Annotated in this window: 53 protein-coding genes and 3 tRNA genes (2 of these 56 running past the window's edge); 20 read left to right on the forward strand and 36 right to left on the reverse strand. The window is 69.0% G+C overall.

The window, feature by feature from the left end; genetic code table 11:
- Positions 1-918 carry the 5' portion of a CoA-acylating methylmalonate-semialdehyde dehydrogenase gene (locus tag AC1DNG_RS04070; protein WP_476856194.1) on the reverse strand. Its footprint begins 582 nt before the window's first position, so only the first 918 of its 1,500 coding nucleotides appear in the window; it begins with the start codon at positions 916-918; its stop codon lies beyond the left edge, outside the window.
- Between the two features lie 131 nt (positions 919-1,049).
- Here AC1DNG_RS04070 and AC1DNG_RS04075 point away from each other — a divergent pair, with 131 nt between their 5' ends.
- Together AC1DNG_RS04075 and AC1DNG_RS04080 are read left to right on the forward strand one after the other, a co-directional pair.
- On the forward strand, positions 1,050-1,856 hold the full coding sequence (locus tag AC1DNG_RS04075; protein ID WP_476859440.1) for an exodeoxyribonuclease III: 807 nt from the start codon (positions 1,050-1,052) through the stop codon (positions 1,854-1,856).
- Between the two features lie 31 nt (positions 1,857-1,887).
- Positions 1,888-2,799, forward strand: a complete 912-nt coding sequence (locus AC1DNG_RS04080; RefSeq protein WP_476851804.1) for a DUF8083 family protein — start codon at positions 1,888-1,890, stop codon at positions 2,797-2,799.
- 16 nt (positions 2,800-2,815) lie between these two features.
- On the opposite strand, the gene AC1DNG_RS04085 is transcribed toward AC1DNG_RS04080, so the two are convergent.
- From AC1DNG_RS04085 to AC1DNG_RS04150, 14 genes are all read right to left on the reverse strand, one after another.
- Positions 2,816-3,883 (reverse strand): LacI family DNA-binding transcriptional regulator, encoded by a 1,068-nt coding sequence (locus AC1DNG_RS04085; RefSeq protein WP_476851805.1) that lies wholly within the window; start codon positions 3,881-3,883, stop codon positions 2,816-2,818.
- Between the two features lie 130 nt (positions 3,884-4,013).
- A complete protein-coding gene (locus tag AC1DNG_RS04090; RefSeq protein ID WP_079552393.1) occupies positions 4,014-4,268 on the reverse strand; it encodes a hypothetical protein in 255 nt (84 codons plus the stop codon).
- Between the two features lie 10 nt (positions 4,269-4,278).
- A complete protein-coding gene (locus AC1DNG_RS04095; protein ID WP_223914586.1) occupies positions 4,279-5,178 on the reverse strand; it encodes a carbohydrate ABC transporter permease in 900 nt (299 codons plus the stop codon).
- A complete protein-coding gene (locus AC1DNG_RS04100) occupies positions 5,175-6,212 on the reverse strand; it encodes a carbohydrate ABC transporter permease (protein WP_026266860.1) in 1,038 nt (345 codons plus the stop codon). Before AC1DNG_RS04100 ends, AC1DNG_RS04095 begins: the two co-directional genes overlap by 4 nt.
- 7 nt (positions 6,213-6,219) lie before the next feature.
- A complete protein-coding gene (locus AC1DNG_RS04105; protein ID WP_028277787.1) occupies positions 6,220-7,503 on the reverse strand; it encodes an ABC transporter substrate-binding protein in 1,284 nt (427 codons plus the stop codon).
- A 148-nt stretch (positions 7,504-7,651) separates the two neighbouring features.
- On the reverse strand, positions 7,652-8,263 hold the full coding sequence (locus AC1DNG_RS04110) for a hypothetical protein (RefSeq protein WP_476859443.1): 612 nt from the start codon (positions 8,261-8,263) through the stop codon (positions 7,652-7,654).
- Complete coding sequence (locus AC1DNG_RS04115) at positions 8,260-8,919, reverse strand: hypothetical protein (protein ID WP_476886697.1); 660 nt, start codon at positions 8,917-8,919, stop codon at positions 8,260-8,262. The genes AC1DNG_RS04110 and AC1DNG_RS04115 overlap by 4 nt, the downstream gene beginning before the upstream one ends.
- On the reverse strand, positions 8,916-9,299 hold the full coding sequence (locus AC1DNG_RS04120; protein ID WP_476851809.1) for a hypothetical protein: 384 nt from the start codon (positions 9,297-9,299) through the stop codon (positions 8,916-8,918). The genes AC1DNG_RS04115 and AC1DNG_RS04120 overlap by 4 nt, the downstream gene beginning before the upstream one ends.
- On the reverse strand, positions 9,296-9,487 hold the full coding sequence (locus AC1DNG_RS04125; RefSeq protein WP_223914590.1) for a hypothetical protein: 192 nt from the start codon (positions 9,485-9,487) through the stop codon (positions 9,296-9,298). The genes AC1DNG_RS04120 and AC1DNG_RS04125 overlap by 4 nt, the downstream gene beginning before the upstream one ends.
- Entirely contained in the window at positions 9,484-10,005 is a 522-nt protein-coding gene (locus tag AC1DNG_RS04130; RefSeq protein ID WP_230012588.1) for an Asp23/Gls24 family envelope stress response protein, read from the reverse strand. Before AC1DNG_RS04130 ends, AC1DNG_RS04125 begins: the two co-directional genes overlap by 4 nt.
- A 196-nt stretch (positions 10,006-10,201) precedes the next feature.
- Positions 10,202-10,675, reverse strand: coding sequence for a hypothetical protein (locus AC1DNG_RS04135; protein WP_476886698.1), 474 nt, complete (start codon positions 10,673-10,675; stop codon positions 10,202-10,204).
- Between the two features lie 223 nt (positions 10,676-10,898).
- Positions 10,899-10,974 (reverse strand) — tRNA-Phe (locus AC1DNG_RS04140).
- A 48-nt stretch (positions 10,975-11,022) separates the two neighbouring features.
- A tRNA-Asp gene (locus tag AC1DNG_RS04145) sits at positions 11,023-11,096 on the reverse strand.
- Between the two features lie 105 nt (positions 11,097-11,201).
- Positions 11,202-11,274, reverse strand: a tRNA-Glu gene (locus tag AC1DNG_RS04150).
- Positions 11,275-11,474: 200 nt separating this feature from the next.
- Here AC1DNG_RS04150 and AC1DNG_RS04155 point away from each other — a divergent pair.
- The gene (locus tag AC1DNG_RS04155) at positions 11,475-12,494 is read left to right on the forward strand and encodes a PHP domain-containing protein (protein ID WP_476886699.1); all 1,020 of its coding nucleotides are present in this window, start codon (positions 11,475-11,477) and stop codon (positions 12,492-12,494) included.
- Between the two features lie 87 nt (positions 12,495-12,581).
- Here the strand turns inward: AC1DNG_RS04155 and AC1DNG_RS04160 are convergent, their stop codons facing one another.
- Together AC1DNG_RS04160 and AC1DNG_RS04165 are read right to left on the reverse strand one after the other, a co-directional pair.
- The gene (locus tag AC1DNG_RS04160; RefSeq protein WP_476886700.1) at positions 12,582-13,127 is read right to left on the reverse strand and encodes a methyltransferase family protein; all 546 of its coding nucleotides are present in this window, start codon (positions 13,125-13,127) and stop codon (positions 12,582-12,584) included.
- Between the two features lie 146 nt (positions 13,128-13,273).
- Positions 13,274-13,876, reverse strand: coding sequence for a LysE/ArgO family amino acid transporter (locus AC1DNG_RS04165; protein ID WP_476886701.1), 603 nt, complete (start codon positions 13,874-13,876; stop codon positions 13,274-13,276).
- Positions 13,877-13,944: 68 nt separating this feature from the next.
- On the opposite strand from AC1DNG_RS04165, the gene AC1DNG_RS04170 reads away from it, so the two are divergent.
- The 5 genes from AC1DNG_RS04170 to AC1DNG_RS04190 all read left to right on the forward strand — a co-directional run bounded on the left by AC1DNG_RS04170 (position 13,945) and on the right by AC1DNG_RS04190 (position 18,982).
- Positions 13,945-14,826, forward strand: a complete 882-nt coding sequence (locus AC1DNG_RS04170) for an ArgP/LysG family DNA-binding transcriptional regulator (protein WP_476886702.1) — start codon at positions 13,945-13,947, stop codon at positions 14,824-14,826.
- 86 nt (positions 14,827-14,912) lie between these two features.
- On the forward strand, positions 14,913-15,893 hold the full coding sequence (locus tag AC1DNG_RS04175) for a DMT family transporter (RefSeq protein WP_476859450.1): 981 nt from the start codon (positions 14,913-14,915) through the stop codon (positions 15,891-15,893).
- 9 nt (positions 15,894-15,902) lie between these two features.
- Positions 15,903-16,364, forward strand: a complete 462-nt coding sequence (locus AC1DNG_RS04180; protein ID WP_476886703.1) for a metallopeptidase family protein — start codon at positions 15,903-15,905, stop codon at positions 16,362-16,364.
- A gap of 10 nt (positions 16,365-16,374) precedes the next feature.
- On the forward strand, positions 16,375-17,295 hold the full coding sequence (locus AC1DNG_RS04185; protein WP_476849824.1) for a cation diffusion facilitator family transporter: 921 nt from the start codon (positions 16,375-16,377) through the stop codon (positions 17,293-17,295).
- Positions 17,296-17,485: 190 nt separating this feature from the next.
- On the forward strand, positions 17,486-18,982 hold the full coding sequence (locus tag AC1DNG_RS04190; protein ID WP_476886704.1) for a C40 family peptidase: 1,497 nt from the start codon (positions 17,486-17,488) through the stop codon (positions 18,980-18,982).
- A gap of 9 nt (positions 18,983-18,991) precedes the next feature.
- Here AC1DNG_RS04190 and AC1DNG_RS04195 read toward each other — a convergent pair whose 3' ends face one another.
- The 6 genes from AC1DNG_RS04195 to AC1DNG_RS04220 form a co-directional block, all read right to left on the reverse strand.
- Positions 18,992-19,804 carry an ABC transporter permease gene (locus tag AC1DNG_RS04195; protein WP_476886797.1) on the reverse strand — a complete coding sequence of 271 codons (813 nt, stop codon included), beginning with the start codon at positions 19,802-19,804 and terminating at the stop codon, positions 18,992-18,994.
- A 124-nt stretch (positions 19,805-19,928) separates the two neighbouring features.
- Positions 19,929-20,984, reverse strand: a complete 1,056-nt coding sequence (locus AC1DNG_RS04200) for an ABC transporter ATP-binding protein (protein ID WP_476886705.1) — start codon at positions 20,982-20,984, stop codon at positions 19,929-19,931.
- 58 nt (positions 20,985-21,042) lie between these two features.
- The gene (locus AC1DNG_RS04205) at positions 21,043-22,131 is read right to left on the reverse strand and encodes a LolA family protein (RefSeq protein WP_476886706.1); all 1,089 of its coding nucleotides are present in this window, start codon (positions 22,129-22,131) and stop codon (positions 21,043-21,045) included.
- 109 nt (positions 22,132-22,240) lie between these two features.
- Positions 22,241-23,029, reverse strand: a complete 789-nt coding sequence (locus AC1DNG_RS04210; RefSeq protein ID WP_476873270.1) for a hypothetical protein — start codon at positions 23,027-23,029, stop codon at positions 22,241-22,243.
- 92 nt (positions 23,030-23,121) lie between these two features.
- Complete coding sequence (locus tag AC1DNG_RS04215; protein ID WP_476886707.1) at positions 23,122-25,854, reverse strand: PEP/pyruvate-binding domain-containing protein; 2,733 nt, start codon at positions 25,852-25,854, stop codon at positions 23,122-23,124.
- A gap of 43 nt (positions 25,855-25,897) precedes the next feature.
- Complete coding sequence (locus AC1DNG_RS04220) at positions 25,898-26,935, reverse strand: universal stress protein (protein ID WP_230009431.1); 1,038 nt, start codon at positions 26,933-26,935, stop codon at positions 25,898-25,900.
- A 472-nt stretch (positions 26,936-27,407) separates the two neighbouring features.
- On the opposite strand from AC1DNG_RS04220, the gene AC1DNG_RS04225 reads away from it, so the two are divergent.
- Complete coding sequence (locus tag AC1DNG_RS04225; RefSeq protein ID WP_043436212.1) at positions 27,408-28,037, forward strand: NAD(P)/FAD-dependent oxidoreductase; 630 nt, start codon at positions 27,408-27,410, stop codon at positions 28,035-28,037.
- A 40-nt stretch (positions 28,038-28,077) separates the two neighbouring features.
- Here the strand turns inward: AC1DNG_RS04225 and AC1DNG_RS04230 are convergent, their stop codons facing one another.
- Positions 28,078-28,671: a copper resistance CopC family protein gene (locus tag AC1DNG_RS04230; protein WP_476886708.1), complete on the reverse strand. Its 594-nt coding sequence runs from the start codon at positions 28,669-28,671 to the stop codon at positions 28,078-28,080.
- 121 nt (positions 28,672-28,792) lie between these two features.
- On the opposite strand from AC1DNG_RS04230, the gene AC1DNG_RS04235 reads away from it, so the two are divergent.
- The gene (locus AC1DNG_RS04235) at positions 28,793-30,235 is read left to right on the forward strand and encodes an NCS2 family permease (protein ID WP_476886798.1); all 1,443 of its coding nucleotides are present in this window, start codon (positions 28,793-28,795) and stop codon (positions 30,233-30,235) included.
- Between the two features lie 160 nt (positions 30,236-30,395).
- Positions 30,396-31,355 carry a formimidoylglutamase gene (gene hutG, locus AC1DNG_RS04240; protein ID WP_476886709.1) on the forward strand — a complete coding sequence of 320 codons (960 nt, stop codon included), beginning with the start codon at positions 30,396-30,398 and terminating at the stop codon, positions 31,353-31,355.
- On the opposite strand, the gene AC1DNG_RS04245 is transcribed toward hutG, so the two are convergent.
- Positions 31,336-31,956 carry a TetR/AcrR family transcriptional regulator gene (locus tag AC1DNG_RS04245; protein WP_476886710.1) on the reverse strand — a complete coding sequence of 207 codons (621 nt, stop codon included), beginning with the start codon at positions 31,954-31,956 and terminating at the stop codon, positions 31,336-31,338. The two genes, hutG and AC1DNG_RS04245, sit on opposite strands and share 20 nt — an antisense overlap.
- Positions 31,957-32,026: 70 nt before the next feature.
- Here AC1DNG_RS04245 and AC1DNG_RS04250 point away from each other — a divergent pair, with 70 nt between their 5' ends.
- Positions 32,027-32,551, forward strand: coding sequence for a cupin domain-containing protein (locus AC1DNG_RS04250; RefSeq protein ID WP_476849833.1), 525 nt, complete (start codon positions 32,027-32,029; stop codon positions 32,549-32,551).
- Positions 32,552-32,637: 86 nt separating this feature from the next.
- Here the strand turns inward: AC1DNG_RS04250 and AC1DNG_RS04255 are convergent, their stop codons facing one another.
- The 4 genes from AC1DNG_RS04255 to AC1DNG_RS04270 all read right to left on the reverse strand — a co-directional run bounded on the left by AC1DNG_RS04255 (position 32,638) and on the right by AC1DNG_RS04270 (position 37,504).
- Positions 32,638-32,874, reverse strand: a complete 237-nt coding sequence (locus tag AC1DNG_RS04255; RefSeq protein ID WP_018774814.1) for a hypothetical protein — start codon at positions 32,872-32,874, stop codon at positions 32,638-32,640.
- 152 nt (positions 32,875-33,026) lie between these two features.
- The gene (gene hutH / locus AC1DNG_RS04260) at positions 33,027-34,619 is read right to left on the reverse strand and encodes a histidine ammonia-lyase (protein WP_476856174.1); all 1,593 of its coding nucleotides are present in this window, start codon (positions 34,617-34,619) and stop codon (positions 33,027-33,029) included.
- 9 nt (positions 34,620-34,628) lie between these two features.
- Complete coding sequence (gene hutU / locus AC1DNG_RS04265) at positions 34,629-36,326, reverse strand: urocanate hydratase (protein ID WP_476849835.1); 1,698 nt, start codon at positions 36,324-36,326, stop codon at positions 34,629-34,631.
- A 257-nt stretch (positions 36,327-36,583) separates the two neighbouring features.
- Positions 36,584-37,504: an IclR family transcriptional regulator gene (locus AC1DNG_RS04270; protein WP_476849836.1), complete on the reverse strand. Its 921-nt coding sequence runs from the start codon at positions 37,502-37,504 to the stop codon at positions 36,584-36,586.
- A 269-nt stretch (positions 37,505-37,773) separates the two neighbouring features.
- Here AC1DNG_RS04270 and AC1DNG_RS04275 point away from each other — a divergent pair, with 269 nt between their 5' ends.
- Positions 37,774-38,691 (forward strand): SDR family oxidoreductase, encoded by a 918-nt coding sequence (locus AC1DNG_RS04275; RefSeq protein WP_476886711.1) that lies wholly within the window; start codon positions 37,774-37,776, stop codon positions 38,689-38,691.
- 57 nt (positions 38,692-38,748) lie between these two features.
- Positions 38,749-39,189 (forward strand): protein-tyrosine phosphatase family protein, encoded by a 441-nt coding sequence (locus AC1DNG_RS04280; protein ID WP_230007227.1) that lies wholly within the window; start codon positions 38,749-38,751, stop codon positions 39,187-39,189.
- Between the two features lie 45 nt (positions 39,190-39,234).
- On the opposite strand, the gene AC1DNG_RS04285 is transcribed toward AC1DNG_RS04280, so the two are convergent.
- Positions 39,235-40,206, reverse strand: a complete 972-nt coding sequence (locus AC1DNG_RS04285) for an NAD(P)-dependent alcohol dehydrogenase (protein ID WP_476859461.1) — start codon at positions 40,204-40,206, stop codon at positions 39,235-39,237.
- Between the two features lie 267 nt (positions 40,207-40,473).
- Between AC1DNG_RS04285 and AC1DNG_RS04290 the strand changes: the two genes are divergently transcribed.
- Positions 40,474-41,970: an amino acid permease gene (locus AC1DNG_RS04290; protein WP_476886712.1), complete on the forward strand. Its 1,497-nt coding sequence runs from the start codon at positions 40,474-40,476 to the stop codon at positions 41,968-41,970.
- 64 nt (positions 41,971-42,034) lie between these two features.
- The gene (locus AC1DNG_RS04295) at positions 42,035-42,670 is read left to right on the forward strand and encodes a LysE family translocator (RefSeq protein ID WP_476873273.1); all 636 of its coding nucleotides are present in this window, start codon (positions 42,035-42,037) and stop codon (positions 42,668-42,670) included.
- A 112-nt stretch (positions 42,671-42,782) separates the two neighbouring features.
- On the opposite strand, the gene AC1DNG_RS04300 is transcribed toward AC1DNG_RS04295, so the two are convergent.
- Positions 42,783-43,532 carry a 3-hydroxybutyrate dehydrogenase gene (locus AC1DNG_RS04300; protein WP_223914617.1) on the reverse strand — a complete coding sequence of 250 codons (750 nt, stop codon included), beginning with the start codon at positions 43,530-43,532 and terminating at the stop codon, positions 42,783-42,785.
- Positions 43,533-43,610: 78 nt separating this feature from the next.
- The gene (locus AC1DNG_RS04305; RefSeq protein ID WP_223914618.1) at positions 43,611-44,993 is read right to left on the reverse strand and encodes an MFS transporter; all 1,383 of its coding nucleotides are present in this window, start codon (positions 44,991-44,993) and stop codon (positions 43,611-43,613) included.
- Between the two features lie 131 nt (positions 44,994-45,124).
- Between AC1DNG_RS04305 and AC1DNG_RS04310 the strand changes: the two genes are divergently transcribed.
- Positions 45,125-46,042 (forward strand): LysR family transcriptional regulator, encoded by a 918-nt coding sequence (locus AC1DNG_RS04310; protein WP_028277129.1) that lies wholly within the window; start codon positions 45,125-45,127, stop codon positions 46,040-46,042.
- A gap of 42 nt (positions 46,043-46,084) precedes the next feature.
- Here AC1DNG_RS04310 and AC1DNG_RS04315 read toward each other — a convergent pair whose 3' ends face one another.
- Positions 46,085-47,080 (reverse strand): spermidine synthase, encoded by a 996-nt coding sequence (locus AC1DNG_RS04315; RefSeq protein WP_476886713.1) that lies wholly within the window; start codon positions 47,078-47,080, stop codon positions 46,085-46,087.
- Between the two features lie 177 nt (positions 47,081-47,257).
- Here AC1DNG_RS04315 and AC1DNG_RS04320 point away from each other — a divergent pair, with 177 nt between their 5' ends.
- Together AC1DNG_RS04320 and AC1DNG_RS04325 are read left to right on the forward strand one after the other, a co-directional pair.
- Complete coding sequence (locus AC1DNG_RS04320) at positions 47,258-48,169, forward strand: universal stress protein (protein ID WP_476886714.1); 912 nt, start codon at positions 47,258-47,260, stop codon at positions 48,167-48,169.
- A gap of 55 nt (positions 48,170-48,224) precedes the next feature.
- Entirely contained in the window at positions 48,225-49,232 is a 1,008-nt protein-coding gene (locus AC1DNG_RS04325; RefSeq protein ID WP_476849842.1) for a zinc-dependent alcohol dehydrogenase family protein, read from the forward strand.
- Between the two features lie 56 nt (positions 49,233-49,288).
- Here AC1DNG_RS04325 and AC1DNG_RS04330 read toward each other — a convergent pair whose 3' ends face one another.
- From AC1DNG_RS04330 to AC1DNG_RS04340, 3 genes are all read right to left on the reverse strand, one after another.
- Positions 49,289-52,486: an HAD family hydrolase gene (locus AC1DNG_RS04330; protein WP_476886715.1), complete on the reverse strand. Its 3,198-nt coding sequence runs from the start codon at positions 52,484-52,486 to the stop codon at positions 49,289-49,291.
- Between the two features lie 53 nt (positions 52,487-52,539).
- Complete coding sequence (locus AC1DNG_RS04335) at positions 52,540-53,505, reverse strand: polysaccharide deacetylase family protein (RefSeq protein WP_476886716.1); 966 nt, start codon at positions 53,503-53,505, stop codon at positions 52,540-52,542.
- A gap of 63 nt (positions 53,506-53,568) precedes the next feature.
- On the reverse strand, positions 53,569-54,660 hold the full coding sequence (locus AC1DNG_RS04340) for an SDR family oxidoreductase (protein ID WP_476886717.1): 1,092 nt from the start codon (positions 54,658-54,660) through the stop codon (positions 53,569-53,571).
- Between the two features lie 214 nt (positions 54,661-54,874).
- Between AC1DNG_RS04340 and AC1DNG_RS04345 the strand changes: the two genes are divergently transcribed.
- On the forward strand, positions 54,875-55,908 hold the 5' portion of the coding sequence (locus AC1DNG_RS04345) for a heavy metal translocating P-type ATPase (protein ID WP_476873278.1). 886 nt of this gene lie beyond the right edge of the window; 1,034 of the gene's 1,920 nt are visible here — the first part of the coding sequence; the start codon lies at positions 54,875-54,877; the stop codon falls past the right edge of the window.

Here is a 55,908-nt window from a genome sequence, read left to right on the forward strand (position 1 = left end):
CCGCTCCTGCAGCTTCTCCACGAGGACGTCCGCGGTCTTCTGGCCCACCGGAACGGCCACCGAAATCGCCATGCAGCGCTCGCCCGCGGAGCCGAAGCCTGCCCCGATCAGGGCGTCCGCGGCCATGTCCAGGTCCGCGTCGGGCATGATCACCATGTGGTTCTTGGCGCCGCCGAAGCACTGCGCGCGCTTGCCGTTCGCCGCGGCGGTGGCGTAGATGTACTGGGCAATGGGCGTGGAGCCGACGAACCCGATGGCCTGGACCCGGGGATCCTCCAGCAGCGCGTCCACCGCTTCCTTGTCCCCGTTGACGACGTTGAAGACGCCATCGGGGAGGCCCGCTTCGGTGAAGAGCTCGGCCAGCCGCAGCGGCACGGAGGGATCCCGTTCGGAGGGCTTGAGGATAAAGGCGTTGCCGGCGGCGAGCGCCGGCCCGGACTTCCACAGCGGGATCATGGCCGGGAAGTTGAACGGCGTGATGCCGGCTACGACGCCGAGGGGCTGGCGCATCGAGTGCACGTCGACGCCGGTTCCGGCGTTGTCCGAGAACTCGCCCTTGAGCAGGTGCGGGGCGCCGGCGGCGAACTCGACCACTTCGATGCCGCGCTGGATGTCGCCCTTGGCGTCCGGGAAGGTCTTGCCGTGCTCGGAGGACAGCAGGGTGGCGAGTTCGTCCATGTGCTCGTTGACCAGGTCCACGAACTTGAGCAGGATCCGGCCGCGGCGCTGCGGATTCATCGCGGCCCATTCCACCTGCCCCTTTTCGGCGCTGGCGATGACGTTGCGCACCTCCTCGGTGCTGGCCAGCGGCAGCCGGGCCTGGACCTCGCCGGTGCAGGGATCATAGACGTCGCTGAACCGGCCGGAGGTTCCCTCAACCCGCTGCCCGTCAATGTAATGGGATAGTTCTCGAACCATGACCGAATGCTCCTTTGCATGTGACCTAGATCATCTCTGCAGCCGAATATACTCGGACTTCCTACTAATTTCCAGAGGACGGAGCCGGCCGGCGGCTTCGTCCGGGGGCCAAGTTCGGTAAGTTAGGGACTGTGAAGATTGCTACCTGGAATGTGAACTCGCTCCGTGCCCGCGCCGACCGTGTGGAGTCCTGGCTTCAGCGCACGGACTGCGACGTCCTGGCCATCCAGGAAACCAAATGCAAGGACGAGAACTTCCCCTGGGAGCTCTTCGAGAACATGGGCTACGAGGTGGCGCACTTCGGCCTGAGCCAGTGGAACGGCGTCGCGATCGCCTCCCGGGTGGGACTCGACGACGTCGAACGCACCTTCCTGGACCAGCCCGTGTTCGGCAAGAGCGGCAAGGACGCCGTGCAGGAGGCCCGCGCCATCGGCGCCACGTGCGGCGGCGTCCGGGTCTGGAGCCTCTATGTCCCGAACGGCCGCGCCCTCGACGATGAGCACATGCCCTACAAGCTCAACTGGCTGGACATCCTGAAAAACCACGCCGGCACCTGGGTCAAGGAGGACCCCGAGGCGCAGATTGCGCTGATGGGCGACTTCAATATCGCCCCCCTGGATGATGACGTCTGGGACATCGACTACTTCCGCTCCGGAGGCCTCACCCACGTCAGTGAACCTGAGCGGGCCGCCTTCCATGCCTTCGAGGAGGCCGGCTTCCAGGATGTCGTCCGCCCGCACACCCCGGGGCCCGGCGTCTACACCTACTGGGATTACACGCAGCTCCGCTTCCCGAAAAAGGAGGGCATGCGGATCGACTTCATCCTCGCCTCCCCGGCCCTGGCGGCACGGGTCACCGGTGCGATGATCGACCGCGAGGAGCGCAAGGGCAAGGGCGCCTCGGACCATGCCCCGGTGATTGCGGAACTGGCGGACTAATGGCTGCCGGCCAGGGAAGCGTCGTGATCCAATGACGGGGAGCATCTACCACGGACAGTCCGGGCTGCCGTTCTCTTCCGCGCTCCGGATCTACGAGCCCCTCGAGGCGTTCCCCGAACAGCAACGGAAGACCCTGGAGGCCGCCGGCGCCGGCCAGGCGTCCCGCGCGGCTGTGGAGAACGCTGAGCTCCTGGCGTCCCTGGGCCGCATCACCCGGCCCGACGGGGATCCGTTTCCCACCGGCCGGACCGATCTGGTGCGCGTTGTCGCGGCCCCGGCCAGGCGGGCCCCGTCCGGCGCAGCGCACGACGCCGCCACGTCCGGGACTGCGGCTGCCCCGCAGCCCGACCGGTTGCTGTACTGCCCCAGCCAGCTGGTCCTCCGCGCCGGGCTGGCCGCCAATGCCCTGATGGAAGGCATCCACGGGCCCCTGGCCCAGCTGCTGATCCCGGAAGAACAGCGGGACAAACACCAGGAACGCATTGATGAGGTGCGCGCCCACGATGGCCTGAGCCGGGTCCACACCAGGGCGTCCACGTGGGGCATTCCGTTCAGCTGGTTCTGCCTTTTCCAGGAATCGGATCCCACCGACGTCGTCGAAGCCGACGGCCACATTGTGACGGTCCGCATCCGCGCCGGCATCAGCAACGCGCTGGAGCGGGTGAGCTATGCGGTGGCGCACCTGGCCCTCGCCGCGCCCGATCTCGACATGCTTGAGGACCTGACCCAGTTAACGGAATGGCTTGAGCTCTTCCACCCGGACTCGGCGGTGGAACTCGACTACGGCGGGGTGGCAGACAAGGTCTATCCGGATGATTCGCCGCTGGACGTACGCCTCGGCATCGAGTGCCTGGCGGAGGGGGACATGACCGGCGCCGCCGCGGCCTACCGCCGGCTGGCCTCGCGTTGGGTGCCGATCCGCCAGCTGGCCCGCGCGTCCTAGCGCGGCCCGAACTCCGCTAGCTGAGCCGCGCGGACTGGCGCAGCGGCGGCGCCGTCGTCGTCCGGATAATCAGCCGGTGCGGCGCCACAGCGGACTGCACGGAGCCGGAAATGCCGTCAAGCTCGTCCAGCAGCATTTTGGTGCCGAGTTCGGCCTGCTGGTCCGGGCGCTGCCCGACTGTGGTCAGGCCCATGGCCTCGGCGAAGTCGTGGTCGTCGATGCCGATGACCGAGAGGTCCTCCGGGACGCGCACACCGGCTTTGTTGGCCTCGAAGATGACGCCCATGGCCATCTCATCGGAGGCGCAGAAGATTGCTGTGGGCTTGGCACCGCCGGTGGCCCAGAGGCGGCGGAATGCCTCCTGACCGCTGCGGACGGTGAAGTCCCCCCAGAGGTCCCATTCGGCCCGGACGGGCAGCCGCGACTCGCCCATGATGTCGTGGAAAGCCTGGATCCGGACCCTGGGGACGTCGAAGTTGAGGTCGGTTTCGTCGTCGCCGTGCAGGAGCGCGATGTCCGTGTGGCCCAGCCCGATCAGGTGGCGCACTGCGGTGGCGGCCGCGGCGTAGTCGTCGATGCCGATGTAGGGGCACTCCTCGACGTGGCCTCCCACCACCACCAGCGGGATGTCGATTTTCTGGAGATGCTCGATTTCCTCGTGGGTGAGCGCCATGCAGAGGACCAGCAGGGCGTCGATCTGCTTGTAGACCATGGTCTTGCTGAAGAGCCGCTCACGGTGGCTGCCGTGGCCGCCGAGGTTGAAGAGGGAAAGGTTGTACTGCCGGGAGTGGAGTTCCCGGTCGGCTCCCTCGATGGCCTTGGAGAAGAACCAGCGGCTGACGAACGGGGCCAGGACGCCGATGGTTTTGGTCCGGCCCGTCGCCAGGCCGGACGCCGAGGACGACGCGACGTAGCCCAAGGATTCGGCGATGCCGAGGATCTTCTCGCGGGTTGCCGGGGAAACACGGGGCAGTCCCCGGACGGCACGGGATACGGTGGCCGTTGACACGCCCGCAGCGGCGGCGACATCCTCAATGCTGACGCCCGAGTGGCCTCCGCGCTGCGCCCGTTCCGTCCGTGCCACCTGTGCCCCCTAATTAACGGTCCGTGGAAGCCTGGCGGCTGCCCGCAGACGTGTTGCGTCCGCCTCCCCCCGGCGGCTGAATAATCCTGCCCGGCTGCTGCCCGGCTCCTGCCCGGCTGCTGTCCCCCTGCTAGGAGTGCCGGCTGGCCGTCCGGCGCGGCAAACGCCGGCGCAGCCGGATCATCCCGTAGAGGGCCAGCAACATGGCGAGCAGACCCAGGGCCCAGAAGAGGGCTGGCTGGGCGGTCACTTCCATCCAGACAGTGACCACCAGCAGCACCACGGCCCAAAAGCCGAGGAACCCGATGATGATGTCGAAGTCCTCGCCGGAGCGAACCTTTCGACGCGTCGCCGGCACGTGACCCTGGTTCTGCTCGTCAGTCATCACGCCTCAGTCACTTAACCGCGCCGGCCGTGAGGCCCGCGACAATCTTACGCTGGAACACCAGCACCAGGATGACCAAGGGAATGGTCACAATAGTGCCCGCAGCCATGATGGCGGTGTACGGAATCTGGTTCGGCTGCGCACCGGCGAAGCTCGCAATGGCCACGGTGACCGGCTGCGTTGCGTCGGACGAAAGCTGGCTGGCGATCAGGAATTCATTCCACGATGAGATGAAGGCCAGGATGGCGGTTGTGAAGATGGCCGGTGCGGCCAGCGGCATGATGACCTTCCGGAAGGCCTGTCCCTGCGTGCAGCCGTCCACCCGGGCCGATTCCTCGAGCTCCCACGGCATCTCCCGGAAGAAGGAGGTCATGGTGTAGACCGTCAGCGGCAGCACGAACGAGATGTTCGGGATGATCAGGGCCTGGTAGGTGCCCATCCAGCCGATGTTCGTGAAGAGCTGGAACAGCGGGGTGATGAGGGCGACGCCGGGGAACATGGAAGCGCCCAGGATGAAGCCCAGCACAAGGTACTTGAACTTGAAGTTCAAGCGGGCCAGTGCGTAGGCGGCAAACACGCCGATCACCAGCGACACCAGGGTGACGACGGTGCCGATGAACAAGCTGTTCAGCAGTGCCTGGCCAAAGTGGTTGCCGAAGGACGTGTCGAACGCCGTCTTGAAGTTGTCCAGCGTGATGTGAGTCGGCAGGATCGAGGTGTCGTAGGTGTAGCCGACGTCGCGGAACGCCGTCACCACCATCCAGTAGGCCGGAGCCAGGCACCAGAAGAGGATCACGACCGCACTGATGTAGGTCCGGCTCTGGGCCCACTTCTCGCGGTTCTGCGCGGCCTTCCGCCCCCGGTCCTGCTCTGCGCGCAGCTCGGTTGCGGCGCTCGTCGCGGCGGTCATTTCTTCCCCTTACCTGCGCCGGTCTGCTGCTCCACCACGTTCGCTCCGAGGAAGCGCACGAAGATGAAAGCCACCAGAAAGATGATGATGAACGTGATGGTGGACAAAGCCGCCGCCGCGTTGAAGCCCTGCCTGATCTGGTTGATCACCAGGATGGAGAGCGTGGTGGTGTTGTTCGCTCCGCCGGTCAGGATGTACGGGAGGTCGAACATGCGCAGCGCGTCCAGGGTGCGGAACAGGATGGCCACCATGAGCGCCGGTTTCACCAGCGGCAGGGTGATCATCCGGAACCGCTGCCAGGCTGAGGCGCCGTCGACCTTGGCCGCCTCGTACACTTCCGCGGGAATCATCTGCAGGCCGGCAAGAATCAACAGCGCCATGAACGGCGTGGTCTTCCAGACGTCCGCGATGATCACGGCCCACCTGGCCGGCCATTCGCTGCCGGTCCATAGGACGGTGGTGTTGAAGAGCTTGTTGCCGATGCCTTCGAAGGCGAAGATGAACAGCCACAGCTTGGCCGTCACGGCGGTGGGGATGGCCCACGGCACCAGGACGGCTGCACGGACCAGGCTGCGGCCCTTGAAGGCCCGTGCCATGATGACGGCCATCCAGAAGCCGAGCACGGTCTCCAGTGCCACCGTCACGATGGTGAAGAAGAACGTGGTGCCGGTGGCGGACCAGAACTGCGCGCCGAGGGTTCCCGGCGGGCAGTCAACGGTTCCGCCGGACGGTGCCGGGCATTGCTGGAAAATCCAGTTGTAGTAGTTCGAGAAGCCGGCCGGGCCACCCTCAACGAAGAGACCCGTAGCGGGGTCCAGACCGGCATCCTTCTGGAATGACATCACAATGGCGGTGATGATCGGATACACGATCACTACCGACAATGCGAGGATGGTCGGCGCCAGCAGCCAAGCTGCCCAGCGCCCCTGCGTCGCGATGCGGTTGTCCTCCCCAACACCCTTGGGTGCGTGGTGGATCGGTGCCCCGCCCGACGCCGGTGCCTTGACCGACGTCGGGCCTACTTCAGTTGCCATGATGGACCTACTGTCCCGCGCTAGCGGACTCGATGGACTTCTGCATGTCGGACAGGGCCGCGTCTACAGTCTTCTCGCCCTTGATGGCCGAGTACGCGTTTTCCTGGATGGCCTTGGTGACGGCCGGGTAGAACGGGGTGACCGGGCGCGGCACGGCGTTCTCGATCGAGGTCTTCAGGACCGGCAGGTACGGCAGCTTGGCGACGAGCTCCTTGTCGTCGTAGAGCTTGCCGAGCACCGGTGCGAGCGAACCCTGCGTGGCGAAGAACTTCTGGGTCTCTTCGGTGGTGAGGAACTTCAGGAAGTCCACCGCGGTGGCCTTGTTCTTGGAGTAGACGCTGATCGCGGCGCTGTGGCCGCCGAGGGACGAGGCGCCCGGACCGGTCTTGCCGGGGAGTGCGGTCATGCCCAGGACGTCCTTGACCTTGGAGGAGCCTTCGGTGGTGGCCAGGTTGTAGACGTAGGGCCAGTTGCGCAGGAACAGCAGCTTGCCGTCCTGGAATGCCTGGCGGCTTTCCTCTTCCTGGAACGTGATGGCTTCCTTCGGGATCGAGCCGTCTGCGTAGGCCTTGGTCAGGTTGGCCATGCCGGCCTTTGCCTCCGCGGTGAGCAGGTTGGGCTTGCCGTTCTCGTCCAGCACGGCTCCGCCGGCGGAGTTGATTGCCTCGGAGGCGTTGACGGTCAGCCCCTCATACTTCTTGAACTGGCCGGAGTAGCAGCCGATGTTGTTGGTCTTGGCGATGGAGCACATGCTCATCATCTCGTCCCAGGTCTTCGGGGGCGTGGGGACCAGGTCCTTGCGGTAGTACAGGATGCCGCCGTCGGATGATTCCGGTGCCGCGTACAGCGTGCCCTTGTAGGAAGCGGCATCAACGGTCGGCTTCAGCATGGCCGAGGTGTCCAGCGCCATCTTGTCCTTGAGCGGCTGCAGCCAGCCCTTGGCGGCGAATTCGGCGGTCCAGACGACGTCGACGCTCGCGACGTCGTAGCCGGGGTCCTTGGCCTGGAAGTGCTGGACGAGGTCGTCGTGCTGCTGGTCGGCCTGGTCGGTCTGCTCCTTGAAGGTGACCTTTTCGTTCGGGTGGGCGGCGTTCCACTTGTCGATCAGCGGGCGGACCACGTTGCTGTTGTCCTTGCCCTGAACGTAAGTAATGGGGCCGCGCCCGTCCAGGCCCTGCGAGGCGGCGTCGCTGCCGCTGGTAGTGCCGCCACCTCCGCCGCCACACGCCGAAAGGGTGATAGCCAAAATGCCTGCCGTGGCGACGGGAAGTAGGAAATTGCGGGTTTTCATACTGGAGTGCTCCTCGCTGAGTACCGGTGAAAAACGGCCGTACTGATGGTGTGCCGACCATCACAGTAATCAACAGGCAGTCCGGAATGCAAGCGTTTACATGAAACCTTTATGCAAAGGAGATTCCGTGGCCCGCCGGCCGGCCACCTCAGCGGACCCGCTCGGAACGGCCGAACCGCGACCGCGCGCCGGATCCGATGTGGATCAGCACCGGGGTGCGTTTGCCGATCACCGCGTCGAGCGCCTCTACCAGGGCGGAAACTTCGGCGGCGAGCCGGTGCGGGGCGACGCCCTGGCGCGGTTCCACCCGGATCTTGAGGGCCGGCTCCCCGCTGATCTTGTAGGCGGCGACCGTGACGCCGGCCAGGTCGGGCCGGTCCGCCAGCGCCGCGCGGAGCGTCTGCTCCGCCACGCCGCCGCTGATTCCGACGTTGCCGGGCACTTCACCCGGGTCCTCCTCTGCCACGAGCAGGCTGGTCCGGCCCGTACCCTGTTGGGCAATCCAGGCGATCATCAGGCCAATCACCACCAGCAGCGCCACGCAGATGGCAAGCCACAGCCAGCTCCCCTGGCGGCGGGGGAATTGCGTCCGTTCGAACAAATCGAGCCAGAAGCTCAGGACGCCGCCGGCCCACTCATGCCACCACACGCCCACGGCCGGGACGCTTGCAAGCAGTATCAGGAGGACGCCGATGGCGAGGAGCAGGATGCCAAGGATGCCAATCAGTACGCGGTTCAGCGCCCGGGGGGTGTTGTTCATGCCCCCACCACCCCGGCTGTGGATACCTGGATCCGCACGTCCGGCATCGGCCAGGGGCCCATTTCCTCCACTTCCCGGCGCACAGCCTCCAGGACGGCGTCCGGGCGCAGCGGCACACCGGAGGTCGGCCGGACGTTGACCGTGATCCGGTTCCGCGACACGACCACCATCACCTGTTCCTTGGCCACGTTGGCGGCCAGCCGGGCCCGGCGCGCCAGGGCAGCGGCGATCACCTCATCGTCCACCACGACGGCGGCCCGGCGGTCCGGGAGCAGGTGGCGTGCCCGCCGGCCGGGCAGCACGGCATTGAGGAAGAAGAACAATCCGGCCATCGCGATCACAGCGCCCGTGACGCCGAGCAGAAGCGGCGGGATTCCCGCCGGGAGCGCGACTACCCGCTCGGCCGCGGTCTGCGGATCCACGAGCCACGGCGGTTGCCCGATCGCACGGACCCCGGTCTCAAGCAGCGCATAGCCGAACACGGCCATGACCAGACCGGCCGCGATCACGGACACAACAGCGCGCGATGTGTGCGTCTCCCGTTTCACTATCCGGCCCATGCCCGCGGCGCCGGAACCCAACGGCGCGCTCCCCTGCACCGCATCGGCGTCGTGCCCGGCGGAGTCGATCCCGGCGTTCTGGGTGTCCTGGCTCAATGTACCCGGCCTCCCCCGCGCACGGCGGCCCCGCTGATGCGGATGTCCACCCGGCTCAGCTGCGCTCCGGTCAGTTCCGTCACGCGGCGCAGAATCTCGGCCTTGGCTGCGACGGCACGCTCCCAGATGGAACCGCCGAATCCGGCGACGCGGCCGGGGTCCCGGACCACAGCGGTGAGATTCGGGACCGCGACGGGCATGACAAGCGACAGGGCGAGCAGCCCGTCATCGTCCGACCAGTCGGCGCGGACGTCGTGCGCCGGGACACCGAGGGCCTCCCCCGCGGCCGCCCGGGCCACGCTCGTCAGGGCCTGGGTGCTGATGCGGTTGTGCCCGGCCACCGCGGCGCCGGGGATCGGCGCTTCTGCCGTGATGCTCATGAGGAGGAACGCCGGCCCGTGAGGGCGTCAAACACGCTTCGCAGGTCCAGCTTCCCCTCTGCGGCCCGGCCCAGGAGGGCGCCAATGGCCATGAAGAACAGGGAGCCGAGGAAGCCCCAGACACCGAACTGGAAGGACATGAAGGCCACGAAGGCGCCCATGGCGATTCCCACTACCGTCAGACTCATTGGATTGCCTCCCTGACTGGCCGGGCCTCGGCGGACGCGGCCGGTTTGGCCGGGCCGGGCACATAAACGTCGTTGATCTCGATATTGACCTCGATCACTTCGAGACCCACCAGTTCCCCGACGGCGGCGTAGACGACGGCGCGGACCTGGTCCGCGAGGGTCTGCAGGGGGGTGCCGTACACGGCAACAAGATCGATGTCCACGGCGACCTGCGTTTCGCCGACTTCCACGCGGACGCCCGCTGCGTGATCAGCGTTGCCGACGGCGTCGCGGATGGCCCCGAGGGCGCGTGAGGGTCCTGATCCCAACGAATAGACGCCGGGCACCGATCGGGCGGCGATGCCCGCTACCTTGGCGACGGCAGTTTCCGCTATGACCGTGCGGCCGGTGCCGGCCGGCGCGGACAGACCGTCTGTAGGACTGACTAGGGCATCGGGACCGGGCTGACCGGCTGCGAGCCCGGCAACGTGTTGACCGGCCGCGGGACCGGCGACGGGTTGAGAATTCTGGTATTCCATAACGCACTCCCCCTTCTCTTTGACACAACCCTAGTCCCTGCCTTGGGGCGCGTGGGGGAATCTTGCGGCGCCCGTTCCCACAGTCCATGCAGGTGGGGGCGGGAACGGGCGGCCTGCATCGGGGACAAGGCCAGCCGTCTGTCGGCTGCCGGATGTCAGCCGGGGGCCGACGCGGGCGTTGGCCTGGCCGAACCCCCTACTTGCAGTTGGTGGCGATCCAGGTCGTGACCGGCGCCATGGCGGCCTGGAGCTTTCCGCTGGAGAAGACCGTCTGGTCGGTGACGCCGGCAACGGCCACCTCCTTCAGGTTGGCGAAGTCGGACTTGAGGCTGTCCGGGACGCGTTCGGCCGTCGCGGCCAGCTCCGTTTTGAACTGTTCCAGTTCCGCCGTCTTGCCTTGGGCTGCCGACAGCGGAAGGAGCGTGGCGCCGGTTGCCTGCTCCGAGATCTTGGAGCACGCCTCGGCGGCGCTGGTGAAGCCGCCGAACGGTCCCGAGGTCCCGCTGGGGCTCGGCGTGGCGGACGTGGAAGCGGTGGACTCGCCACCGGCGGACGTGCCCGCGGCGGACGAAGGCGCGCTGCCGGCTTGCGGGGCCGAACACCCGGTAAGCGCCAGGGCTGCGAGGAGGGCGGTTGCGGCGAGAGGACGGGCAATATTCTTCGAAGTCACGTTGCAGAATCACTTTTCGGTTGAGATTACGCCGCCTGCCCGGACCGGGCTGCCGGCGGCCTTGGTGTTCTTTCCCCAGCGTGCGAGTCTAGCCCGGCCGGCTGGACGGCCCCCAAACGGTCGCCGCCGTCGGCCGCCGCCCGCCTCCCCCGTCGATAAAGCGGAGCACCAGATGGTGTTAAAGAAGAAAAGCACCAGTTCTCAAAGAACTGATGCTTCCCAGTGGTGGCTCCGACCGGCGTCGATCCGGTGACCTTTCGATTTTCAGTCGAACGCTCTACCAACTGAGCTACAGAGCCTAGGTGACATGTCACCTTGAAGGCCGGAATTTCTTCCGGCAATCAGAGCGACCCTGACGGGACTTGAACCCGCGACCTCCGCCGTGACAGGGCGGCGCGCTAACCAACTGCGCTACAGGGCCTTGCTTGTTTACTGCTTGTTCTTGCTGTCTGCGATATCGCTACCGCAGATTTTCAAGGCCTTTAGCCTACCAGACTTTTTCACCCGGTTTGACCAGTTCCTTGCGTACCCCCAACGGGATTCGAACCCGTGCCGCCGCCGTGAAAGGGCGGTGTCCTAGGCCGCTAGACGATGGGGGCCAGGACGCCATCCGTCGGAACATATCAGGGCAAAAATTAAGGGCCGAAGCCTGTCGTTTTTGTCCTTTCGGGTTCCTCCGAACTGGACTATAAAACTATAAGGGCAGACCCCCGGATTATCCAAAATCGGTCCTTCCCGCCGATACAAAGCCGGGCCAAGATAGGGGCGGGGCCGGGCAGAGTGGGTGCAAGATGGACTGATGGATGCCGTTGATGCCCTCAATGAGATTGCGTTCTGGCTCGAACGCGGGCTCGCCCCCACCTTCAAGATCCAGGCGTTCCGCAAGGCAGCCGGGATTATCGGCGCCCTGGACCCGGAGGAGGTCGCAGCGCGGGCACGCAACGGCAGGCTCAAGAGCATGAAGGGGATCGGCGACAGAACGTTCGAGGTCATCCGGCAGGCGGTCGACGGCGGCGTGCCCGACTATCTTGAGGATCTGCGCCAACGCGGGCAGCAACCCCTCGCGACCGGCGGCGCCGAACTGCGCTCGGCCCTCCGCGGGGACCTGCACAGCCACAGCGACTGGTCCGACGGCGGGTCCCCGATCGGACTGATGGCTGACGCCGCCCGGACGCTGGGCCGGGATTACCTCGCCCTGACGGACCACTCCCCCAACCTCAAGATTGCCAACGGCCTGAGCGCCGAACGCCTTCGGGAACAGCTGGACATTGTTGCGGACATCAACGCGGACGGCGGTGACTTCCGCCTCCTGGCCGGGATCGAGGTGGACATCCTGGAGGACGGCACCCTGGACCAGACCCCGGAGATGCTGGACCGGCTGGACATCGTGGTGGCGAGCGTCCACTCGAAGCTCCGCTCCGACCGGCGCACCATGACCGAGCGGATGCTGGGCGCCATCAATGATCCGCACACGAACGTCCTCGGCCACTGCACCGGCCGGCTGCTGCAGGGGTCGAGGGGAACCCGCCCGCAGTCCGAGTTCGACTCCGCGCGCGTGTTCGCGGCGTGCGCCGGCAATAATGTGGCCGTCGAGATCAATTCCCGCCCCGAACGGCAGGATCCGCCGGACGAGCTGATCCGGCTGGCCCTCGATGCCGGCTGTCTGTTCAGCATCGACAGCGACGCCCATGCGCCGGGCCAGCTGGATTTCCTGCAGTACGGTGCCGAGCGCGCGGCCTCGAACGGGGTACCCGCCGAGCGGATCGTCACCACCTGGCCGCTGGATCGGCTGCTGGAGTGGGCCGGAAGCGGCAAATAGCGGCCGGACAGCTGCCTTGGGCGAGGCCCCAGGGCTACCCCAGCCCGCGGATGCCCAGCCGCCCAATGCCCTGCTGCCCGCCGATGCCTAGGGCCGTGACGACGCCGGCCCTTCGGGATGCCACGGCGTGGGCCTGGGCAGCCAGCGCGGGACATTGCTGCGGTACTCCTCGTACGCCGCACCGAACTTCCGGGCCAGTGTGGGCTCCTCGTACTGCCGGACGAAAGCCACCACCGGGATGGCACCGATGCCCAGAGCCAGGAAGAGCCTCGGCTGGCCCAGCAGGAGCCCCTGCCCCGCGACGGCCGCGGCAATGGACACGTACATCGGATTCCGCACGTACCGGTAAAGGCCGCCGACCACCAGTTGCCTGGGCGGGGCAAATGGCGCGGGGGTCCCGATGCCCTCGACGGCGAAATGCACAAAGGAGTTCGCGATGACGGCAGCGCCCGCACCGATCATCATGGCGCCCGCGATCTGCGCGGGCACCCCGCCGGGGACCGGGGACTCCACTTTCCAGCGGGTCAGCAGCCACGGCACCACGCCGGCGGCGGTTGCGGGGGCGACCGCGAAGACGGCTGTGCCGATTGCTGCACGCCGTCGTTCGCTGGCCGAAGCTGGGGATGCTGTCATCCAGCAATCGTGACCCCGCCACGTCGAACGGACAAGGGCCCACCGGCCTACCCCGGGGACGGGGGATCAGCCTGAGCTTTCCCGACACTTTGCGTGGGCGCGCGATGGGCGGCGCGCGGCGGGGCGGAGCGGCGGGCGGGCGCGTGTCAGGCCAGCAGCAGCACGGCAAGGGTGACCATCACGACGGCGATGCCGGCGTCGAGCACACGCCAGGCCGTCCGGCGCCGGAACAGGGATTTCAGGAACCGCGCCCCCGCGCCGAGGGCGGTGAACCAGGCAATGCTTCCCAGGCCGGCCCCGGCGGCGAACCACCAGCGCCCGGCTTCGCCCTGGGCGGCAGCGAGGGACCCGAGCAGCAGCACCGTGTCCAGGTAGACGTGCGGGTTCAGCCAGGTGAAAGCCAGGCAGGTGCCAAGGACGGCGGCACGGCCGGCGGCGGGCTTGTCGCCGGGATCCTCCATCTGCTCCCCGCCGACCGCACGCCGGGCCGCGAGCGCCCCGTAGGCAAGGAGGAACGCGGCCCCGGCCCACCGGATCACGACCAGGGCAGCGGGCGCCCGGTCCAGGAGGATGCCGATGCCCGCAACGCCCAGCAGGATCAGCACGAGGTCCGAGACCGCGCAGACTGCCACCACCATGACGACGTGCGAGCGCTGGATGCCCTGCCGGAGGACAAAAGCGTTCTGCGCGCCGATGGCAACGATGAGGGACAGGCCGGCGGAGAGACCGGAAAACAGGGGAAGGATCACCACTCCACGGTAGGCGCCCGCCAAAGATGAAACCAGTTAAAGATTCTGCTGATACGTAAGATGGGCTAATGATGGAGATCACCCCCGAACAGGCCCGGACGCTGGCCGCGATTCTGACGCACGGGAGCTTCGACGCCGCGGCCGCGCACCTGTCCGTGACGCCGTCGGCGATCAGCCAGCGGGTCCGGGCACTCGAGACCGCCGTCGGGCGGCCGGTCCTGACCCGGGCGCGGCCGCCCGGACTCACGGAGTCCGGCGAGGCCGTGGTGCGATTCGCCCGGCAGCTGGAAATGCTCTCTGCGGACCTGGCCGAGGAACTGCAGCCGGAGCACCCCCGCGGAGGGACGCGCCTGACGCTGGTGATCAACAGCGATTCCTTGCACACCTGGGCGTTGGCCGGCCTCGCGGCGGCCAGTGACAACGTCCAGCTCGAGATCCTGCGAGAAGACCAGGAGCACTCGTTGGACCTGCTGCGCGCCGGAGCCGCCGCGGCCGCCATCACGGAAACAGCCCAGCCCATGCCCGGCTGCTCATCGAGCAAGCTGGGCACCATGCGCTATTTGCCGGTGTGCGCTCCGGACTTCGCCCGCCGCTGGTTTGGGGCGGGTGCGACCGGCGCGACCCTCGCCGCCGCTCCCGTTGTGGTCTTCGACCGCAAGGACGACCTGCAGGACCGCTGGCTGCGCCGGGTCAGCCGGGCCTCCCTGCAGCCCCCGCGCCACTATGTCCCGGCCGCCCAGGAGTTTGGCGATGCCATCCGCTGGGGCATGGGCTGGGGCATGATGCCCGAAATCGAAATCGGCGAGGACCTGCTGGCCGGCAGGCTCGAGGCCCTCGCCCCGCGAGCGCACGTGGACGTTGCCCTCTACTGGCAGCAGTGGCGGCGCGGCTCGGCAGCGCTGAACGACGTCGCGGCCGCTGTCCGGACGGCGGCGCGCGTCCTGCGCTGAGGCCATTCGGGATGTTGGCAGGATCTCGACTAGACGTGACCGATTCCCGCCAGCCGGGAGGAGGCGGGAACGGCTACATTGGCAGCATGGCAACAACCGCCGCATCCGGCCCCACTCCGTCCGCAGGCCCCCACGAAGGGTCTCCGCACGCCGCCCCCGCACCCGCCCCGCAACCCGCGCCGCCCCCTCCCGGGCAGCCGGCCACGATCAGCAGGCTCGGCATCGCCGCCGTCATCGTCACCGTGGTCCTGTGGGCCTCCGCCTTCGTGGGCATCCGCGCCGTAGGCCCGAGCTTCTCCCCTGGCTCCCTGACGCTCGGCCGGCTGGCCGTTGCCGCCGTCGTGCTGGGCCTGCTGGTGGTGCCCAAGCTCAGGGGCCTGCCCCGGGGCCGCGAGTGGTGGCCCATCCTCGCCTATGGCGTCATGTGGTTCGGAGGCTACAACGTGGCCCTGAACGCCGCCGAACACATGCTCGACGCCGGCACGGCCGCCCTGCTGATCAACGTCAACCCCATCCTGGTGGCCGTCATGGCCGGTGTGATCCTGAAGGAAGGGTTCCCGCGCTGGCTCATCATCGGCAGCCTCATCGCGTTCGGCGGCGTGGCCGTGATTGCGCTTGGTTCCGGCCAGCGGTCGACGGCGGACGTGGCCGGCGTCCTGCTCTGCCTGCTTGCGGCCGCGCTGGCCGCCGTGAGCGTAATCGTCCAAAAACCGGTGCTCCGCAAGTTCCCGGCCGCCCAGGCCACCTGGTTCGGCATCATGGTGGGCGCCCTGTGCTGCCTGCCCTTCAGCGGCCAGTTGGTCACCGAGTTGCAGTCCGCTCCCCTGCCGGCCACCCTCGGCCTGGTTTACCTGGGCATCTTCCCCACTGCGATCGCATTCACCACCTGGGCCTATGCGCTCTCGATGATTGATGCGGGACGCCTCGCGGCCACCACCTACCTGGTCCCGGGCACCACAATCCTGATCTCCTGGCTGGTCCTGGGCGAGATTCCGACCATCTGGGGCCTGGTGGGCGGCGCGATCTGCCTTGTGGGCGTGGGGCTGACCCGGCGCCGGTCCCGCTAGAGTTTGCCTATGCCCTCCTCCCTCCCGCCCGGCCTGCCGATCGTTCCGAACGGCGGGGAGGGCAGTGCCGGCGGGGACGGTGGTGACGGCCCGGACGACGGCCCCTTCCCGATGTCCGAGGCCGATTTCGAGGCCGCCGTGAGTGATGCCCTCGACCGGATCCCGCCGGATCTGGCAAAGACCATGAGCAATGTCGCGATCTTCATCGAGGACGACTACACCCCGCAGCCCGGCGAGGATCCAGACACCGTGCTGCTGGGGCTCTATGAGGGGGTGCCCCTGACCGAGCGGGACTCCTGGTGGGACGCCGGCTCGCTGCCGGACCGGATCACCATCTTCCGCCAACCCATCCTGGACATCTGCACCTCCCGGGAGGACGTGATCGAGGAAGTCACCGTCACCGTGGTGCACGAGATCGCCCACCACTTCGGCATCAGCGACGCGCGCCTGCACGAGCTCGGCTGGGGATAGCCTTGTAGGCATGGGACACGACCACAGCCACTCGCACGGCATCACTGCCACCGGCAAGCACCGCAAGCGCCTGGTCGCCGTCCTGGCCATCACGCTCGCCGTGGTGCTCGTGCAGACGATCGGTGCGGTTGTCTCCGGATCCCTGGCCCTGCTCGCCGATGCCGGACACATGCTCTCGGACGCCGCCGGCGTCTTCATCGCCCTGCTGGCCGCATGGATCGCCACCCGGCCCGCCAGCGATCTGCGCACCTACGGTTACCAGCGCGCCGAAGTTCTGGCGGCGCTGGCAAACGCACTGGTCCTGATCGTCATCTCGGTGGTCATCTTCACCGAGGCCATCCGCAGGCTCGGCACCACCCCCGAGGTCCACACCGACGTCATGCTCGCCGCGGCGGTCCTCGGCGCCGTCGCCAACCTGGTCTCCCTGCTGATCCTGCGCGGCGCCCAGAAGGAAAGCCTGAACGTCCGCGGCGCCTACCTCGAAGTCCTGGGGGATCTGCTGGGGTCCTTTGCCGTCATCGCGGCGGCGGTGGTCATCATGGTCACCGGGTTCCAGGCGGCCGACACCATTGCCTCGATCCTCATCGCCCTCATGATCCTGCCCCGGGCCTGGCACCTGCTGCGCGACGTCGTCGACGTGCTCCTCGAGGCCACGCCCAAGGGCGTGGACGTTCAGATGATCCGCGACCACATCCTTGCGGTGGACGGCGTGGTATCCGTCCACGACATCCACATCTGGACCATTACCTCCGGTGTCCCCGTCTTCTCCGCCCACGTGGTGGTGGAAGACGCAGCGCTCGGCGCCAAAGGCGCCGACCGGGTTCTGGACAAACTCACCAGCTGCCTTGGCTCCCATTTCGACACCGAACACTGCACGTTCCAGCTCGAGCCCACCACGCATTCAGAGCACGAGGCCCACCAGCACGCCTGACCGTCGGCAGGACACACCCGTCACGGACGTGGCCAAATGACACTCGTGTTGTTTATGTTATTCATGTGACTCGTGTTGCCAAAGTAGCCTTTGGCACGTAGCCTCATGCCTGCTGGGTGATCCGCAGAGGGCTTTCACGCGCCAAATCCGACCTCGCTCACTCCAGCCTGAGACTTCAGCGAGGTTGCCCATGAGTTGGATCCGATCCGGCCGCAAGACGGCTGTGCTCTGCACCGCCGTCGTCCTCCTCGGAACGCTCGCGCTCCCGGCCCAGGCCGCGCCGCTGATTTCTTCGCAGATTTCTCCGCAGGGGCGCCCGCCGCTGGAGACTGCCGGCCGGGTTCCGGCGTCGCCGGAGATCCCCTCACCGGAAGAGATCGCTGCCGCCAAGTCCAGTGCAAGCTCGACGGCGGCAGAGGTCACCAGGATCGACGGGCTTCTGGCCGACGCGTCGGCCGGCCAGGAAACCAGCCTCGCCGCATCCCTGCAAGCAAACAACGCGTACGGCGAGGCCCTCGTGGAGCTGGCCACACGCCGTGACGCGGCGGCTGTGGCGGCCGCCAGGGCTGCCGCCGCCGGGGCAGAACAGGCCAAAACCCGCAAACAGCTGGGCCAGCTGGCCGGTGACCTGTACCGCAACGGCGGGCTGAACCCGGCCCTCAGCAGCTTTGTCAGCGGCTCCGGGCGGGCCCTGGAGGATGCAGCCACGCTGGAGGCTGTAACGGCCGGACGCGCGCGGGCCTTCGAGTCCGCGGAAAACGCGGCCACGGCCGCGCAGTCCCTGACCGAAGCCGCAGCGGACGCCAACCGCGCCGCCGACGAGGCCGCCGCGACTGCCGCGGACCGCAAGGCCGACGCCGGCCGCGCCGACGCCGCCCAGCGCCAGGTCGTGGCCGATGCCAAAGCGCAGCGCAGCGCGCTCGTGGACCAGCTGGCAAGCCTGAGAAACACCACCGCGGCGCTGGAATCGGCCCGGGTGGACGCCCTCGACCGCCAGCGCCAGCAGGCTCGGCTCGCAGCACTGACCGCGGCGGCAGGCCCAGCGCTGCAGCCTGGCACGGGTTCACAGCCGGCACCGGCAGCACCGGGACGGGACGATTCAGCCGCAGGACAGCCAGCCGCTCCGGCTCCCGCCGACGTGCCGGCCCCCGCTGCAGCGCCCGCACCCGCGCCCGCACCCGCGCCCGCACCGGCCTCCGCTCCGGCTCCGGCGTCCGCGACGGATCCCGCACCGGTACCTGCTCCGGTCCCCGCACCGATTCCTGCCCCGGTCCCGGCGCCAGTACCCGTTCCGGTTCCGGCGCCGATTTCCGGCGGGTCAAACCAGACCGCGATTTCGGTGGCGCTCGGCAAGACCGGATCGCCGTTCTTCTACCAGTACGGCGGAACCGGGAGCTATGGGTTTGACTGCTCGGGCCTGGTGCAGAATGCGTTCGCCGCCGCAGGGAAGTACCTGCCCCGCACGGCCTCCCAGCAGTTCGCCCAGGCCCCCGTCCATGTCCCGCTCTCCCAGGCGCGTCCGGGCGATCTGTTCGTCTGGGGTTCGGCCCCGGGCTTCTACCACGTGGCCATCTACCTCGGCGGCGGCCGCGTGGTCCAGGCGCTGAACCCCGACGCCGGCATTACCGTGACCGATGTTGCCGCCATGTCCGGGATGCAGCTGTACGGCTACGCGGCCCGTTACTGAGACTGGCGGCTAGGAGAGCACGTCCTTGGTGATGAACCTGCCGTAGGCCAGCGCGCCGAAGACGGCGACGTAACCGCCCTGGAGGAAGGCATTGGCGGCAAAGGAATCCCAGGAAACCGGCTGCCGGAGCAGATCGCCAAAGTCCAGCCAGTAGTGGCTGAAAAGCCAGGGATGCAGCCACTCGAGTTGCGGCAGCGCGTCCAGGACCTGCGCGACGACAGAGAGCACCACGGTGGCCGCCATGGCCCCCACCGGAACATCGGTCAGGGTGGAGATGAACAGCCCGATCGCCGACAACCCCAGCAGCGAAACCGCCAGATAGGCGGCGATCAGCAGGAGCCGGACCAGGGCCTCGCCGGTGCCGATCGTGTCGCCGGAGAGCAGGGTCACCGGCCCCACGGGGAAGAGCGCCGCGCCGATTCCGGCCCCGGTCAGGGCCACCACGAGCGGGGCAACGATCACGAACACGGCCGCCCCGGCATATTTGACGATCAGCAGGCGGATCCGCCCGGCGGGAGCCACCAGCAGGTACCTCAGGGTCCCCTGTCCGGCCTCTCCGGCGATCGTGTCTCCGGCCACGACGCCGACGGTAAGGGGCAGGAACAGCGGAACGGAGACCACCATTGCCGTGACGCCCACGAACAGGCCGTTCTGGGCGATCCGGTCCAGGAAGGCCGGCCCGCGGCCTGCCGGCACGGCCGCGGAGACCCGCACCGCCACCGCGATCAGGATCGGGATGGCCGCCAGCGCGCACAACATGGCCCACGTCCTGCGGCGGCGGAACAGCACCCCGAGCTCGGACGCCAGCAGGTCACCGGTCAGGGACCCGCGCCGGACCGGCGCAGCGCCCGCCCCGCCGTCCCCGCCAGCGCCTGCGGCCGCTTCGCTGGGGCCCGGCGCCGGGGCAACTGACGGGCCGGCTGCCGGATCGCCCGCGGATGAGCTGTTACTGGACAACGTCGAACCCCTCCCCCGTCAATGCCACAAACCGGTCCTCAAGGCTGGCCTGTTCGGTCGCGAAGCCGCGGACCCGGACCCCCGCCGCCACGAGGGCCGCCACCACGGCCTCCGGCTGCACGGCCGCCCGCTCCACGGACCGGGACGATCCTCCGTCTTCCCTGGCAGCCGGAGCCCCAGGCAGTGACGCGAACAGGGCCGCGTCGATCCCGGAGCCGGCGGCACCGGAACCAGCGCCACCGGGAGTACGGCCGTCGGTGCCCAGGGTCGCGGTCAGGCCGAGGCCGGCCAGCACCTGCGCCGCAGTACCCGGATCCGGGGTCAACACGCGGATCCTTGCCTGGCCGGCCCCGCGCAGTTCCGCCAGGGTTCCCTGCGCCACAAGCCGGCCAGCGCTCATGATGGCCGCATGGGTGCAGATCTGCTCGACCTCGGCCAGCAGGTGGCTGGAGACGAACACCGTGGCGCCGTCGGCCGCGAGCGATCGCACCAGGCTCCGCACCTCACGGGTGCCCTGCGGATCCAGCCCGTTGGTGGGCTCGTCCAGCACCAGCAGTTCCCGCGGGGCGAGCAGGGCGTTGGCGATCCCCAGCCGCTGCTTCATCCCCAGCGAATAGGCCCGGACCAGCTTGTCCGCGGCGTGCGTCAAACCCACCCGTTCCAGGGCTGACTGGACGCGGGCACGCCGAGTGGCGCCCGAACCATAGGGGTCCGCGGCGTCCATGCGGCGCAGATTCGCGGCGCCGGAGAGGAAAGGGTAGAACGCCGGTCCTTCCACCAGCGCCCCGACCCGGGGCAGTACGTCATTGAGTTTGCCGGGCATCTCCTCGCCCAGCACGCGCATGGAACCTCCGGTGGCGGTGGCCAGGCCGAGCAGGAGCCTGATGGTGGTGGTCTTCCCCGAACCGTTCGGGCCCAGGAAACCAAAGACCGCGCCTTTCGGCACGGCCAGGTCGACGCCGTCGACAGCCATCTGCTGGCCGAACCGTTTGGTCAGGCCCGTGGTCTCAATGCTCAGCTCGGCCGCCGGCCCGGCGGCGCTCACGCGGCCGTCACCGGATGGTCAGGGAGCAACCGTCGGCCACCGGATACCGCACCGGACATCACTTCTGTGCGGCAGCGGCCTGGAGCCGCTCCAGTGGCACGGAGCCGGCGACGACCCGGCCGTCGTCGAGCACCAACACGTTCACCAGCGCGGTGGACAAGAGCCGGCCGCCCTGGACCGGGACGGTGGCCTGTTCGAGCAGGGCCGTGGCGTCCGACGCCGGGCCGGCCGTTCCCGCCGGGAACTCAACAACCGAGTCCCAGCCAGAGCCGGTGACGGCCGGCTTGCCGGCGCGGTCCTTGGCCGCCGGCGCTGTGGCGTTCCCGGCGTCGTTTCCGTGTTTGTGCTCCTTTACCGGAATCTCCTCGACCGTGGCGCCCGGCGGCGGGGTGAACGTGAAGACCGACGCGTCGGGGGCCCCGAGGGTCAGGCTGGTGTAGGCGACGCGGAAGGCGGGATCCGACTGTCCGCGCGCCTTGACCTCGACGCCCAGCGGCAGCCCGGTCTGGCCGTCAACGGCTACTGTGATGGACCCGACCAGCGTCGCATCGGACTTTGGTGTCAGCACCAGGTTGTAGGCGGGCCGGCCGGCTACCTGGACATCGGCGCCCACCGCCACGTCGGTGCCCGGTTCGATCTTGGCCAGAAGCATCGCGGCGAGCTGGTCGGGGGTGGCGGTGACGTCGGTGCCGGCGCTGTGACGGCCTGTGTCACCGGCGTCGTCGGCCGGGAGCTGGGCATGGGCGGCCGTGTTGTCCTTGGAGTTGTAGAACCACACGTCGTTGCCGTGGCGGATGGCGTTGCGTTCGGCCAGCCGGTCCATCACCTGGACGCGGGCGTTGTCCGGGCCGTCGCGATAAACCCGCGCGGTGTGCGGCCCCGTCAGCAGTTCGAGCCATGCCGTCCCTGACGCGTCCGGGCCGGCACCGGTCTTGGGCAGCTCAGGAAGCCCGAGCGCAGAGGACTGTTCCAGGGTTCCGGAGAGAGCGGGCTGGCGGTGCTGGGCAATCAACTGCAGCACCTGCTCCGGCGTCTTGGGCGGCAGGGGATCCCCGGCGCTGGCGGGCAGGGATCCGGCCAGCGCGCCGGCGGCAATAACGGCAGGAACGGCGGCAGCGGGCAGCCAGCGCAGCCACGTGCGCGTCATCGTGACCGCGCTCCGGAAAGAGATGTTCCAACTATCCGCGCCTGGGGAATGCGCGCTTCAGTGCAGCTCATAGGTCAACAGTACGCCTGGCCCCGGCGGCCCGGTTATCCTACTTCAGCACATTAATGGTCAGTTCCACGGCGCCCAGCAGGAACGCGAGCACGGAGGTGCCCAGGCCCGCCACGAGCAGCAGGCCGGGATGGGCCAGGCCCACCACCACCCGCCTCAGCCGCGGCCTGTCCCGCAGGAACTTCTTGGGCACGGCGCCCGGTTCCGGCGTTTGTTTCCAGCCCCGGAGCCGCCGCAGGAACCAGGCGCAGCGAATGATGAAGGCCAGCCACAGTACTGAGACCACCAGCGGGATCGCGGCCAGCAGGAGGTTGAAGCCCACCGCGGTGACCTCGCGTTCGGACGCCCCGACGAGTGACTGGAGGGTGGTTGAGATCGAGGCGCTCATGACCACGGACACGCCCCACACGAGGAAGGCGGCGATCAGGGCCAGGAAGCGGACGAAGAAGTGGCCCAGGACGGAGTCCCGGCGCGGCTTCAGGTAGCGGCGCGGGGTGGCGTGCAGAAGGGCGATGCTTGCCAGCAGCGTCGGCAGGGCGGCGAGGCCAACCAGCACGTACCAGGACCAGCCGGCCAGATCCAGGAACTCGTCGGCCACAATCAGCACCGCCCAGAACCCGGCCCACGCCCAGCCGGCCGTGAGCGGACGCCCCACGAACCACTCCGGCAGCCACGCGTCCGGGTCCACGGGCGCGGGGGCGTCAGTCGCGGGCGCGGGGGCTCCGGGCGCGGGGCTTGCGGGCGGCCGGGTGTCAGGCGCCGGTATGCCCGCCGCGGGAACTCCGGCGCTCCCGGGCTCCCGGCCCTCGGAGCCGCGCACTTCGCTCATGGCCCCACTGTAGCGAGCCGGCCGACACCATGGTGCGGAGCCCGCCGCCGCGGGCGGCCCGGCACGAATTGGCCGGCGTCAGAGTGGCGGCGTCAGGGTGCCGGCGACGTTGACGGCGTCACGGTGCCGGCGGCGCCGTCGACCGTAATGCTGTGGCCCGTGGCGATCCTCGACGTCGCGTCGGGGACCCCCACCACTGCGGGGATCCCGTATTCCCGGGCGACGACGGCGCCGTGGGAGTTGGGCCCGCCCATTTCCATCACGAGGCCGCCGGCTGTCAGGAACAACGGCGTCCAGCCCGGATCGGTGGACGGCGCCACGACGATCTCGCCCGGTTCCAGGTGCGCGCCCTGGGGGTCCAGGATCACCCGGGCCCGGGCAGTGATGGTGCCGGCCGAAGCCGGCGTGCCGGAGAGCCGCCCCGCGCCGCCGTCAGAACCCGCCGGCCCCCTTCCGCCGGCTGTGGTCTGCACCGCCTCGGGCTCGGTGCCGTCCGAGAGCAGCACGCGGGGAATGTGCCGGCGGCCCAGTTCGGCCGCGTAAGCCTCCCGGCGCCGTGCCACGAGCCCCTGCAGCGCGGCGCCGCCGAGCCCCCGGTGCGCGTCAGCCAGGTCGAGGAAGAAGATATCGTCCGCCGCATCGATGGCCCCGGCCGCGGCGAGTTCGGCCCCGACGGCTGCGAGCTGCTGCCGGACGGCGCCGAGCGCTTCCACGAGGTGGTACTTGGGCAGCTCACGCAGCCCGGCGAACATCCGGGTCCGCCGCAGCGCGGCCCGCGCGAGTGCACCGCGAAGGCGGCTGCGCTGCCCCGCCGCTGCCACCAGCCGTGCCACCTGCGCCTCCGCCTCGCGGGCCGCCTTGCCGAACTGCCGGTCCGGGGCGAGCGCAGGATCATCCATGCGCAGATAGTTGGCCAGAACCCCGAGGATGTGGGTTGGGTCATCAGACCAGCGGGGCATGCCGACGTCGATCTCCGCCACGGCGCGGTGGCCGTACCGGCCCAGGAAGTCCCGCAGCCCGGATTGCACGACGCCGGGCAGGTCCGCCGCCCGGTAACGCCGGGCTATCTCGGGCAATGCGGCTTCCCCGAACACCGCCGCCGACGCCGGGTCGTTGCGGATGGCAGTAGCCAGCGACCACAGGTCCAGGTCCATTTCGGTGGTCACGTTGTTGGGCAGCCCCCGCAGGACTTCCTGCAGCGCCCCGTTCCCGGGTTTCCCGGCGAGTTTTCCGGCCACGGCCAGCAAGGCGAACCCCAGGGCGGGCAGCGGCAGGATCGCGGGAACCACGGCAAAGACATGCTGGCCAAGGATCCGCTCGACGTGGTCCAGACGCTCCGTGGCGGTGGCGCCGGCGGGCACCGCGAGTGCCGCGCGGAGCTGTTCGCCCACACGGTCTGCCCGGCGCAGTGCCGCCTCGGGCCGGATGAGGCCGCGGATCAAGGTCTCCGGGACCTTCGCCCGCGCCGCCACCGGAGCGACGTGGCGCAGGAGTGGCCACGGCGATCCTATGGTCACGGAGAATCTGGGATCGTCGAACAGGTTGCGCAGCACGGCCGCGGAGCGCGCCTCCATGATGTCGAATACCCGGGGGACGATTGCGCGTCCGGCCTTGCTCCGGACTACGGGCGTGAGGTCGAAGAATATGCGCTGGCCGGCTTCCGCATACGGCGCGGGCCCGTCACGGGGCACCGGCACCGGGAAATGCGCCGCCCCCGCGACCGAGGACGCAATCAGCCGGATGCCGGCGAGGCCCATCGGGGTCAGGGGCCTGGTCAGCCCCTGGGCCAGGCTGAAGCATAAATACACGCGCGGCGTCGGCCCGGAGGGAGGCCGGTCCGGCATCGGATAGAGCGTGGTGATGGGCCTGGACTGCGTCAGCCACACGGCACCGTCCCGGCCGATGGCCCATTCGAGGTCCTGCGGCGAGCCGAAGTGCACCTCCGCGCGTCGGCCCAGGAGCTCCAGTGCCGCCAGTTGGGCGTCGTCCAGGCTGGGCGCCAGCCCGGCGTCAGGTTGCGCCACCCGCTCGGTGCCGCCGCCGGGCAGTGGACGGATGAGCATGCCCTTGTCCCCAATTCGTCGCTCGAGGATCCGTCCCGTGGTGCCGTCGAGCACGAAGTGGTCAGGGTTGACCGCCCCGGACACCACGGCCTCCCCCAGCCCCGGGCTGGCGTCGATGACGGCCTCGTGCCGCCGGCCGGTCACGGGATTGGCTGTGAACAGCACCCCGGCCACGGCCGCGTCCACCATGCGCTGGACCACCACGGCGAGGGACACCGCCGAGGGCTCAATCCCCTGCACCGCGCGGTAGGTCACCGCGCGGTCTGTCCACAGCGAGGCCCAGCACCGGCGGACGGCAGCCAGCACGGCATCCGCGCCCACCACGTTCAGGAAAGTGTCCTGCTGGCCGGCGAAGCTGGCAAACGGCAGGTCTTCGGCGGTCGCGGAGGACCGCACGGCGACCGCCGTGTCGGTGCCCAGCGCCGCGTAGGCGGCGCGCACGGCGGCGTCGATGTCGGCGGGGACATCGGCGTCGAGCACCAGCGCGCGGGCCTTCGCCGCAAGCGCAGCCAGCCCCGCCAGGTCGTCGGGGGCTGTTGCGGCGAGGGCGCGGTGCACGTCCGCCAGCGCCGGGGATGCCGTGGCGTCCAGATACGCACTGGTGGTCAGGCAGAAGCCGGCGGGCACCGGCAGGCCGGCGCGTGCCAGTCCGCCCAGGTTCGCCGCCTTCCCGCCGACGGTGGCGAGCATGTCCGGGCCAAGGCGTTCTAGGGCCAGGACCGGCCCGCCCTCGGCAGGGTCCGGCGTCCCGGGGTGCTCCATCCGTTAACCGTCCTTCCGACGCCGGGCCCGTCGCCTCGGGATTCTAGGAGTCGCCGAGCATCGGGCCGAAGCTGGCTCTGTCCGCCAGCCGCGGGTCGTCGCGGTCCGGCACCACCATGACCGGCCCCTTGGCGTGGTGGAGGACGCCGTCGGACGTGGAGCCCAGCAGCATTCCGGTGAATCCGCCGCGCCCTCGGGTGCCGACCACCACGAGCTCCACGTGCCGGCTGGCGTCGACGAGGATGTCGACGGGCGAGCCGTCCACGAGCTGCGTCTCCACCTGCAGGGCGGGGAAGTGGCTCCGCAGCCAGGCCACGCCGGCGTCGAGCTGGACCTTGATGTCGGCGAACAGTGCGTCGCGGTCCATCGGGGTGGGCACCCATGCCAGCGAGCCGGTGTACTGCGGCACCGCGCACACCACGCGGAGCCGGGCGGAGAGCCGCTCGGCCTGCGCTGCGGCCTCCAGCACGGCGACGCGGGCCTGCTCGGAACCGTCGACGCCGACGACCACGACGTTCTCCACCGGCTGGCTGCCCGACTTGGCCCGTTCGGCGAGGACGTGCTTGTCGTCTGTGGTTTCGCCCAGGCGGTCCGCGCAGATCAGCGGCACAGTCACGGTGGGGCACTTCGAGTGGGCGGGCAGCGCGCTGCTGACGGAGCCGAGCAGCCGGCCCACGAAGCCACCGCGGCCGCGGGTGCCGAAGACCAGAAGCTCCGCGGTTTCGCTGATTTCCAGCAGCACGCCGGACGCGTCCCCGTTTTCGACGGACGCGTCGACGTCGATGTTGTAGAAGGCGATCTTGTCCATGGCGTGCTTGAGGATGGCTTCGGCGCCCTCGCGGATCACGGAGTCGTCCACCGTGGCGTAGCCGCCGTCGAGCCCGGAAGCGGCGAAGATCGGAACGGAATAGGCGGTCACGATGTGCAGCGGGCGGCGGCGGCGCTCCGCCTCACGGGCCGCCCACACCAAGGCGCAGTGGCTGTGGTCCGAGCCGTCCACTCCCACGACGATTCCGCGGGGCGGCGCCGGCTCGCCACCGGTCTCCCATGCCGGGTCCGGATGCACCTGTTCACGGCCCATAGGGTCCGCCTCCTCGCGATTCTTGCCTGATGTTGCGGCTATTCTGCCAGAAGTACTGCCGCCCGGCGTCCACCGGCGAGGCGACCCGGAATCTGCGTGCAGGAACCCCTGATTTTCCTCACTATTCTCGGTTAACTGCGAACATTCAAGACGGCGGCAAGGCGCCCCCGGCCGCCCGCGGCGGAAGGATTTACGCAGAATTAACACGCCGTTTCCTGACCCGGAAATTCAGGCTTTTGACCCGGTTTCCGCTGGAGCGGGAGCACGGAAACCGCCGGAATCCGGCACCACAGCCAATGTCCTACCTCCCCTATCCACGGGCGGGAATCTTAGGTATCCTTCGAGGCATTGCTGAACCGAGACTGGTGTTCCAGAAAGCAGCCGCTGGGGCTGTGGAACCAGGCACGGGTTGGCGTCCGGGGTTTCCCCCGTGACTCGCACCATTTCAAGGAGGTACCCTGCAGTGTCGAGCATGCCTTTGTACGGCGGGATTGAGCGGACCACCGCCGTAGTCATCGGGACGGGGCTCTCCGGCCTGGCTGTGGCCAGCGAGCTCCAGCGCCGGGGCGTTGCGTCCATCATTGTGGACGGGCTCGACCTCCTGGGTGCCGGCCATCCGGCCAACACCTCCTCGCTCCAGCGCTGCGACGCGGCGGACGCCGCCAGCCTGAGGGAGCGCAACGAAATCCTGCGGCACCTGCGCAACTACGCCGCAAGCCACAAGCTCGACGTGCGGAACAACATCCGGGCCCTGCAGCTGGACCTTCTGGAGGCCGGCACGGACGGCTCACCCACGGAGAAGTGGGCCGTCCAGACCCCGGGCGGCGTCCTGCTGGCCGACCACCTTGTCCTGACCCGCTGCGCCCACAGCCAGCTGCGCCGGATGCTCTCGGAACTTGGCATGGCAGCCGGGCAGAATCTCATGGCGGCGATGCATGCCCTGGGTATGTACCTCGTGGGGGTGGGCGAGCTCATTACCCCGACGCCCAAGGAAGTCCTGCGCCAGGCCAAAGTGGTGGGACAGGCAATCTCGGCCAAGGTCCACCCGAACGGGATCCCCGCGCTGCTGCCCGGCGGCTTTGCCCTGGCCGCCCCCGCCTAGCAGCGCTTTGGCCGCGTTGCCGGAGTTGCATTGGCTTGTTTCAGCCTTCGGTGTCGCCGCCCTCGTCCGGTGTGAGGCGGCGTTTCGCCATCAGGCCCAGGGCCACCAGGATGCCGACCCCGACGGCGACGAAGACCATGACGCTCCAGGGAAACTGCTGCGACCCGGCCGGCGCAGGGGCAGGCGCGGGCGTGGTCCCCGGCTGGGCGGTGCCCATCGTGGGGACCGCGGCAGCCGCCGTCGTGCCTGCCGCAGCCGCCGTCGCTGTGAAGGTGAAGCTGCCCTCGATCGGGTGGCCGTCGGAACTGGCCACCCGCCAATGCACGGTGTACTGCCCCCTAGGGGCGCCGGACTTCAGCTTCTGCGCAGCGACGTTGTCCACGATTTCCACGGGACCGTCCGACCAGTTGGCGCCGGTGGCATCATTGACCACAATCTGCGACCCCAGGGCGAGCGGATTGTGGTTGAACGTGACCGAGACCTGCTCCGGCGGTGCCGCGACGGTTGCTCCGGCAGCCGGGCTGGTGGACTCCGCGGAGTCGTGCGCCGACGCCGGGCTCACTGCTCCCAGCAGGACGGCCACAAGGACGACGGCGCCCAGCAGGGCACTGCGAAGCTGGCGGATACGGCGCATGGGCAGGCTACTCCTAGTGTTGGCTTCCTTACAGACTAGGCGAAAACGCAGGGTTGGCCCTCGGGCGCCAAATAAGATATATGCAACACCCATCACTCCCGGAGGACTAATGCAAGACCTAATGCTCAAGCAGGGCTCGGCACTCGACCGGTATTTCAAGATATCCGAGCGGGGGTCGAACGTCTCGCGCGAGATCCGCGGAGGGTTCGCCACGTTCTTCGCCATGAGCTACATCGTGGTGCTGAATCCGCTGATCCTCTCCGGGCCGGACTCCTCGGGCGCCACGCTGGGCTTCCCCGCCGTCGCCGCCGTCACCGCGTTCGTGGCCGGCATCCTGACCATCCTCATGGGCGCGTGGGCCAAGCATCCCTTCGCCCTGGCCACCGGGCTCGGCGTCAACGCATTCGTCGCCGTCACGGTGGCCACGAACCCCGGCCTGACCTGGCCGGACATGATGGGCCTGGTGATGCTCTCGGGCATCACCATGCTGATCCTGGTCCTCACCGGCTTCCGGACGGCCGTGTTCAAGGCCGTACCCGAGGGGCTGAAGACCGCGATCGTGGTGGGCATCGGCCTGTTCATCGCCCTGATCGGTCTCGTCAACGCGGGCTTCGTGCGCCGCGTCCCCGATGTCGCCGGCACCACCGTCCCGGTCGGCCTGGGCTTCGACGGCAAGCTCCTGGGCTGGCCGACGTTCGTGTTCGTCTTCGGCCTGATCCTGACCATCGCGCTGGTGGTCCGCAAGGTCAAGGGCGCCATCCTGATCGGCATCGTGGCCTCGACCATCCTATCCGTGATCCTGGAATCCATCCTGCACATCGGGCCCAGCTTTGACGGCAAGAACCACGACCCGCAGGGCTGGTCCCTCGTGGCACCGCAGTTCTCCGAGTGGGCGGCCCCGGACCTGTCCCTGATCGGCAAGGCCAACCCCTTCGGCGCCTTTGAACACCTCGGCTTCGTCGCGGCGACCCTGCTGGCGTTCGTGATCCTGCTCAGCATCTTCTTCGATGCCATGGGCACGATGGTTGGCCTGGCCACCGAGGCCGGCACCATCGACAAGGACGGCAACATCCCCGACGTCGACCGCGTGCTGCAGGTGGACGCCCTGGGCGCGATCATCGGCGGCGGCGCCTCCGTCTCCTCGAACCAGATCTACGTCGAGTCCGGTGCCGGCATCGGCGAAGGCGCACGCACCGGCCTGGCCTCCGTCGTCACCGGCCTGCTGTTCCTCGTGGCGATGTTCTTCACCCCGCTGATCAACCTCGTGCCGTTCGAGGCCGTGGCCCCCGCTCTCGTGGTCGTCGGCTTCATGATGGTCTCCCAGGTGGGCAAGATCGACTGGCAGGACTGGGGCATCGCGATTCCGGCCTTCCTGACCTTCACCCTCATGCCGTTCACGTACTCGATCGCCAACGGCCTGGGCGCTGGCTTCATCAGCTTCGTGCTGATCCGCCTGTTCGAGGGCCGGGCCCGCGAGGTGCACCCGCTCATGTGGGCCGTGGCGTCCGCGTTCCTGCTCTTCTTCGCGATCGGCCCGATCGAGGCCGCCCTGGGGATCCACTAACGCAGCCCCGCCCGCGGTCACGCCCGCCGGGTGGGCCACGCCCACCCGGCGTGGCCCACCCGGCGCTGCTTAACCGTTGTTAAGCTCAGTTTCCGGGATTCCGGACAGTCCGACGGCGGCCCGGCTGGTTTTCCGGCCCGGGCTGCGGTGAGCTAGGGGCATGGTTTCTCCCGCGCTCCCCGTTGATGTCCCGCCCCAGCCCTGGACCGGCAGGTTCGACGGCGACGGCGACGAGCACCGGCGCTGGTGGCAGGGGGTGACCCCCTACGCTCCCGGCACGGTTCCGGCGGGTGTCCCTGCTGCGCGCCCCGCCGTCATCCTCGGCTTCGGCAGCGACGCCGGGGTGCGGCGCAACAAGGGCCGGACCGGCGCCGCAGCCGCCCCCGCCGCCATCCGGGCCGCGCTCGGCCCGCTCGCGTTCCACCTGACGCGGGCCGTGCACGACGCCGGCGACGTCACCGTGGCCGGGGACGCGCTCGAGGCAGGACAGGCACGCGCCGGGCTCGCGATCACCAGTCTGCTCGACGCCGGCGGGCTTCCCGTGGTGCTCGGCGGCGGGCACGAGACCGCCTTTGCCAGCTATCTCGGCGTGGCCGGGTCGGCGGCCGTGCGCGAGGGCCTGAGCGTCGGCGTGCTGAATCTCGATGCGCACTTCGACCTCCGCGATGAGCCGGTGCCCAGCTCCGGCACGCCGTTCCTCCAGATGGCCCGCGCCGAAGCAGCCGCCGGCCGCGAGCTGCGCTACGCCGTCGTCGGGATTTCCGAGCCGAACAACACCCGTACGCTGTTCCGGACGGCAGACGAGCTCGGCGTGGACTACCTGGTGGACGAGGACTGCTCGGCGGACGCCGCGCACGCGTTTGTGGCAGCCTTCCTGGCACAGGTGGACGCGGTGTACCTGACCATCGACCTGGACGTGCTGCCGGCCTCCGTGGCCCCCGGGGTGAGCGCTCCCGCGGCCTTTGGTGTGCCGCTGCCGGTGATCAGCGCCGTGTGCCGCCAGGTGGCCGCGAGCGGGAAGCTCCTGCATCTGGATATCGCCGAGCTGAACCCGGAGTTCGACATCGACGGCCGCACCGCCAAAGTGGCCGCCCGGCTGGTCAATACGTTGCTGGGATAGGCGGCGGCCCGGACGTCAGGGTCTGTGCGAGCAGGGCCTGGGCGGACCAACGCATCGACGCCACAGCCTGTTCCTGCGTGAGACCGCCGATGTCCGTCAGCCAGACGAGGGCCTCAATCCCGATGGCACTGCGGATGGCCAGCGCTAGCGCCCGGATTTCAGGTCCCGACAGCTTCCCCTGGAGCGGCGCGAGTGCTTCCTCAAGCCAGGCGATCGCGCGCCCCTGCCGCAGCGGCAAGTCCGACTTTCCGCGGTCACGTTCCAGGGACAGCCTGAGCATGGTCCGCTGCTGCGCCTCGGTGGAGAGGATCAGCCTTGTGAACTCCAGCACGACGGCGTCGAGCCGCTCCGCTGGATCCTCGGGGGCATCCGCCGGCAGCAGGGACTGCCGGGCCGTTTCCGGGTGGGCTGCGGCGAGCAATTCCCGCTGGCTCGGGAAGTAGCGGTAGGCCGTGCTCCGGGCAATCCCGGCCGCTGCCGCGGTGCCGTCAACGGTGGGGGCGACCCCGTCCGCGACGGCCTCGCGGGCTGCAGCCAACAGGGCCTCAAAAGTGCGGCGCTTCTGCCCCGTCCGGCCGGCGTCCTGATAGGGGGTTGACATGGATCTCATGGTACCCGAGTCTTGTCATGGGACACGCGTCCCATGTAGTCCTCGGCGAAGGGGCGATCTTATGGAAACGGCCAACAACCCGGCAGCCATCATCCGCGCGGAAGACCAGGGCGAGCGCCGATGGTTTTTCGGCGGCGGAGTCCACACCTGGAAGGCCAGGGCGGAAGAGACCGCCGGGGCCTTCCTGCTGTTCGAGGACCAGATGTCCGGCGGGAAAATGACACCGCTGCACAGCCACCCCGATTCGGATGAAACCATGTACATCCTGGACGGCGAGATCCTCGTGCATATGGACGGGAGAGAGCACCGGATCGGCCCCGGCGGACTGGCCGTGGCCCCGCGGGGCGTTCCACACGCCTTCATGGTGGTCTCCGACTCCGCCCGGATGCTTTGCCTGCACACCCCCGGATGCTGCGAGGCCTTTTACTGGGACGCGAGCATACCCCTCTCCCCCGGCAACGATGCCGGGGACCCTGCCGGCGAATCCGTCGCGCCGGGCCTGGTTGACTTTGGCAGAGTCCAGGAGTCGGCACGTAAAAACGGCGGGATCGTGCTGCTGGGTCCGCCGCCGTTCACTGGGCACTGACAGCACCGCGCCCACATCTGGGCCCTGGGCCCTGAAACGCAGAAAGTCCCCGCCGTGGCGGGGACTTTCTGGTGAAAACGCTCAGCCTAGCTGCGGCGGACCTGCACGCCGTCGGACTGCAGGAAAAGCTGCGTTTCGGACGGCCCCGCGGGGACCAGCCAGAGCACATTCCCGCTTACCGAGACCTCTTCGACCTCACCGGCCGCAATGACCTGTGCGTGCTTGACAATTTCGACGCGTTCGCCGACCCGAAGGCCGCTCCAGTCGGAAACCGTAGCTGCGGATGCAAGGCGCCTGGACAGTACCGTGCCGCGTGCTTTCATAGAACTTCTACCCCTTTGTATGTGTTCTTTGCCACAACTTCGTTGGTGTGGACTCTCCATTTGTACTACAGTTCCCGGGCCCCCGCCGTCCGTGTCGCCAAAGATTTCGGGGGCGCCGGGAATTGTTCAGCTGCCCTGCATTTTGTTTCTTCTCAGGCGAGATTTCCGACGGCGGATTCGGCCGCCGCCCGGACCTTGCCCGAGGCCACGAGGACATCCGCCGCTTCGAGCTCCGGTGACAGGAACCTGTCGGTGCCCGGACCGTCGACGACGTCGCGCAGCGCGGCGATCACGGCCGCGCCCGCAGGTCCCGGCGTGAGTTCGCCGCCGGAGAGCTGGGTGCGGATGTCCAGCGCCCGGGCCGAGGTCACCAGTTCGATCGCCAGGACCCGGCGCAGGTTCTCCACCGAGCGGCGGAGCTTGCGGGCCGCGTGCCAGCCCATGGAGACGTGGTCCTCCTGCATCGCCGAGCTCGGGATCGAGTCCACCGACGCCGGGACGGCCAGCCGCTTGTTGTCCGAGACCAGGCCGGCCTGCGTGTACTGGGCGATCATGAGGCCCGAGTCGACGCCGGGGTCCGAGGCCAGGAAGGCGGGCAGCCCGTGCGAGCGGGCCGGGTCCAGCATCCGGTCGGTCCGGCGCTCGGCGATGGAGCTCAGGTCCGCGACGGCGATCGCCAGGAAGTCCAGCACGTAGGCCACCGGGGCGCCGTGGAAGTTGCCGTTGGAGCTGACACGGCCGTCGGGCAGGACCACCGGGTTGTCGATCGCGGAGGCCAGTTCGCGGGAGGCGACCAGGGCGGCATGGTCCACGGTGTCGCGGACGGCGCCGGCCACCTGGGGTGCGCAGCGCAGCGAGTAGGCGTCCTGGACCTTGGTGTCGTTGATCCGGTGCGAGGCCACGATCGGGGAGTTGGACAGCACACGGAGCATGTTGTCCGCGGCGGCGGCCTGGCCCGGGTGCGGGCGCAGCGCCGCGTGCAGCTCCGGCAGGAACACCTGGTCGGTGCCGAGCAGCGCCTCGACGCTGAGCGCGGCGGTGATGTCCGCCGTCGTAAGCAGCTGGCGGATGTCCGCGATGGCCATCAGCAGCATGCCGAGCATGCCCTCGGTGCCGTTGACGAGGGCCAGGCCCTCCTTTTCGGCCAGCGTGACGGGTTCGATGCCGTGCGCGGCGAGGAGCTCGGCGACCGGGCGGGCATCCTTGCTCCCGTACAGTGTGCCGTCGGGGCCGGTCGCCTCGCCTTCGCCCATCAGGACCAGGGCGCAGTGGGACAGCGGCGCGAGGTCGCCCGAGCAGCCAAGGGAGCCGAATTCGCGGACCACCGGGGTGATGCCGGCGTTGAGCACGTCCACCATGGTCTGCAGCACCACCGGGCGGACGCCGGTGCGGCCGGAAGCAAGGGTCTTGGCGCGCAGGAACATGATGCCGCGGACCACTTCGCGTTCCACGGCCGGGCCCATGCCGGCGGCGTGGCTGCGGATCAGGGATTTCTGCAGCTGGGTGCGCAGCTCGTTGGGGATGTGCCGGTTGGCCAGCGCCCCGAAGCCGGTGGAGATCCCGTAGGCCGGGACCTCGCTGTGGGCGAGGTCGTCGATGTGGGCACGGACCTTGGCGACGGCGTCCAGGGCGTCCTGGGCGATGGTGACGTGGGCGTCGTGGCGGGCGACGGCGACGACGTCTTCGGGGGTGACACCACTGGAGCCGAGGGTGACGGTGAGCGGTGAATGCGTGGTGATAGTCATGGTGAAGTCCTACTTCGTTTCGTTCATCGGGATGCGGACGCCGCGTTCCTTGGCGACTTCGACGGCGCGGTCGTAGCCGGCGTCGGCGTGGCGGATGACGCCCATGCCGGGATCGTTGGTCAGGAGGCGCGCGAGCTTTTCCGCGGCGAGGTCGGTGCCGTCGGCAACGGAGACCTGGCCGGCGTGGATGGAGCGGCCGATGCCGACCCCGCCGCCGTGGTGGATGGAAACCCAGGTGGCGCCGGAGGCCGTGTTGAGAAGGGCGTTGAGCAGCGGCCAGTCGGCGATCGCGTCGGAGCCGTCGGCCATGGCCTCGGTCTCGCGGTACGGGGAGGCGACGGAGCCGGAGTCGAGGTGGTCGCGGCCGATCACGATGGGCGCCTTGACCTTGCCCTCCTTGACGAGCTGGTTGAACAGCAGGCCGGCCTTGGCGCGTTCGCCATAGCCGAGCCAGCAGATGCGGGCGGGCAAGCCTTCGAACTCGACCCGTTCGGCGGCGGCATCGAGCCAGCGGTGCAGGTGCTTGTTCTCGGGGAAGAGCTCTTTGATGGCCTTGTCCGTGACTGCGATGTCCTCGGGGTCGCCGGAGAGGGCCACCCAGCGGAACGGGCCGAGGCCCTCGCAGAACAGCGGCCGGATGTAGGCCGGGACGAAGCCGGGGAATTCGAAGGCGCGGTTGTAGCCGCCCTTGCGGGCCTCGTCGCGGATGGAGTTGCCGTAGTCGAAGACCTCGGCGCCGGCGTCCTGGAACTCGACCATCGCCTGGACGTGCTTGGCCATCGAGGCCTGGGCCTTCTTGGTGAAGCCCTCGGGATCTGCCGCGGCCTCGCTGTGCCATTCCTCCACCGTGATGCCCTCGGGCAGGTAGCTCAGGGGGTCGTGCGCGGAGGTCTGGTCCGTGACGATGTCGACTGTGAGCTCGCCGGCGTTGTGGCGGCGCAGGATCTCGGGGAAGATCTCCGCGGCGTTGCCGACGTAGCCCACGGACCAGCCGCGGCGTTCTTCCTTGGCCTTCAGGACCTTGGCGATCGCGGCGTCGAGATCAGTTTCGACCTCGTCGAGGTAGCGCTTCCCGGCCCGGCGGCGCAGGCGGGTCTCGTCGACGTCGACAATCAGGCAGGCGCCGTCGTTCAGGGTGACGGCGAGCGGCTGGGCGCCGCCCATGCCGCCGCAGCCGCCGGTGAGGGTCAGGGTGCCGGCGAGCGTGCCGTTCTCGTCCCCGGTGAGCTTACGGGCGATCGCGGCGAAGGTCTCGAAGGTGCCCTGCAGGATGCCCTGGGTGCCGATATAGATCCAGGACCCGGCGGTCATCTGGCCGTACATCATCAGGCCCTCGGCCTCGAGCCGGCGGAACTCGGGCCAGTTCGCCCAGTCGCCGACGAGGTTGGAGTTGGCCAGCAGCACGCGCGGTGCCCATTCGTTGGTGCGGAAGACGCCGACCGGCTTGCCGGACTGGACCAGCAGGGTCTCGTCCTTTTCCATGGTTTCCAGGGTGCGGGTGATGGCGTCGAACGCGGCCCAGGACCGGACGGCGCGGCCGGTGCCGCCGTAGACCACCAGGTCATCGGGGCGCTCGGCGACCTCGGGATCGAGGTTGTTCATGAGCATGCGCAGCGGGGCTTCCGTCTGCCAGCTCTTGGCGGTGAGCTCGGTGCCGCGGGCTGCTTTGACCGGGCGGGCACCGGTGGTGAAATCGGCGGGTGCCATGAGGGTCTCCTTTGTCGCTGGATATGTGGCCGGATGATGTCTGTTCGGACTGGTGTCCTGGTGTATCCGGAGGAATGAGGTTCTGTATCAACTAAAGCCCCTTCGCGGCCGCGGAAACAGGCCTGCCGGAGGGGTGCTGTCCGGGATTCCAGACCCTTCCCCTCCCCCGTTGCGCTATCACTTCCGGTTGCCAAAAAGGGCGAATGGGAGCCCTAGGTGACAGCGCAACCGGGGGTGGGGTGGGATGGGGCAACCGGTCAGGCGGGGCGGCCGTGGATCCGGACCGAGAGCTCGTTGGCGACCTTCTGGACCCGGGCGGCCAGGACCGGCCACTGATCCGCGGGCAGCTTGTCCTCCAGGAACGTCACGGCGACGGCGGCGGTGGGCCACCCCACGTGGTCGGTCACGGCGGCGGCGATCGAACCGAATCCGGGCGTGACCTCGCCGTGTTCGGTGGCGTAGCCGCGCTGGCGGACCTGGTCCAGATGCGAAGACAGCGCGGAGTACTTCATGATGGGCGATTCGGTTTCGTGCCGGGCCGTGAAGGCGGCAGCGTTCGGGTACAGCGCCCGCACCTGCGACTTCGGCAGCGCGGCGAGGATGGCCCGCCCGCTGGCCGTGAGATGGCTGGGCAGCCGGACGCCGACGTCGGTCACCAGGGACGGCCGGTTCTTGGCCCGCTCCTCCACGATGTAGAGCACGTCGCGGCCGTGCAGCACCGCCAGGTGCGCGCTTTCGCCGATCACGTCCACGAGCGAGGCGAGCATCGGCCGGCCCAGCCGGGACAGCGGCTCCTGCCGGGAGTAGGCCGAGCTGAGTTCGAATGCGCTGATGCCCAGGCCGTAGCGCTGCTCCTCGTGCAGGTGCAGCACGAAGCCGTTCGCCTCCATCACCCCGAGCAGGTGGTAGACGCTGGAGCGCGGCAGTCCCAGCGCGGTGGCAATGTTCGACGCCGCCATCGGCCCGCGCCGGGAGGCCAGCAGCTTGAGGATGCGCAGCGTGTTCTCGGCGGCCGGCACCTTCGACGCCGCCTTGGTTCCGGCGGCCCGGTGGACGGCCTTGGGCGCGGGTGTGTCAGGCGCTGCGGACAAAGTCGCGGCGGACTGCGCCGGAGTCGCGTCGGTCGCAGCCGACAAAGTCTCGGCGGCGGGGCTCACGGCAGTACTGGTGGGTGGCATGGATCCTCTTCAGGGTCGGTGGTGTCCGGTATCCCGTACTTAAGCATGCGCCCGGCGACGGTAAACCGACAGCCTCGCACAGGAACGGCTGTCTGGAATGCCGGACAAAGGCCACATACCTGCGGCGGGCCTTCCGCCCCTAGCCCGGCCAGCCCCCCGGTGTTCCGATGAATGTGGGCGCCGGCTTCCCCGTGGTATGCCCGGTCATTGGAACCAGCCCGTCGCCGGCTGAGCCCCATGCGGGATGGTTCCGGAGGGAAGGCACAGACGTGGATGCAGCACTGTCGGGCAGGGTCGCCCTGGTTGCCGGGGCCACGCGCGGCGCCGGCCGCGGCACCGCCGTCGCCCTCGGCGAGGCAGGAGCGGTGGTGTACTGCACCGGCCGCACGACCTCCCGCCACCGTTCGGACTACAACCGGCCCGAGACGATCGAGGAGACGTCCGGGCTTGTCAGCACCGCTGGCGGCACTGGAATCGCCATCGAGGTCGATCACCGCCAGGCTGCGGAGGTGGAAGCCCTCGTGCAGCGGATCGACGCCGAGCAGGGCCGCCTGGACATCCTTGTCAACGACATCTGGGGCGGCGAGGACTTCATCGAATGGAACACCCCGCTCTGGGCCCACGATCTGAATGCCGGACTGCAGATGCTCCACCTCGGTCTGGACACCCACCTCATCACAAGCCACTTCGCGCTGCCGCTGCTCACCCGCCGCCCCGGCGGCCTGGTGGTGGAGATGACCGACGGCACCCGCGAGTACAACGCACAGCACTACCGGGTCTCCGTCTTTTACGACCTCGTCAAGACCGCGGTGCTCCGCCTGGCGTTCAGCCAGGCGGAGGAGCTGAGATCCTCCGGCTGCGCGGCGGTGGCGCTGACGCCCGGCTGGATGCGTTCGGAGATGATGCTCGAACACTTTGGCGTCACCGAGGCAAACTGGCGGGAGGCCGCCGGGACGCAGCCGCACTTTGCCGCGATCTCGGAAAGCCCGCTGTTCGTCGGGCGTGCGGTCGCGGCCCTGGCGGCGGACCCCCACGTGTTCAGCCGCACGGGCGGCTCGTATTCGTCCGGCGCGCTGGCCCGCGAGTACGGCTTCACCGACACCGACGGCTCGCAGCCGGACTGCTGGAGGTACCTCGTGGAGGTCCAGGAAGCAGGACTCGACGCCGACGCCGCCGGATACCGCTGACATCCGGCCGTTCCGTGTCACGGACAACCGGCGGCGGGAAAGACTACGATCGGGTTCATGAAGCACACGTGGGAAACTTCCGCGGACGGCATCATGGCTCTTCCGTCCGGCCGGCTCATTCGTGGGCGCGGCCTGCACTATCCGCTTCCGGCCGGGCCGTTTCCCGAGTTCGGCGTGTACCTGCTGGGCAAGCAGCCGCCGCCCGTGGGGTGGGAGTCCCGATGGGTGCCCTGGCCCGACCTTCGGCTGCCGGTCGACCAGCCGGATGCCCTCGAGGCGTTCCGGGAGGCCTGGCGCCGGGCCGAGACCGAACGGGTTGAAGTGGCCTGCTGGCGCGGGATCGGCAGGACCGGCACCGCACTGGCCTGCATCGCGATCCTGGACGGAGTCCCGCCCGGCCAGGCAGTGTCCTACGTCCGCCGCCAGTACCGGCGCCGGACAGTGGAAACTCCCTGGCAGCGGCAGTACGTGACCCGCTTCCGGACCGGAACGCCCTAGGCGGCTCCGCCCAAAACCGTGACGCCGGCCAACCGGCAAGCGGGCTCAAATGATGACGACGGCCTGCCCGCGGAGGTGCCCATCACGCAGGTCCCGGATTGCCGCCGGCGCGTCCGCCAGGGCGTAGCTCTTGCCGATGACCGGGGTCACCGCGCCCGCCTCGATGAGCCCGGTCAGGAACCGGAGGTCCTCCGCCCGCTCTGCAGCCATGACGCCTCTGAGCCGCTGGCCGACAAACACGGAGAGCAGCCCGGCGCCGAGTGAGCGTTGAAATCCGCCCGTCAGCCGCCCTCCGCCTTCCCCGCCGACGATCGCGAGCGTGCCCTTAGGCTTGAGCGCCCGCCGCAGGACGGTGAGCGGGCGGTTGCCGGCGGTGTCCACAATGAGGTCGAATTGCCGGGATCCGTCTGCGAAATCGTCATGTGTGTAGTCGATGACGTGGTCCGCGCCGATCGAGCGGACCAGATCGGTTTTCGCGGTGCTGCACACCCCCGTCACCTGCGCGCCGAACGCCTTGGCGAGCTGCACCGCGTACGCCCCGACACCGCCGGCCGCGCCGATGACGAGAACCTCCTGCCCGGCCTGGATCCTGCCGGCGTTCCGGAGCGCCTGCAGGGCCGTGACGGCCGAGATCGGGACGGCGGCGGCCTGTTCGAAGCTGAGGTTTTTCGGCTTCAGCGCGAGCCGGCCTTCTTTTGCGCACGCGTATTCGGCGAAGGATCCCTCGCAGGTGCCGTACACCTCATCCCCGGTCCGGAAGCCGACGATATTCCGGCCGACAGCCTCCACCCGGCCGGCCACGGCCCGGCCCCGGATCCGGGTCTTCGGTTTCCTGAGCCCGTAGCCGACCACACGGGTCAGGTACGGAAGGCCCGTCATGAGGTGCCAGACGCCCTGGTCGACGCCGGCGGCCCGGACCCGGATCAGCACGTCGTCGTCGCCGGGCACCGGGGCCTCGACGTCGCGCAGTTCCAGCACCTCAACGGAACCGTAAACATCCTGGACGATCGCTTTCATGGTGCTTCTCCTCTGGGTCAGCTCGCCATTCCGTAACCGCAGGCGCCGGGCGACACCTTGAATGTGAAGAAATCCTGACATGTTGTCAAGCTCTTTCGCCGCTCCCCCGCCGGTTGGGGTTCGACGGCGGCGGCGGCCGGCTCCGCGCGCGGGGGCGCCGCACAGTCTGAAATCAAAGACACGAAGTTCCCGTGAGACTCCTCACAGCAAGGCCGGACATGGTCTGCTGGATGGCGATCCCCCTCCCAATGACGAGAAGGTATTCGCATGCAACAAGCCCAAACCGCTACGAAGGCGGCTCCTGCCGAGGCCGGCACCGGCAGCGCTGCCACCGCCGTCGGCGCAGCCGTCGACTCCGTACTCAGCCGGGGACTCAACGTCCGCCACATCCGCTTCATGGCGCTGGGCTCGGCGATCGGCACGGGGCTGTTCTACGGCTCCGCCTCCGCCATCCAGAAGGCCGGGCCCGCCGTCTTGTTGGCCTACATGATCGGCGGCGCCGCGGTCTTCATGGTGATGCGCGCCCTCGGCGAGATGGCGGTGCGGCATCCGGTGTCCGGGTCCTTCGGCCAGTACGCGAGCCGCTACTTGGGACCGCTGGCCGGGTTTGTGACCGGTTGGACTTACGTCTTTGAGATGGCGATCGTGGCCATCGCGGATGTCACGGCGTTCAGCATCTACATGGGATTCTGGTTCCCCAGCGTGGAGCGCTGGGTCTGGATTCTGGCCATCATCTTCTTCCTGGCTGCCCTGAACCTGCTCAGCGTCAAGGTGTTCGGCGAGCTGGAATTCTGGTTCTCCCTGATCAAGGTGGCGGCCATCATCGCCATGATCGCGGGCGGGGCGGCGATCATCGTCTTCGGTTTCCAGGCCGGCGGCGCCACCGTGGCACCAGGGCTCGGCAACCTCGTGGACCACGGAGGCCTGTTCCCGAACGGATTCGAAGGACTCCTTGCCTCCTTCGCCGTGGTGATGTTCGCGTTTGGCGGCGTGGAGACCCTCGGCATCACCGCCGGTGAGGCCGCCGATCCGAAAAAGGTCATCCCCAAGGCCGTCAACACCGTGCCCGTCCGGGTCCTGCTGTTCTATGTGCTGACCCTCGGCGTGCTGATGAGCCTGTTCCCGTGGGACGAAATTGGCAGCAACGGCAGCCCTTTCGTGCAGATCTTCAGCGGCCTGGGCATCCCCGCCGCACCCCACATCCTCAACGCCGTGGTGATCACGGCGGCGCTCTCGGCAGTCAACAGCGACATCTTCGGCGCCGGCCGGATCCTCTTCGGCTTGGCCCGGCAGGGCCACGCACCGGCGAGCTTCGGCAAGGTTTCCCGTCACGGGGTGCCGTGGATGACCGTGGTGATGATGACCGGCATCCTGCTGGTGGGGGTGGTGCTGAACGCCGTGATCCCGGAAGACGTCTTCCTGCTGATCGCCTCGATCGCCACCTTCGCGACCGTCTGGGTCTGGGCCATGATCCTGGCCTCCCATGTCGCCATGAAACGCGAGATCGCCCGCAAGTCCCTGCCGGCGTCGGAGTTCCCGTCGCCGTGGTGGCCCGCCGCCTCCATACTGACGATCGCGTTCATGGCCCTGGTGATCGTGATTCTGGGCGCCTTCGAGGACACCCGGGTGGCGCTGTACGTGGGCGCCGCGTGGCTGGGCGTCCTGGTGCTCGCTTACCGCCTCTGGGTCCGCGGCCACGGCAGGGCGCGGGCGGAACTGGTCGACGAAACCGCCCAGCTCCCGCAGGTTCCCGCCGGGCGGTGATGGTGCCTCGCCCCCAAGGGATTAAGACGCTCCCGGGCGGGCCCTCGCGGGGTTAGGATCAGGCATGGTCCCCGCCACCAACCTCTTGGCCTTTGCCCTTGCCGCCCTCGTACTCATCGCCATCCCGGGGCCCAGCGTGCTGTTCGTGATCGGACGGACGTTGGCCCTGGGACGCAGGGGCGGGCTGTTGAGCGTTCTGGGAAACGCGGCCGGAGAGGTGGTGCAGATCGCCGCCGTGGCCCTGGGCGTCGGCGTGGTGCTGGCCCAGTCCCTGCTGCTGTTCAGCGTGGTGAAATTCGCCGGCGCCGCCTATCTGGTCTACCTCGGGATCCAGGCGATCCGGCACCGCGGCGGCGGCGCGGCGAGGGCGTCGACCTCGAACCCGGCCTCGACCGCCCGCGTGCTCCGGGAGGGCTTCATCGTCGGCGCGACCAACCCCAAGTCGATTGTGTTCTTCGTGGCCGTGCTTCCCCAGTTCGTGGACTACTCGGCCGGAGCGATTCCCGTGCAGCTCGCCACTTTGGGTGCGGTCTTCCTGCTCATTGCCCTGGTCTCGGACAGCACGTGGTCCCTCGCGGCCGGGACGGCCCGGCACTGGTTTGCCCGCTCCCCCCGGCGGATCGCCGCTCTCAGCACCACCGGCGGCGTGATGATGATCGGGCTGGGCGGCACGCTGGCCCTGACAGGCACCAAGGACTAGCACGCTGCTCCAGCCGCTCAACTCCAGCAGCACAACGCGGGGTCAACTAGCGCCCATTAATGCCCTCTGAATGGGCCGTAGCTGACCCCGCGTTGGTTTGAGCGGCGACGGGCTACCGCGCGGACCAGCCGCCGTCCATCGTGTAGCTGGCGCCGGTGACCATGCCGGCGTCGTCGGATGCCAGCCACGCCACCAGGGACGCCACTTCCTCGGGCTCCACGAGCCGCTTGACCGCTGATTCGGTCAGCATGATCTTGGCGAGCACCTCGGACTCCGGGATGCCGTGCACCTTGGCCTGGTCCGCGATCTGCGATTCAACCAGGGGCGTGCGGACGTAGCCGGGGTTGATGCAGTTGGAGGTGACCCCGTGCGCCCCGCCTTCGAGGGCCGTCACCTTGCTCAGGCCCTCGAGCCCGTGCTTGGCCGAGACATAGGCGCTCTTGAACGGCGAGGCCCGGAGCCCGTGCACGGAGGACAGGTTGATGATGCGGCCGAAGTTGTTGGCGTACATGTGCGGCAACGCGGCCCGGATCAGCAGGAACGGGGCCTCCAGCATGAGGGTGATGATGCGGCGGAAGTCGGCCGGATCGAACTCCTCGATGGGGCTGATGCGCTGGATTCCGGCGTTGTTCACCAGGATGTCGCAGTCCAGGCTGAGCGTCTGGAGGGATTCGACGTCGAGCAGGTTGACGGCCCACGCGGTGCCGCCGATTTCGTCGGCGAGCGCGGCGGCGGCGGCCTCGTCCCTATCCGCGATCACCACTTTGGCCCCGCGTGCCGCCAGGGCCCGGACGCTCGCCGCGCCGATCCCGCCGGCGCCGCCGGTGACCAGGGCCTTGCGTCCGTTCAGCGTGTTTTCCATAACTCAGCCTTCCGTGTCAAAAATTCGATGAGGCGGCCGGCTCCAGCGTGGCTGGAGCCGGCCCAAAACTCAAGCAGCTCAGCGGGTGGCTGCTACGGGCAGGCCTTCGCGTTCGGCGTCGGCCCGGTCCACGTCCTCCAACGCGATACCCTTGGTTTCCTTCAGGCTCAGCACTGCGACGGTGGTGATGGCGCAGGCGACCAGCAGGTAGATCGCGGTGGGCAGCCAGGAGCCGGTGTCCTTGAGCCACTGGGTGGCCAGGAGCGGCGCCAGCGAACCGGCGAAGATCGAGGTGACCTGCGAGCCAAGGGAGACCCCGGCGTAGCGCATCCGGGTCGGGAACAGCTCCGACATGAGGGCCGGCTGGCCGGCATACATGAAGGCGTGCAGGCACAGGCCGATCGTGACGGCCAGGACGATGATCACCGGGTTGCGGGTATCGAACATCGGGAAGGCGAAGAACGGCCAGGTGGCACCGGTGACGGCACCGATGAGGTAGACCGGCTTCCGGCCCCAGCTGTCCACGAGGCGCCCGACCTGCGGGATGACCAGGAAGTGGACGACGTGGGCGATCAGCAGGGCCAGCAGCAGCGAGGAGGTGTCGTACTTGTGCACGGACTTCAGGTAGACGATCGCGAAGCTGACCACGAGGTAGTACATGATGTTTTCCGCGAACCGGAGCCCCATGGCCTGCAGGATGCCCTTGGGGTATTTGCGGATGACTTCGCGGACGCCGTAGCTGGCGGACTGATCCTCTTCCAGCTGGGCTTTGGCCTCGAGGAAGATGGGCGATTCGGAGACGTGGGTGCGGATGTAGTAACCGACGAACACGATCACGGCGGAAAGCCAGAACGCCACCCGCCAGCCCCAGCTGAGGAAGTCGGCGGAGCTGAGCACGTTGGACATGATGAACAGGACCAGGGTGGCCAGCAGGTTGCCGACGGGAACGGCGGCCTGGGGCCAGCTTGACCAGAAGCCACGGGACTTGTTGGGGCTGTGCTCGGCGACGAGCAGGACTGCGCCGCCCCATTCGCCGCCGAGGGCGAAGCCCTGGATGAAGCGCAGGAGGACCAGCAGCGCCGGCGCCAGGTAGCCGAGGGTGGCGAAGCCCGGGAGGCAGCCCATCAGGAAGGTGGAGACACCGATGATGATGATGGTGAGCTGCAGGGTGGGCTTGCGGCCGAGCTTGTCGCCGATCTGGCCGAAGACAATGCCGCCCAGGGGGCGGGCCACGAAACCGACGGCGTAGGTCAGGAACGCCTGGATGATGCCGTCCAGTTCGTTGCCCGTGGCGGGGAAGAAGTACTTGCCGAACACCAGGGTGGCGGCGGTCGCGTAGAGGAAGAATTCGTACCACTCGACGACGGTTCCCACCATCGATGCGGCGACGATTTTCTTGAGCCCGGAACCCTTGGATGCGGGTGCTGCGGCGGTTGTTGCAGAGCGTTCGTTTACGCTCATCTGATTCTCCTTAGTGTCCACGGTGACACGCGCTGTGACGCACAGCACTGAAATGGCTTCATTGAGTATTGCCGCACATCCACGGCGATTCAATGGCCAAACCAGCACCCGCTATGTGCAGAATTGCAGATATGAACGCCAATCCTGATGACCTGCTGGTCCTGCTCGCGGTCTCCCGTTCGGCGAAATTCACGACGGCGGCACAGACGCTCGGACTGAACCACACCACCGTTTCCCGCCGGATCGCGGCGCTGGAGAAGGCGCTGGGTGGCCGCGTGCTCTCCCGCGCCTCGGGAGGCTGGGAGCTCACCGAGCTCGGTGCCGAGGCCGTTCGGGTGGCCGAGCAGGTCGAGAGCGCCGTGCGCACCCTGGAGCAGCCCGGGCACACCCCGGACCCCATCACCGGCGTCGTACGGATGACCGCGACGGATGGATTCAGCGCCTACATCGCCGCCCCGGCCGTGGCCCGGCTCCGCCGCGACCATCCCGGCCTCAGCGTCGAGATCATCACCGTGACGCGCCGGGCGCTCCAGCAGCGGTCCGGCCTGGACATCGAGGTGGTGGTCGGCGAGCCGCAGGTGCACCGGGCAGAGGCCGCGCGGCTCGGCGAGTACATGCTGGGAATGTATGCCTCCCGCGGCTACCTCGCCGAGTACGGCACCCCGGCCACCGTGGAGGAACTGACGGCCCACTCGCTGGTCTACTTCGTCGATTCGATGCTGCAGGTGGACGATCTGGACGCCCCGCGGCGGCTGGTGCCCACCATGCGGGACGGGCTGAGCTCCACCAACGTCTTCGTCCACGTGGAGGCCACCCGGGCCGGCGCCGGGATTGGGTTCCTGCCTTGTTTCGCGGCCGACCTGCATCCGGACCTGGTCCGGCTTCTGCCGGAGGAATTCGCGGAGCTGCTGCCCTACTGGATGGTGCTCCGGCCCGATTCGATGCGCCGGCCGGCGGTGGCCGCGCTCGTGCAGGCGCTGCGGGAGCAGACCGCGGCGCACCGCGATGCCCTGCTGGGCCGGGGAGCAGCCCCATCGATTGCTCCGTAGCCGCCTCTATAGTGCCGCAAATATAGTGCCGCAAAAGGGCTGCTACGGAGCAGTCGGCGTCCCTGCGCGGGGCCCTGCGCGGGGCCCAGCCGGGGGCTCGGCGGGCGGCTGAGCGAGAACGGGCGGTTCCGCGGCCGGCTCAGCGAGAACGGGCGACTTCGGGTCATGCCGGACGGCGGCGCCGGCCGCGAACGCCCGCACCTTTTCGTCGTTCCAGATGTGGGCCGGCACCGCACCGCCGAGCAGGCGCCGCGCGAGGCCGGGGTCGTCGTCGAACGGGACATCGCTGCCGGCCATGACCATGTTGCCGTAGCGCCGGCCCTTCAGCATGGCCGGATCCGCGATGATCACGGTGTAGGCAAAGGCGTCGGCGATGGTCGCGGCGTCCTCGCGGGCATTCTTGAGGTCCGGGGCGTCGCCGGAGTTGACCACATATATCCCGCCGGGGGCCAGGACGCGCTTGGCGTGCTCGATGAATTCCCGGGTGGTCAGCGGCCGCGGGGTCAGCGAGCCGGCGAAGACGTCGCGGATGATCAGGTCCCGGGTCTGCGGGGTCAGGCTCTCGGTGACCTCGCGGGCCTCTCCCACGCGCAGGCGCAGCAACGGCGCCTTGGGCAGGTCGAACCAGCCCCGGACGTAGTCGGCCAGCTTGCCGTCCAGCTCCACCACCACCTGGCGGGCGTCCGGGTACGCGGCGTGGAAATAGCGCGCCAGTGAGCATGCTCCCCCGCCAAGGTGCAGGGCGCGCAGCTTGGGCCCAGGCTCCCGCGGCCAGCGCGACTCCACCAGGGCTGCCATCCAGCGCATGTACTCGAAGTCGAGGAACAACGGGTCCGCGAGGTCAATGTGCGAGCTCATGACGCCGTTGATGCGCAGGAGCCAGCCGGTGGAATTGTCCTGGTCCGGGATCAGCTCGCAGTCCCCGGTATCGATGTAGTACACCCCGGCCAAAGGACCGGCCGGGCGGGAACCCTTGGGCACTTCCACCACTCCCGGCCCGGCGGTTTGGGCGCCCCGCCCTTTGCCCCGCTTGGCCATCAGCTATCCCCCGCATTGTGCATGTTTCAACCCTAGTTCACCGGCGGCCCCGGGCGCGGCCCCGGAGGCGGCCAGCCCGCGGGACCAAAGCCCCTACACATTCCCGGGCCGCAGGGTTCTACTGGGGCTGCACATAGTGCCGGGCGAAGGGGTGCGTCCGACGAGCCGGGAGGAATAATGTCGGCACCCACAGGGCAGCAGGGCGGCACCGTGGCGGTCGGTTACGGCGGGTCCGGGGCCGCCCAACTCGCCGTTCGCTGGGCGGCCGAATACGCGGCCGCGGCCGGGCTGGAACTCCTGGTGATCCATGCCTGGGTGTGGCCGGTTTTCACCAAGAACCTGGGCCCTGTCAAGGGCGTGGCCGGCAGCGGGCTGCGGCATTCCGCGGAAGCCGTCCTCGCCGAGGGCATCGAGCTGGCACGCGGCGCCGCCCGCGAAGCGGCCGGCGGCGCACCGCTGGGGGCCGAGCGCGCCGTTACCGGGCAGGAGCCGGAACGTCCGGGCCCCGCCGTCGACGGCGTCATGGAGGCCGGGCTCCCGGCACCCGTGCTGCGCGACGCCTCCCGGGACGCACGGCTGCTGGTAGTGGGCAGCCGGGGCCTCGGCGCCGTCCTGGGCCAGGTGGCCGGCTCGGTCTGCATCGATCTGGCCGGCTCGGCACCCTGCCCGGTGATGATAATCCGGCGCCCGCGCCGGCGGGCCCACCCCGTCGTGGTGGGAGTCGATGCCTCGCCCCGCAGCCCCGCCACGGTGGCCGAGGCCATCCGGTTGGCCAAAGTCCTCGGCGCCCCGCTGCACCTCGTCCACGTCGATCCATTGCGCGGCGGGGCACGGGAAGAGCACGGCCGCCATGCCCTGCTCCACGGCCAGGAGCTGCTCGACCGCGCCATCGACGAGGCCCGCGGGATGGCGCCCGGGCTGGAGGTTACCGGCGCCCTGCGTGAGGGCCATGGGGCCCGGGAGCTCCTCGACGCCGCGGACGACGCCGACGTCCTGGTGCTCGGGACCCACAACCCTGCGGCCGGAGCCGGCAACACGGTCTCCGCCGTGCTGCACAAGGCGCGCTGCAACGTGCTGGTCACCCGCTAGCCGCCGCGAGCGCAACCGATTCGGACCTGCAGACGCTGCAAAGAAGGAGGCCGCGGTGCGAGCATGGCAAGTTGGACTTCCGGGGCCCATGTCCAGCGGCCCCCTCGTGGCCACCGACCGCCCGGATCCTGTGCCGGGACGCGGTGAAGTCCTGCTGAAAGTGCGGGTCTGCGGTGTGTGCCGCACGGACTTGCACCTGGCCGAGGGCGACCTCACGCCGCGGCACGCCGGGGTCATCCCCGGCCACGAGGTAGTGGGTGAGGTGATCGGGCAAGGACCGGGGGCCGCCAGGTTCGGCATCGGCGAACGGGTGGGCGTGGCCTGGCTGGGCGGCACCTGTGGCGCCTGCCGGTTCTGCCTGCGCGGCCAGGAAAACCTCTGTCTGTCCCCCACGTTTACCGGCTGGGACCGCGACGGCGGGTACGCCGAGCTCATCACCGTGGCGGAGAACTTCGCCTACCGGATCCCGGAGACGTTCAGCGATGAGGAGGCTGCGCCGCTCCTGTGTGCAGGCATCATCGGCTACCGGGCCCTGACCCGGGCCGAACTGCCGATCGGCGGACGGCTGGGCATCTATGGGTTCGGCGGCTCCGCGCATCTGGCGGCCCAAATCGCCCTCTACCGGGGTGCCCGCGTGTACGTCATGACCCGGTCCGCGCAGGCTCGCGCGCTGGCCCTGGACCTCGGCGCGACGTTCGCGGGCGGGGCCGAGGAACAACCGCCCGATCCCCTGGATGCCGCGATCCTCTTCGCCCCCGCGGGCGGGCTGGTGCCGGTTGCGCTCCGGGCCCTGGACCGCGGCGGGACGCTCGCCGTCGCGGGCATCCACCTGAGCGATATTCCGCCGCTGCACTACGCCGACGAGCTCTTCGAAGAGCGCCAGCTGCGCAGTGTCACAGCCAACACCAGGGCCGACGGCGAGGAGTTCTTCCGGATCGCCGCCGAGATCCCGCTCCGCCCGACCACTGTGGCCTACCCGTTCGAGGCCGCGGACCGGGCCCTGCGGGACCTGGCGGAGGACCGGATCACCGGAGCGGCCGTGCTGCACATGGACACGACATAGCCCGGAACCATCGCAAGCAAGTCACCACGACAACGCCGGGGACACGCTTCGGCGCGTCAGCCGGGCGTCCCGGCGTCCCGGCGGAACTCGTGCTCCTGGCCCGCCCGGAGCAGCACCTTCTCGACGCCCACCCGCACCAGCACCGGAGCCGCGTCCCCCGGGGCGGCGGACACCCGCAGCAGGTCCGGCCCGAGGTGCACGGACAGCAACTGGTCACGGTAGCGGACCTGGAACTCCACCCGGGACAGCTCGGCCGGCAGCCGCGGGGTGAAGTCCAAGGCGTCCCGGGTGATCCGTAGCCCGGCGAAGCTGCGCTGGACCACGTCGATCGAGCCTGCCATGGCGCCCAAATGGATGCCCGCGCGCGTGGTGCCGCCCTGGGTATCGTCCAGGTCCGTGTCCAAGGCTTCCCGGAATGTCGCCCACGCCCGCTCCGGATCGTGCTGCGCCAGCACCGAGGCATGGGTGACCCGGCTAAGGGTGGAGCCGTGCGCGGTCCGGGCCAGGTAAAAGTCCACGGTGGCCGCGATCTGCGCCGGCTCGACGTCGTAGCCCATCCGGCGCAGGAACCCCAGGAGCTGGTCCTCGCCAAGAACATACAGGAGCATCAGGACGTCCGCCTGTTTGGCCAGCCGATAGTGGTTGGTGCTGTCCCCTTCGGCTTCGAGAATCAGGTCCAGCCGTTCGATGTTGCGGTAGGCGCGGCGGTAGTGATTCCAGTCGAGTTCCCGCAGGGCGCCGTAACCGTCGAACTGGCTGATGATGCCGCCGTCGTGGAAGGGAACGAACATGCGCCGGCTCAGGTGCGCCCAGGCGTCGATTTCCGTGCCCGTGATCCCCAGCCGTGCCCGGAGTTCCTCCATGTCGAAACCCTGCACTGAATGCATGATCCAGACCGCCTGGTCAAACACCCAGGCCGCCATGATGTTGGTGTAGGCGTTATCGTCCAGGCCGCCGCCGGGGTTGCCCGGGTGGCCGGTGTGGTACTCATCCGGGCCCATGACGCCCTTGATGTGGAACCGGTCCTGGGCGGCGTCGTGCTCCGCCAGGGAGACGAACAGTCTGGCGACGTCCACCACAATCTCGGCGCCGTGCCGGGTCAGCCAGCCCCGGTCCTGGGTTGCTTCGAAGTACTGCCAGGCGTTGTAGGCGACCGCCAGTCCGACATGCCGCTGCAGGCGTGAGTAGTCCGGCATCCAGTGCCCGGAGAGCTTGTTGAACAGGAACTTGGGTGTCTGCTCGGTGCCGTCGCTGCCGCTCTGCCACGGAAAAAGCGCGCCGCGCAGCCCGGCCTTCCGGGCCGCGTCCCGCGCGGTTCCCAGCCGCCGCCAGCGGTAGTCAATCAGCTCGCGGGCCACCGCGGGCAGCCGGGAGTTCAGGACCGGCAAGACGAAGAGTTCATCCCAGAAGATGTGCCCCCGGTAGCCTTCCCCGTGGAGCCCCCGGGCCGGGACCCCGGCATCGAGCTCGGCTGTGTGGGTGGTGAGTGTCTGCAGCAGATGGAAAACGTGAAGGTTCAGTATCAGCTGGGCCTGGGACGTGGCATCGGATTCGATGATGAACGGTGCCAGCAGCAGGCGCCATGCCGCGTCGTGGTCCGCCAGCAGCGCGTCGAACTCCTGGGGTGCGCGCGACAGCACCGCGAGCGCCCCTGAGAGTGGCGAGGCGACGGCGTGGTCCCGGGAGGTGGCGACGGCCGCTGCCTTGGTGACCGTGACGGGGATACCGTCACTGACCTGCAGCTCGAAGCGGTGGCTGTACATCCCTCCTGCCACCTCGGGAATTGCGCCGGCCCCGACGGGCACCCCGCCGCCGGAAATCCGGGTCCGCAGTGCCAGGGCGATCCCGATCCTGCTCCCGGACGTCTGCACCTGAACCGTCAGCTCAGCAGCGTCCGAACCGTCCTCCGACGAAGATTCCGACGAGGACACCGCCACCCCTGTCAGGTGCCGGTTGGCCAGTTGGGCGTCCTCGGGCACGTTGGAGTTGGTGACTCCGGTGTCGCAACCGCTGCGGATGCTGATGGACCCGCTCCACCCGACGGCGGTCAGCGTGGTTTCCAGTGCGGCCAAGTGGGGCTCGGCCATGGACACGAGCCGGCGCTGGAGTACCTGAAGCTGCCGTCCGGCGTCGTCCGCCACGAGTGCTTCCCTGCTCAGCAGGGCCCGCTTGAGGTCCAGGGTGCGCCGCTCGCTGCGGAGCGTCAGGCCGCCGCCGGACCACCACGCACCGTCGCCCACCCGGACATCCAGCGGCAGCCAGTCCGGGATGTTAACCATGTGCTCATCCACGGTTTCTACGCCCTGGACGACGCTCGCGACGCTGTTGTAGACGCCCGCAAGGTAGCTGCCGGGATAGTGGGCGTCCCCCGCGCGGTGTTCCGGGGCGGCGCCGCGGGTGGCGAGGTAGCCGTTGCCGAGCGTGGTCAGCGCCTCCCGGTGCCCTTCGTGGGCGGGATCGAAACCCTCGTACACCAGCAGCCACGGGTGCGTAATGACCAGCCCGATGTCCAGTTCGCTGACGTCTTCAACCACGACGTCGGCGCCCGCGGCTTCCAGCGCAGCCCGCCGCCCGGCCCGGTCGAGGCCGACCACGAGCCCGAATCCCCCACGTCGCCCGGCTTCCACGCCGGCTGCGGCGTCCGCGATCACCATGGCCCGGGCGGGGGTGATCTCCAGCCGGCGCACGGCTTCGAGGACCAAAGCCGGCGCCGGCATTCCGGCGACATCGTGGTCCAGGGCCGTCTGGCCATCCACGATGTGGTCAAAGACCTCGCCAAGGCCCGCGGCGGCCACGATCGCGGCGGCGTTCCGGCTGGAGGTGGCGAGGACCACGGGGATCCGCCCGGCCCGGAGCCGCTCGAGCAGCGCCACGGTGCCGGGGAAAACGGGCACGGGCCGGCCCGCGAGCATGGCTTCGAAATTTCCGTTCTGGCGCTGCGCGAGTCCGAACGCCGTCCACTCGTCCGGGCCGTCCGCGGGCGAGCCGCGGGGAATGGGGACCCCGCGCGAGGCCAGGAATGCGGCCACGCCGTCCTCCCAGGTCCGGCCCTCGATCCAGCGTGCGAAGTCATCGTCCGTGAAGGGCGCGCGCCGCGCGTCCGAGGGAAGCCGGGGGTCCGTCATGACGTCGTCAAAGAGTTGTTTCCAGGCTGCCGCGCGGAGCTCGCCGGTATCGGTCACGACGCCGTCGAGGTCAAAGATCACGGCATCGACGGGAGCCAGCGCGGCGGCAACTGTGGGCGACTCCGTCATGGCCCTGTCCTATCAGCGATCGGTGCGCCGCGACAGTGGCGTTGGGCCCGCCCTTAGCCCAGGAGTGCGTCGAGGGTGGTGAAGCCATAGCCGGCCTGGCGGATGCGGCTGATCAGCTGGGGCAGGGCAGCGGCGTCCAGCGTGGTGCCGTCGTCGGGGTTGGAGCCGATGTGCATCAGGACAATTTCCCCCGGCTGCAGGCCCGCCAGGACGCGGTCCGCGACGAGCTGCGCCGTCGCTCCGCCGCTGGTGCCTTTCCAGCCCAGGGTGTCGACGCTCCAGCGCACCGGAAGGTAGCCGAGGTTGTTGACGGTGGCGATGGTCCTGGCGTCGCGGTCACCGAAGGGAAACCGGAAGAGCGGCCGCGGGTCAGCCCCGGCCGCCCGGATGGCCTGTTCGGCCGATCGGACCTGGTCCTTGATGCCGGCGTCGGGCAGCCCGGTGAAGGCCGGATGGGTCATGGAATGGTTGCCCACCCGGTGCCCGCCGGCGACGATCGCCGCCACGCCTCCGGGGTTCGCGGCGGCCCAGCTGCCGGTAAGGAAGAACGTGGCCCGCACGTCCGCGGCTGCGAGACTCTGCAGGATGCTCGGCAGTCCGGCAGCGTTGGCGCCGGCGTCGAAGGTCAGGGCCACTACGGTTCCGGCGCCCGGGATGCTCTCGACGTCGTGGCCGGCGAGCGCGGCGGGGAACCGCGCCGCGGGGGGCACGGGAGCGGGAGCCGTCGGTGCCCGGCTCGGCGGGGGGACGGGAACCGGCTCGGCCGGAACTGGCCCGCTGGTGTCCGGGGCCGGCGATGCCGAGGTCGGTTCAGGGGACGGGGAGGCAGGGGGCGCGGTCCCGGAGGCACTTGCGCTGACGGGTCCGGATACCGGGGCGGTGACGGGCGCAGATGGGGGCGGTGACGCCGTCGGCGCCCCCTGAAGCAGCACGACCGCGGTACCGGCGGCCAGAAGCAGCGCAACCACCACGGCCGCGATCACCAACAGCCGGCGGCGGCCCGCGGTCATGGACCCCATGTTTCACCTTGGCACCACGCACTACGGGAGGCTAGGGCTCAAAGGCCCCGCCCGTGCCGCAGCCTAGGAGGCCGCCGGAATCAGGCCGTCCGCACGGTACCGGTCGAACAACTGCAGGAATGCGTCTTCCGTGCGGCGGTACCCGGTGAAACCGGCAAGCCGGCTCTTGCTCATGTCCGTGACCACCTCGAGGTTCCGGCCCAGGTCGCCGTCCGTGTGCCACCAGGAGGCGACCTGCGCGAGGTCGGGTTCGGCCAGCCCATGGCGGGCGGCGATGCCCGACCACACGCCTTCCATGCCGCGCATTTGCTGCTCCAACGGCCGCGGTTCGTTGCTGTAACCCACCGGTTCGACCCCGAAGTAGTCGGCCAGCGCAGGCCACATGCGCCGCCAGCGGAAGACATCGCCGTTGACGATGTTGTAGGCCTGGTCGCCAACGTTGTCCGCTGTGGCCGCCCAGATCATGTGGTCCGCCAGCAGTCCGCTGTCGGTCATGTCCGTGAGGCTGTTCCACTGCGTCTCGGAGCCCGGGAAGATGAACGGTTGGCCCAGTTCCTTACAGATGGATGCCTGAACGGCGAGGGTGAGCCCCATGTTCATGGCGTTCCCGACCGCATGCCCGATCACCGTATGCGCCCGGTGCACGGACCAGCCAAACCCCTGCTTCGCGGCCGCAGCCCACAACTCGTCTTCCTGGGCGTAGTAGAAGTTCGGCGTCGGCAGCCTCGGCTCGCTCTCCCGAAAGGGGGTGTCCGGCATTTCCCCGGCCGCATACGCCTCAAACGGGCCCAGATAGTGCTTCAGCCCGGTCATGAGGGCCACGTGCTTCACAGGCTTGCCGTTGAGGCTGGCGAGGACGTTCCGCAGCATGCCCGCGTTTGTGTCGATGTTCTCTTGTTCGGTCTTCCGCCTGGACCAGGCGGTGTAGAACACATGGGTGGGCGAAACACCCGCCAGGGCCTCGCGCAGGTTCTCCACGGATGTCAGGTCCGCGCTCACATGGCGCACGTCACGGCGGCGAAGGGGATTGCGGGAGAGCCCCACCACGTCCCAGCCCTCCTCGGCGAGCCTGTCCACCAGGGCGGATCCGGCAATTCCGCTTGCCCCCACCACCAGGGCGGTCCGGGTGTCGACGGTCTCTGAACTGCTTCGCACGTCATTCCTCCTGGCATCGCTTGTGCTGCGCCGCGCCCATTGCATGTATCGGGTCCCTGCGCGCCGGCCCGCTTGATCGGGACGGATGCTCTTCCAGCCTCTCATGCCGGGGTCCGGGGACGGTCCGGGAGGCCGTCCCCGGCAAGCCGGGCGCGGCCGCGCAGTAGGATTCAGGGAGACGCCAAAACTGATACGAAGCTAAGGCGGAACATCCGTGAAATTCGTACTCCGGTATCCGCTCGTGGCCGGGACCCTCGTCGTCCTGCTGGCGGTGCTGGTCTTGCTGTTCTCCGGGCAGGAAGGCATAGCCCGGGCTGCTGCGAGCGTCTATGCCCTGGCTGTGGCGGCCTACCTCGCCGTCGGGATGGCGCGCCGGCTCGCAGGCGGCCAGTTCGGCATCGACATCCTGGCCGTCACCGCAATCGTCAGCACCGTGCTGGTGGGCGAGTACGTCGCCTCGATGATCGTCGTACTCATGCTTGCGGGCGGCACTGCCCTTGAGGACTACGCCGCCGGCAGGGCAAAGGGCGAACTCACCGCATTGCTCGAACGCGTCCCGCAGACGGCCCACCGGGAGCGCAACGGCTCCGCCGCCGCCGGAACCCACACAGCCGGAACCCCAACGGAGAGCCAACACGAGGACGTGGCGGCCGCCGACGTCGAGATCGGGGACGTCCTGTTGGTCCGGCCCGGCGAGGTGGTCCCGCTGGACGGCGTCCTGCTCTCCGAGTCCGGCTCTTTCGATGAGTCCTCGCTCACCGGGGAGAGCCTGCCGGTGGAGCGGTCCGCCGGGGACGGGCTCATGAGCGGGTCGCTGAACGGTGAGGCCGCGGTCCGGATGCGGGTCACGGCGCGCATGGAGGATTCGCAGTACAGCCGGATCGTCGCCCTCGTGCAGGAGGCGGCGGACAGCAAGGCGCCCATGGTCCGGCTCGCTGACCGCTATGCCGTGCCGTTCACGGCCCTCGCGTACGTGCTCGGCGCCGTGGGCTGGATCATCAGCGGCAGCCCGGAACGCTTCGCGGAGGTCCTCGTGGTGGCCACGCCGTGCCCCCTGCTGATCGCCGCGCCGGTGGCGTTCCTCGGCGGCATGAGCCGCGCCGCGCACTCCGGTGTCATCGTCAAGTACGCCGGGGTGCTGGAACAGCTGAGCCGGATCAAGACGGCCGCCTTCGACAAGACAGGAACCCTCACGTACGGCCGCCCGTCCCTGCTGCGTATCCGGACCGCCGGGCCCCTCGCAGAGGA

It is taken from the genome of Arthrobacter sp. 01T425 (genome assembly GCF_056398725.1).

Coding starts and splice junctions, on each gene's coding strand:
- AC1DNG_RS04080 (WP_476851804.1), top strand. CDS start 1,888: ATGACGGGGAGCATCTACCACGGACAGTCCGGGCTGCCGTTCTCTTCC.
- AC1DNG_RS04090 (WP_079552393.1), bottom strand. CDS start 4,268: ATGACTGACGAGCAGAACCAGGGTCACGTGCCGGCGACGCGTCGAAAG.
- AC1DNG_RS04095 (WP_223914586.1), bottom strand. CDS start 5,178: ATGACCGCCGCGACGAGCGCCGCAACCGAGCTGCGCGCAGAGCAGGAC.
- AC1DNG_RS04100 (WP_026266860.1), bottom strand. CDS start 6,212: ATGGCAACTGAAGTAGGCCCGACGTCGGTCAAGGCACCGGCGTCGGGC.
- AC1DNG_RS04105 (WP_028277787.1), bottom strand. CDS start 7,503: ATGAAAACCCGCAATTTCCTACTTCCCGTCGCCACGGCAGGCATTTTG.
- AC1DNG_RS04110 (WP_476859443.1), bottom strand. CDS start 8,263: ATGAACAACACCCCCCGGGCGCTGAACCGCGTACTGATTGGCATCCTT.
- AC1DNG_RS04120 (WP_476851809.1), bottom strand. CDS start 9,299: ATGAGCATCACGGCAGAAGCGCCGATCCCCGGCGCCGCGGTGGCCGGG.
- AC1DNG_RS04125 (WP_223914590.1), bottom strand. CDS start 9,487: ATGAGTCTGACGGTAGTGGGAATCGCCATGGGCGCCTTCGTGGCCTTC.
- AC1DNG_RS04130 (WP_230012588.1), bottom strand. CDS start 10,005: ATGGAATACCAGAATTCTCAACCCGTCGCCGGTCCCGCGGCCGGTCAA.
- AC1DNG_RS04155 (WP_476886699.1), top strand. CDS start 11,475: ATGGATGCCGTTGATGCCCTCAATGAGATTGCGTTCTGGCTCGAACGC.
- AC1DNG_RS04160 (WP_476886700.1), bottom strand. CDS start 13,127: ATGACAGCATCCCCAGCTTCGGCCAGCGAACGACGGCGTGCAGCAATC.
- AC1DNG_RS04170 (WP_476886702.1), top strand. CDS start 13,945: ATGATGGAGATCACCCCCGAACAGGCCCGGACGCTGGCCGCGATTCTG.
- AC1DNG_RS04175 (WP_476859450.1), top strand. CDS start 14,913: ATGGCAACAACCGCCGCATCCGGCCCCACTCCGTCCGCAGGCCCCCAC.
- AC1DNG_RS04180 (WP_476886703.1), top strand. CDS start 15,903: ATGCCCTCCTCCCTCCCGCCCGGCCTGCCGATCGTTCCGAACGGCGGG.
- AC1DNG_RS04185 (WP_476849824.1), top strand. CDS start 16,375: ATGGGACACGACCACAGCCACTCGCACGGCATCACTGCCACCGGCAAG.
- AC1DNG_RS04190 (WP_476886704.1), top strand. CDS start 17,486: ATGAGTTGGATCCGATCCGGCCGCAAGACGGCTGTGCTCTGCACCGCC.
- AC1DNG_RS04205 (WP_476886706.1), bottom strand. CDS start 22,131: ATGACGCGCACGTGGCTGCGCTGGCTGCCCGCTGCCGCCGTTCCTGCC.
- AC1DNG_RS04210 (WP_476873270.1), bottom strand. CDS start 23,029: ATGAGCGAAGTGCGCGGCTCCGAGGGCCGGGAGCCCGGGAGCGCCGGA.
- AC1DNG_RS04215 (WP_476886707.1), bottom strand. CDS start 25,854: ATGGAGCACCCCGGGACGCCGGACCCTGCCGAGGGCGGGCCGGTCCTG.
- AC1DNG_RS04220 (WP_230009431.1), bottom strand. CDS start 26,935: ATGGGCCGTGAACAGGTGCATCCGGACCCGGCATGGGAGACCGGTGGC.
- AC1DNG_RS04225 (WP_043436212.1), top strand. CDS start 27,408: ATGCCTTTGTACGGCGGGATTGAGCGGACCACCGCCGTAGTCATCGGG.
- AC1DNG_RS04230 (WP_476886708.1), bottom strand. CDS start 28,671: ATGCGCCGTATCCGCCAGCTTCGCAGTGCCCTGCTGGGCGCCGTCGTC.
- AC1DNG_RS04235 (WP_476886798.1), top strand. CDS start 28,793: ATGCTCAAGCAGGGCTCGGCACTCGACCGGTATTTCAAGATATCCGAG.
- hutG (WP_476886709.1), top strand. CDS start 30,396: ATGGTTTCTCCCGCGCTCCCCGTTGATGTCCCGCCCCAGCCCTGGACC.
- AC1DNG_RS04245 (WP_476886710.1), bottom strand. CDS start 31,956: ATGTCAACCCCCTATCAGGACGCCGGCCGGACGGGGCAGAAGCGCCGC.
- AC1DNG_RS04250 (WP_476849833.1), top strand. CDS start 32,027: ATGGAAACGGCCAACAACCCGGCAGCCATCATCCGCGCGGAAGACCAG.
- AC1DNG_RS04255 (WP_018774814.1), bottom strand. CDS start 32,874: ATGAAAGCACGCGGCACGGTACTGTCCAGGCGCCTTGCATCCGCAGCT.
- hutH (WP_476856174.1), bottom strand. CDS start 34,619: ATGACTATCACCACGCATTCACCGCTCACCGTCACCCTCGGCTCCAGT.
- hutU (WP_476849835.1), bottom strand. CDS start 36,326: ATGGCACCCGCCGATTTCACCACCGGTGCCCGCCCGGTCAAAGCAGCC.
- AC1DNG_RS04270 (WP_476849836.1), bottom strand. CDS start 37,504: ATGCCACCCACCAGTACTGCCGTGAGCCCCGCCGCCGAGACTTTGTCG.
- AC1DNG_RS04280 (WP_230007227.1), top strand. CDS start 38,749: ATGAAGCACACGTGGGAAACTTCCGCGGACGGCATCATGGCTCTTCCG.
- AC1DNG_RS04285 (WP_476859461.1), bottom strand. CDS start 40,206: ATGAAAGCGATCGTCCAGGATGTTTACGGTTCCGTTGAGGTGCTGGAA.
- AC1DNG_RS04290 (WP_476886712.1), top strand. CDS start 40,474: ATGCAACAAGCCCAAACCGCTACGAAGGCGGCTCCTGCCGAGGCCGGC.
- AC1DNG_RS04295 (WP_476873273.1), top strand. CDS start 42,035: ATGGTCCCCGCCACCAACCTCTTGGCCTTTGCCCTTGCCGCCCTCGTA.
- AC1DNG_RS04300 (WP_223914617.1), bottom strand. CDS start 43,532: ATGGAAAACACGCTGAACGGACGCAAGGCCCTGGTCACCGGCGGCGCC.
- AC1DNG_RS04305 (WP_223914618.1), bottom strand. CDS start 44,993: ATGAGCGTAAACGAACGCTCTGCAACAACCGCCGCAGCACCCGCATCC.
- AC1DNG_RS04310 (WP_028277129.1), top strand. CDS start 45,125: ATGAACGCCAATCCTGATGACCTGCTGGTCCTGCTCGCGGTCTCCCGT.
- AC1DNG_RS04315 (WP_476886713.1), bottom strand. CDS start 47,080: ATGGCCAAGCGGGGCAAAGGGCGGGGCGCCCAAACCGCCGGGCCGGGA.
- AC1DNG_RS04320 (WP_476886714.1), top strand. CDS start 47,258: ATGTCGGCACCCACAGGGCAGCAGGGCGGCACCGTGGCGGTCGGTTAC.
- AC1DNG_RS04330 (WP_476886715.1), bottom strand. CDS start 52,486: ATGACGGAGTCGCCCACAGTTGCCGCCGCGCTGGCTCCCGTCGATGCC.
- AC1DNG_RS04335 (WP_476886716.1), bottom strand. CDS start 53,505: ATGGGGTCCATGACCGCGGGCCGCCGCCGGCTGTTGGTGATCGCGGCC.